The sequence below is a fragment of the uncultured Methanobrevibacter sp. genome (assembly GCF_902788255.1).
In the GTDB taxonomy this organism is placed as follows: domain Archaea; phylum Methanobacteriota; class Methanobacteria; order Methanobacteriales; family Methanobacteriaceae; genus Methanocatella.
Genome location: NZ_CADAJR010000005.1, coordinates 1 through 57,671, shown reverse-complemented (window position 1 = coordinate 57,671; position 57,671 = coordinate 1). Strand labels below are relative to the sequence as shown.

At 35.9% G+C, this 57,671-nt stretch carries 49 protein-coding genes, 1 tRNA gene and 1 pseudogene (1 of these 51 running past the window's edge); 5 read left to right on the top strand and 46 right to left on the bottom strand.

Translation table 11 applies throughout. The features are described from left to right. The 8 genes from QZV03_RS02150 to QZV03_RS02115 form a co-directional block, all read right to left on the bottom strand. Positions 1–729, bottom strand: the 5' portion of a protein-coding gene (locus QZV03_RS02150) for a U32 family peptidase (RefSeq protein WP_296874066.1). Its footprint begins 510 nt before the window's first position; only the first 729 of its 1,239 coding nucleotides appear in the window; its start codon is at positions 727–729; its stop codon lies off the left edge, out of view. A 5-nt stretch (positions 730–734) separates the two neighbouring features. Further along, on the bottom strand, positions 735–2,156 hold the full coding sequence (gene purF / locus QZV03_RS02145) for an amidophosphoribosyltransferase (protein WP_296874065.1): 1,422 nt from the start codon (positions 2,154–2,156) through the stop codon (positions 735–737). Between the two features lie 67 nt (positions 2,157–2,223). After that, a complete protein-coding gene (locus QZV03_RS02140; RefSeq protein WP_296874064.1) occupies positions 2,224–3,117 on the bottom strand; it encodes a hypothetical protein in 894 nt (297 codons plus the stop codon). A gap of 3 nt (positions 3,118–3,120) precedes the next feature. Further along, positions 3,121–4,089: a UDP-glucose 4-epimerase GalE gene (gene galE, locus QZV03_RS02135; RefSeq protein WP_296874063.1), complete on the bottom strand. Its 969-nt coding sequence runs from the start codon at positions 4,087–4,089 to the stop codon at positions 3,121–3,123. Between the two features lie 10 nt (positions 4,090–4,099). Continuing rightward, positions 4,100–5,278 (bottom strand): NAD(P)/FAD-dependent oxidoreductase, encoded by a 1,179-nt coding sequence (locus tag QZV03_RS02130; RefSeq protein ID WP_296874062.1) that lies wholly within the window; start codon positions 5,276–5,278, stop codon positions 4,100–4,102. A 5-nt stretch (positions 5,279–5,283) separates the two neighbouring features. Further along, complete coding sequence (locus tag QZV03_RS02125; protein ID WP_296874061.1) at positions 5,284–5,451, bottom strand: 4Fe-4S binding protein; 168 nt, start codon at positions 5,449–5,451, stop codon at positions 5,284–5,286. Positions 5,452–5,572: 121 nt separating this feature from the next. Next, complete coding sequence (locus tag QZV03_RS02120) at positions 5,573–5,998, bottom strand: universal stress protein (RefSeq protein WP_296874060.1); 426 nt, start codon at positions 5,996–5,998, stop codon at positions 5,573–5,575. A gap of 2 nt (positions 5,999–6,000) precedes the next feature. Then, the gene (locus QZV03_RS02115) at positions 6,001–7,704 is read right to left on the bottom strand and encodes an ATP-binding cassette domain-containing protein (RefSeq protein WP_296874059.1); all 1,704 of its coding nucleotides are present in this window, start codon (positions 7,702–7,704) and stop codon (positions 6,001–6,003) included. 85 nt (positions 7,705–7,789) lie between these two features. Between QZV03_RS02115 and QZV03_RS02110 the strand changes: the two genes are divergently transcribed. Next, positions 7,790–8,086, top strand: a complete 297-nt coding sequence (locus QZV03_RS02110; protein WP_296874058.1) for a hypothetical protein — start codon at positions 7,790–7,792, stop codon at positions 8,084–8,086. Here QZV03_RS02110 and QZV03_RS02105 read toward each other — a convergent pair. From QZV03_RS02105 to QZV03_RS02085, 5 genes are all read right to left on the bottom strand, one after another. Beyond that, positions 8,083–8,625 carry a zinc ribbon domain-containing protein gene (locus tag QZV03_RS02105; protein WP_296874057.1) on the bottom strand — a complete coding sequence of 181 codons (543 nt, stop codon included), beginning with the start codon at positions 8,623–8,625 and terminating at the stop codon, positions 8,083–8,085. The two genes, QZV03_RS02110 and QZV03_RS02105, sit on opposite strands and share 4 nt — an antisense overlap. 100 nt (positions 8,626–8,725) lie before the next feature. Further along, entirely contained in the window at positions 8,726–10,477 is a 1,752-nt protein-coding gene (uvrC, locus tag QZV03_RS02100) for an excinuclease ABC subunit UvrC (RefSeq protein WP_296874056.1), read from the bottom strand. 8 nt (positions 10,478–10,485) lie between these two features. Further along, on the bottom strand, positions 10,486–17,712 hold the full coding sequence (locus QZV03_RS02095; protein WP_296874055.1) for a DUF3320 domain-containing protein: 7,227 nt from the start codon (positions 17,710–17,712) through the stop codon (positions 10,486–10,488). Between the two features lie 274 nt (positions 17,713–17,986). After that, the gene (locus QZV03_RS02090) at positions 17,987–18,796 is read right to left on the bottom strand and encodes a PfkB family carbohydrate kinase (RefSeq protein WP_296874054.1); all 810 of its coding nucleotides are present in this window, start codon (positions 18,794–18,796) and stop codon (positions 17,987–17,989) included. 16 nt (positions 18,797–18,812) lie between these two features. Further along, entirely contained in the window at positions 18,813–19,661 is an 849-nt protein-coding gene (locus QZV03_RS02085) for a cation diffusion facilitator family transporter (RefSeq protein ID WP_296874053.1), read from the bottom strand. Between the two features lie 109 nt (positions 19,662–19,770). Between QZV03_RS02085 and QZV03_RS02080 the strand changes: the two genes are divergently transcribed. Next, positions 19,771–19,950 carry a hypothetical protein gene (locus QZV03_RS02080; RefSeq protein ID WP_296874052.1) on the top strand — a complete coding sequence of 60 codons (180 nt, stop codon included), beginning with the start codon at positions 19,771–19,773 and terminating at the stop codon, positions 19,948–19,950. Here the strand turns inward: QZV03_RS02080 and QZV03_RS02075 are convergent. From QZV03_RS02075 to cbiM, 21 genes are all read right to left on the bottom strand, one after another. Then, the gene (locus QZV03_RS02075) at positions 19,942–20,631 is read right to left on the bottom strand and encodes a HisA/HisF family protein (RefSeq protein ID WP_296874051.1); all 690 of its coding nucleotides are present in this window, start codon (positions 20,629–20,631) and stop codon (positions 19,942–19,944) included. The genes QZV03_RS02080 and QZV03_RS02075 overlap by 9 nt on opposite strands. A gap of 576 nt (positions 20,632–21,207) precedes the next feature. Then, on the bottom strand, positions 21,208–21,492 hold the full coding sequence (locus QZV03_RS02070) for a DUF3194 domain-containing protein (protein ID WP_296874050.1): 285 nt from the start codon (positions 21,490–21,492) through the stop codon (positions 21,208–21,210). Between the two features lie 34 nt (positions 21,493–21,526). Further along, complete coding sequence (locus QZV03_RS02065; protein ID WP_296874049.1) at positions 21,527–21,874, bottom strand: prefoldin subunit beta; 348 nt, start codon at positions 21,872–21,874, stop codon at positions 21,527–21,529. A 31-nt stretch (positions 21,875–21,905) separates the two neighbouring features. Next, a complete protein-coding gene (locus tag QZV03_RS02060; RefSeq protein WP_296874048.1) occupies positions 21,906–22,172 on the bottom strand; it encodes a KEOPS complex subunit Pcc1 in 267 nt (88 codons plus the stop codon). Then, a complete protein-coding gene (locus tag QZV03_RS02055) occupies positions 22,165–22,650 on the bottom strand; it encodes a Brix domain-containing protein (RefSeq protein WP_296874047.1) in 486 nt (161 codons plus the stop codon). The genes QZV03_RS02060 and QZV03_RS02055 overlap by 8 nt, the downstream gene beginning before the upstream one ends. Before the next feature lie 42 nt (positions 22,651–22,692). Then, positions 22,693–22,824: a DNA-directed RNA polymerase subunit P gene (locus tag QZV03_RS02050; RefSeq protein WP_082706360.1), complete on the bottom strand. Its 132-nt coding sequence runs from the start codon at positions 22,822–22,824 to the stop codon at positions 22,693–22,695. 3 nt (positions 22,825–22,827) lie between these two features. After that, entirely contained in the window at positions 22,828–23,097 is a 270-nt protein-coding gene (rpl37A, locus tag QZV03_RS02045; RefSeq protein ID WP_292608966.1) for a 50S ribosomal protein L37Ae, read from the bottom strand. A 219-nt stretch (positions 23,098–23,316) separates the two neighbouring features. Further along, positions 23,317–24,801, bottom strand: a complete 1,485-nt coding sequence (gene guaB / locus QZV03_RS02040) for an IMP dehydrogenase (protein ID WP_296874046.1) — start codon at positions 24,799–24,801, stop codon at positions 23,317–23,319. Positions 24,802–24,815: 14 nt separating this feature from the next. Beyond that, positions 24,816–25,529, bottom strand: a complete 714-nt coding sequence (locus QZV03_RS02035) for a (5-formylfuran-3-yl)methyl phosphate synthase (protein WP_295603725.1) — start codon at positions 25,527–25,529, stop codon at positions 24,816–24,818. A 401-nt stretch (positions 25,530–25,930) separates the two neighbouring features. Further along, the gene (locus tag QZV03_RS02030; protein WP_296874045.1) at positions 25,931–28,648 is read right to left on the bottom strand and encodes a hypothetical protein; all 2,718 of its coding nucleotides are present in this window, start codon (positions 28,646–28,648) and stop codon (positions 25,931–25,933) included. Between the two features lie 509 nt (positions 28,649–29,157). Next, positions 29,158–30,042 (bottom strand): CPBP family intramembrane glutamic endopeptidase, encoded by an 885-nt coding sequence (locus QZV03_RS02025; RefSeq protein WP_296874044.1) that lies wholly within the window; start codon positions 30,040–30,042, stop codon positions 29,158–29,160. Positions 30,043–30,183: 141 nt separating this feature from the next. Next, complete coding sequence (locus tag QZV03_RS02020) at positions 30,184–38,151, bottom strand: hypothetical protein (protein ID WP_296874043.1); 7,968 nt, start codon at positions 38,149–38,151, stop codon at positions 30,184–30,186. 300 nt (positions 38,152–38,451) lie between these two features. Next, positions 38,452–39,654, bottom strand: coding sequence for an LUD domain-containing protein (locus QZV03_RS02015; protein WP_296874042.1), 1,203 nt, complete (start codon positions 39,652–39,654; stop codon positions 38,452–38,454). Continuing rightward, complete coding sequence (locus tag QZV03_RS02010) at positions 39,641–40,312, bottom strand: (Fe-S)-binding protein (protein WP_296874041.1); 672 nt, start codon at positions 40,310–40,312, stop codon at positions 39,641–39,643. Before QZV03_RS02010 ends, QZV03_RS02015 begins: the two co-directional genes overlap by 14 nt. Then, a complete protein-coding gene (locus QZV03_RS02005) occupies positions 40,312–40,662 on the bottom strand; it encodes a DUF2304 domain-containing protein (RefSeq protein ID WP_296874040.1) in 351 nt (116 codons plus the stop codon). The genes QZV03_RS02010 and QZV03_RS02005 overlap by 1 nt, the downstream gene beginning before the upstream one ends. An 8-nt stretch (positions 40,663–40,670) precedes the next feature. Then, on the bottom strand, positions 40,671–41,375 hold the full coding sequence (locus tag QZV03_RS02000; protein ID WP_296874039.1) for a glycosyltransferase family 2 protein: 705 nt from the start codon (positions 41,373–41,375) through the stop codon (positions 40,671–40,673). An 11-nt stretch (positions 41,376–41,386) separates the two neighbouring features. Further along, complete coding sequence (gene ribC, locus QZV03_RS01995) at positions 41,387–41,845, bottom strand: riboflavin synthase (protein ID WP_292603096.1); 459 nt, start codon at positions 41,843–41,845, stop codon at positions 41,387–41,389. Between the two features lie 137 nt (positions 41,846–41,982). After that, complete coding sequence (locus QZV03_RS01990; protein ID WP_296874038.1) at positions 41,983–42,816, bottom strand: ATP-binding cassette domain-containing protein; 834 nt, start codon at positions 42,814–42,816, stop codon at positions 41,983–41,985. Between the two features lie 5 nt (positions 42,817–42,821). After that, on the bottom strand, positions 42,822–43,514 hold the full coding sequence (gene cbiQ, locus QZV03_RS01985; RefSeq protein WP_296874037.1) for a cobalt ECF transporter T component CbiQ: 693 nt from the start codon (positions 43,512–43,514) through the stop codon (positions 42,822–42,824). A 40-nt stretch (positions 43,515–43,554) separates the two neighbouring features. Further along, positions 43,555–43,842: an energy-coupling factor ABC transporter substrate-binding protein gene (locus tag QZV03_RS01980; protein ID WP_296874036.1), complete on the bottom strand. Its 288-nt coding sequence runs from the start codon at positions 43,840–43,842 to the stop codon at positions 43,555–43,557. Between the two features lie 10 nt (positions 43,843–43,852). Continuing rightward, entirely contained in the window at positions 43,853–44,518 is a 666-nt protein-coding gene (cbiM, locus tag QZV03_RS01975) for a cobalt ECF transporter S component CbiM (protein WP_296874035.1), read from the bottom strand. 197 nt (positions 44,519–44,715) lie between these two features. Here cbiM and pyrF point away from each other — a divergent pair, with 197 nt between their 5' ends. Both pyrF and QZV03_RS01965 read left to right on the top strand, forming a co-directional pair. Beyond that, entirely contained in the window at positions 44,716–45,360 is a 645-nt protein-coding gene (pyrF, locus tag QZV03_RS01970; protein WP_296874034.1) for an orotidine-5'-phosphate decarboxylase, read from the top strand. Positions 45,361–45,447: 87 nt separating this feature from the next. Continuing rightward, positions 45,448–45,690, top strand: a pseudogene (locus QZV03_RS01965) (DUF5654 family protein). Between the two features lie 100 nt (positions 45,691–45,790). On the opposite strand, the gene QZV03_RS01960 reads toward QZV03_RS01965, so the two are convergent. The 12 genes from QZV03_RS01960 to QZV03_RS01905 form a co-directional block, all read right to left on the bottom strand. Then, positions 45,791–46,711: a deoxyhypusine synthase gene (locus QZV03_RS01960; RefSeq protein ID WP_296874033.1), complete on the bottom strand. Its 921-nt coding sequence runs from the start codon at positions 46,709–46,711 to the stop codon at positions 45,791–45,793. Positions 46,712–46,719: 8 nt separating this feature from the next. Beyond that, positions 46,720–47,622, bottom strand: a complete 903-nt coding sequence (locus tag QZV03_RS01955) for a CBS domain-containing protein (RefSeq protein WP_296874032.1) — start codon at positions 47,620–47,622, stop codon at positions 46,720–46,722. Positions 47,623–47,736: 114 nt separating this feature from the next. Then, positions 47,737–48,726, bottom strand: a complete 990-nt coding sequence (locus QZV03_RS01950; RefSeq protein ID WP_296874031.1) for an ATP phosphoribosyltransferase — start codon at positions 48,724–48,726, stop codon at positions 47,737–47,739. 95 nt (positions 48,727–48,821) lie between these two features. Next, positions 48,822–50,870, bottom strand: coding sequence for a cation-translocating P-type ATPase (locus tag QZV03_RS01945; protein WP_296874030.1), 2,049 nt, complete (start codon positions 50,868–50,870; stop codon positions 48,822–48,824). A gap of 216 nt (positions 50,871–51,086) precedes the next feature. Continuing rightward, on the bottom strand, positions 51,087–51,212 hold the full coding sequence (locus QZV03_RS01940; protein ID WP_296874029.1) for a hypothetical protein: 126 nt from the start codon (positions 51,210–51,212) through the stop codon (positions 51,087–51,089). 15 nt (positions 51,213–51,227) lie between these two features. Then, on the bottom strand, positions 51,228–52,352 hold the full coding sequence (locus QZV03_RS01935) for a TIGR04083 family peptide-modifying radical SAM enzyme (protein ID WP_296874028.1): 1,125 nt from the start codon (positions 52,350–52,352) through the stop codon (positions 51,228–51,230). Between the two features lies 1 nt (position 52,353). Further along, positions 52,354–52,563, bottom strand: coding sequence for a TIGR04165 family Cys-rich peptide (locus QZV03_RS01930; RefSeq protein WP_296874027.1), 210 nt, complete (start codon positions 52,561–52,563; stop codon positions 52,354–52,356). A 55-nt stretch (positions 52,564–52,618) separates the two neighbouring features. Continuing rightward, positions 52,619–53,842: an aldo/keto reductase gene (locus QZV03_RS01925; RefSeq protein ID WP_296874026.1), complete on the bottom strand. Its 1,224-nt coding sequence runs from the start codon at positions 53,840–53,842 to the stop codon at positions 52,619–52,621. A 94-nt stretch (positions 53,843–53,936) separates the two neighbouring features. Next, positions 53,937–54,788, bottom strand: coding sequence for a UTP--glucose-1-phosphate uridylyltransferase GalU (gene galU / locus QZV03_RS01920; protein ID WP_296874025.1), 852 nt, complete (start codon positions 54,786–54,788; stop codon positions 53,937–53,939). Between the two features lie 94 nt (positions 54,789–54,882). After that, positions 54,883–56,388 carry a pectate lyase-like adhesive domain-containing protein gene (locus tag QZV03_RS01915; RefSeq protein WP_296874024.1) on the bottom strand — a complete coding sequence of 502 codons (1,506 nt, stop codon included), beginning with the start codon at positions 56,386–56,388 and terminating at the stop codon, positions 54,883–54,885. A gap of 129 nt (positions 56,389–56,517) precedes the next feature. Next, positions 56,518–56,604: transfer RNA gene (locus QZV03_RS01910), tRNA-Leu, on the bottom strand. Between the two features lie 59 nt (positions 56,605–56,663). Next, complete coding sequence (locus QZV03_RS01905; RefSeq protein ID WP_296874023.1) at positions 56,664–57,077, bottom strand: DUF371 domain-containing protein; 414 nt, start codon at positions 57,075–57,077, stop codon at positions 56,664–56,666. Positions 57,078–57,253: 176 nt separating this feature from the next. Between QZV03_RS01905 and QZV03_RS01900 the strand changes: the two genes are divergently transcribed. Continuing rightward, a partial coding sequence (locus QZV03_RS01900) for a DUF123 domain-containing protein (RefSeq protein ID WP_394350671.1) occupies positions 57,254–57,671 on the top strand: 418 nt, incomplete at its 3' end.

Below are 57,671 nucleotides of genomic sequence, written 5' to 3'. Positions count from 1 at the left end.
GTATTCGATCATGCACATGTCCTTTGGTGAGAAAAAGTTGGTCCTGTAGCTTACGTCATCACTTCCGGTTATGATGAATCGCTCATCCTCAACATCAGAAAAGTTAATGACATTGTCCTCGCCCTCCTCATATGTCAGAGTCCAGTTCTTGCGGCACGGCTGCAGGCAGTCTCCACAGTTGGCACTTCTGCCGTAAAGTCCATAGCTTAAAAAGCATCTTCCTGAAATCGCCATGCAGATTGCACCATGAATGAATATTTCGGTTTCAATCGGGGATTTTTCAGTGATTTCAGTGACTTCGGCAAGTGACAGTTCCCTTGAAAGTATTGCCCTTTTTGCACCGAGCTTTTTAAGGGTCTTGAGAGTGTAGGAATTAGTGACGTTTTCCTGAACGCTTATATGTGCCTCAAGTCCATGTGAAACGGTATCCTCAATAAGTCCGATATCGGATAAAATAAGTCCATCGATTTCAGCTGCAGAAATCGATTCAAGTTTGGATTTCAGACCGTCAGCCAGACGTTCATTTAAAATGATGTTGGTTCCAAGATAGGTTTTGGCTCCATATTCCTTTGCAGTCCTTGAAACTTCATCCAAATCATCCAATGAAAAGTTTTTGGCATTGGCCCTCATGTTATAGTCATCAAGGCCAAAGTAAACCGCATCAGCACCATTTTCCAAAACGGCTCTAAGTGAGATGAAATTTCCGGCAGGAGCCAACAGTTCAACCATAATATCTAAGGTTTATAGTATGATTCGGCTTCAAGTCCTTCAGGAATTTCGGTTGGATAATCCTCATTCAAACAGCCTAAACATAGATTTTCTTCAGGCATGCCTATTGCCTCAACCAAAGCAGGCAATGTAATGTATCCAAGGGTATCAATATCCAACTGTTCCTTGATTTCCTCAACAGTATAGTTGGCAGCAATCAGTTCCTTCTTGGTTGCCATAGCCACACCATAATAACAAGGAGCCATTACAGGAGGACATCCAACTAAAAAGTGAATTTCAGCAGGTTCAGCCTCTTTTACAAGGTCAAGCAATTGTTTGGAAGTGGTTCCACGAACGATACTGTCGTCAATTAGAATTATCTTTTTGCCTTTGATGGCATTTTTTATAGGATTCAGTTTAAGTCTGACTGCCAATTCCCTTTCTTCCTGGGTTGGCATAATGAATGTCCTTCCAACATACCTGTTTTTGATTAATCCTTCACCGTAAGGTATACCGGAAGCACGTGAATAACCGATAGCGGCCGGAATTGATGAATCAGGTACCGGAATTACAACATCCGCATCAATCGGATAGAGCTCATGCAATTGACGGCCAATGTTTATCCTGGTTTCATAAACGTTAATTCCGTCAATTGTACTATCAGGTCTTGCAAAGTAAACATATTCAAACATACAATGTGAAAGCTTGCATTTTCCTGCACTTTCTAACATGTGAGAGTTAATTTCATCATTTTCAAAGCAAACAACTTCACCAGGCACAACATCCCTAATATAATCAGCGTTTATTACGTCAAAGGCCACAGTTTCTGAAGCTAAAATATATTCACCCTCTTTTTCTGCAATTGCAAGAGGTTTAATTCCCATAGGATCCCTTACACCATACAGTTCGCCGTCAACCAAGATTGTTAAAGCATATGATCCTACAAGTTTATCACATACTGCATCAATTGCCTCCAAAACATTTTTACCATTGTCATAGTGCTCTTTTTTAAGCATATAACATATTACTTCAGAATCAGAATCGGATTTGAAATAAAATCCTTCATCAATGAGTTGATTTCTTAACTCTTCGGAGTTGACTATGTCCCCGTTATGAGCCATCGCAATAAATCCGTCACCAAAATCAGTTACAAAAGGCTGTGAATTTTCCAGTTTGGACTGTCCTGTGGTTGAGTATCTTACATGACCGATAGCCATATGTCCAGGCAAACTTTGAATTCGATCATTATCGAACACATCAGTTATCAAACCCATTCCACAGTAATGGCTTAAACCTACATCTTTATTAAAAGTAGCAATTCCTGCTGATTCCTGACCTCTGTGCTGTAAAGCATACAAACAGTAATAAATAAATGATGCAACATCCTTGGAATCATCATTGCAATGAATTCCAACAATACCACACTTGTCTTCCATTTCACCTTGCATGTACTATAACTCCCTATAAAATAGTATAATAATACTTTTGTAAAACTAGTATAAAATAATTAATGTTTTAGTCCCAGAAGTTTTCAAAATTGTTGGGAATTTCATAATCTTCAATGACTTCAGGAGGCTTGCTTTCTTCACTGGATTTCAATTCCTTTTTCAAATCATCATTATTATCATCTACAAATATCAAGGCAGTTCTGACAATGTTCAGCCATTCAACAGCCTTCTGGTGTGATTCGGCCGCAATATATCCCTGTCCAACTAGAATATTGTCAGGTCTGAACCTGTCTGTAGCGATTACAATCCTTTCCTCATCGTCAAGTTCCTGATGGAAGGTGTCCTGCCACAGCTCATGTAAATCAAAAATTTCCAGAATCTCCTTGGAATAGATATCCTCATAGCGCAGCTTAAATGCCTGGAACTCAGATTTGACTTCATTAATGTCTTCTCGCAGGTCCTGGTTTTCACGGGTAATGACTTCCTGTTCCTTGAGGACCTGATTATAATCATCCAAAAGGTTGTTGTAGTTATGAGTTACCTTTAAAAGCTTATTTTCCAAGGTATGAATGTTAATTAAATTTAAAGAATAAGATAAGGTTGATTTAATTATTGAATTGAGGATTTCCTTTTCCGCCAACTTGAAATCAATTGACTCATCCTCTATGATAATGTTATTATAGTCAAAAAGACCGATATGGTTAAAATCAGTTTTTAATTCATTATATAGAATATTGTAAGTTTCATCATTGCCGTATCCTCCAATGAGCAGAATGTCAGCGCCACTGGCAACCTTTTTAACGATGCTGAGTTCAACTGTAGGTATTATTGATGAAACTATTATATTGTAATCGTTTTCAAGTTGAATATTGTTAACAGCCTTTGATACAAGCTGTGCAATATCCAAACCGCCTACGATTATGCGAACATCGATTTTGGATTCATGACTTTCATTTTCCATAATCTAAATTCCGTTAATTTTTTGATGCCACTTCCAGGCAGACTCTACAATCTGTTCTAAATCATACTGTGGAGTCCAGCCAAGCTTGTTATGGATTTTTGAGGAATCGGCAACAAGTCTTGCAGGATCCCCGTCACGGCGTCCGTCAACCTTGACCTCAAAGTCCTTGCCTGTGACTTTCTTGCACATCTCAATCACTTCACGTACTGAAAATCCCTGTCCGTTACCCAAATTGAATACATCGGATTCATGTTCATTACAGAGATATTCATATGCCCTGATATGCGCGTCGGCAAGGTCGTTGACGTGAATGTAGTCCCTGATGCATGTACCGTCAGGAGTGTCATAGTCATCACCATAGATGTAGATGCAGTCACGCTTTCCGATGGCAGCATCAAGAATCAATGGTATCAGATGGGTTTCCGGATCATGTAATTCACCTATCTGACCATCAAAGTCACATCCTGATGCATTGAAGTATCTTAAGGCAACATAATTGAAGTCGCCTTTCGCAGCTTCCCTTTCAAGTGCCTTTTCAACCAACCATTTTGAGTGTCCGTAAGGATTGATTGGTTTAAGGTTTGAATCTTCAGTGATTGGAATCTGCTCAGGGTTTCCATAAACAGCGGCAGTTGAGGAGAATATAAACTTGTCAACATTATATTCCCTCATCACTTTTAAAAGGTTTAGAGTATTTTTATAATTGTTTTTGAGATATTTTTGAGGCATTTCCACTGATTCAGCTACTGATATGAATCCCGCAAAGTGTATTACACCATCAATATCATATTTTTCAAAAACTTCACCAAGGTCCCTGCTTCCAATATCATAGTTTTCGAGTGTTCCCCACTTGACAAAGTTTTCATAACCCTTTGACAGATTGTCCAATACAACAGTATCATAACCCGCATTATTTAAGGCCTTATTGGTATGGGAACCAATGTAGCCTGCTCCACCAGTAACTAAAATCAATTCAAACACCTTAGATAAATTTACCTAATTTAAGTAATGCTTTTGGAGAGATTTTGATTAACTTCTGTACAATTTCAGTTGTTGAAATTTTCTCAAAGCTTTCCCCTTCAAATGCGTGTGCAATGCTGTCTAATTCATCATCAGACAATGTGAGCAAGTATTCCTGTACTTTTTTGTATCTTTTGATTTCATGGTCAAGCTCTTCATGAGCCATTTTATCGTATTGTTTCAGGAATTTTTTGGAGCAGTCCTCTTTGATTGCCTGTGCTGCAACCTGACCTGCACACATTCCACCGGTCATACCGGAGATGATTCCTCCACCGGTTAACGGGTTAACCTGTCCTGCTGCATCTCCAACGACCATGATGTTGTCATCGTATAATTTTTTGGTCATTCCACCAACAGGGTCCCCACCTACGTTCAATTCAACAGCCTGAGCGTTTTTGAGGTAAGGTGATTTTGCAACAAAGTCATCCAAATATTCTTTAGCTGTTTTTTCAGCCTTGTGAGGTAAAATTGCTAAACCTACATTTGCAATGTCGTCACCTTTAGGGAAGATCCATACATATCCTCCAGGAGCGCATGATCCGAAATAGAATTCGATTACACCAGGTCTTTCAAATTCAACGTTACACATTTCGTACTGTACCCCGGATTCCATTTCTTTTGGTTTTGCTGCAGGTCTGAGTCCTGCCCATCTTGCAACGTGACCTTCAGGACCGTCGGCTGCGATTAAAATTTTACATTTGTAATCGATTTTTTCTCCCATGCATTCAGTTTCAACGATGTATCCGTTATCGATTTTTTCAATGCCTGTTACCAATGTTTTGATTTTGATTTCAGCACCTGCTCTAGCTGCATCCATTGCCATGTGCTTATCGAAGACTTTTCTTTCAAGAATGTAACCTGCTTCAGGTAATTGAACTTCATCTTTTGTTAACCATACATCGGTTCCGTCAGGTGCTTGTAACCTAACACCTTCGATTTCCTGGGTCACCCATCTTGGGGAAGGTTCAATTCCTAATTTTTCCAAACCTTGGATTGAAACTCCTTCAGCACATCTTTTCGGTGCACCAATCTCGGATTTTTTATCCATTAAAATAACTTTTGCTCCGCCTAATGCAGCGTGTTTTGCTGCGCTTGAACCTGCAGGTCCTGAACCTACTACAATTACATCAGTTTCAATCATATTAATCAGTCCTCTTTTTCTAATGCATCAATAGGGCATGCTTTAATGCATGTATCACAATCTTTACAGTCATCATCATTGAATACCAATGAGTATTCTCTTACTTGTATTAAATTTCTTGGACAGACTCCGGCGCATTCACCGCAGTATGAACACCAATCTTTCACAATCATAAAAATATCTCCTTTTTTAAAAATTTATGTTAAGAATAATATGAATTTTATCTTATTTAAAGGTTTAGTTAAAAATAACCTTTAAAATGAGAATAATAAGAAAAAAAATAAGATTAAAGTATTATTTAACCAATAATACTGGGACATCACATGTCCTAATGAGTCTTTCAGAAACAGAACCGATTTGAGTATCACTGACATCATTTTCTTCAAATGATACAAAACGATGGTTATTTGCTCCATGAGCATGAATAACAACCAAATCAGCTCCAGTCTGCTTGATAATGAAGTTCATATCCCTTAAAGGGTCAGCAGTAAGAAGATGTTCGACAACTTCAACACCTACCTCACCGGCCTTTTTGGTAATCTTTGCTAAAATCTCATCACCGGAATCCTCTTCGGAATCATAGCTGTTGAATGAAAATTCCTCCAAAACGTGAACTGCCGCAATCTTGGAACCGAATTTTTGAGCTATCTCAATGGCAATGTCTGCTGCCTCAAATCCATAGTCTGATCCGTCAACGGGAACTGTAATAACGTCAAACATTCCTATTCCCCTTTAAGATAATCGGCATGACAGAAATCAATGAAATTGTCAACAATCTCATCAATGTTTTCACTGTCGTCAATTATATGGCCGTCGTCCATGAATACAGCACGGTTTGACAGTTCCTTAATGAAGTCAGTGTTGTGTGAAATCATGACAATAGTAATACCATAGTCTTTGGAGATTGTTTTAAGCGCATTTGTAACATCCCTTAAAGTTACAGGGTCCAAATCTCCAAACGGTTCATCTAAAAGAAGGAATTTAGGTCTTGAAACCAGAATGAGTGCAAGCATTACACGTACCTTCTGACCACCGGACAATTCATAGGATTTCCTGTAGAGAATATCCATGTCCAAATCAAGGCTTTCAAAAATATCCGCAACTGCCTCTTTGGTAGCGGTTTCAGGGAAGCGAGGGAACAAATCGTTTAAGATTTCAGCATCCAAACCCACCTGCATAAGACGGTCTTTCGCTTCGCTTTCAGGCAAATCAGTTAACTGATAAAATGAATCAAGCAATTCATCACTTAAACCTAATCTTTCAGCCCTTTCTTTGGCCTCCTTAACAATGTCCTGATTTTTATAACCCAGCCTTGTTGCCAATTGATTTAGAACAGTTGCATAATGGGTCAGTGCAAATTCCTGATGCATGAAACCTAATTTGGAACGTATTTTCATACGGTTCATGCCCGGAATGTCAATGTCTGCCCATTCGCCGTCTACATTGTATAGGACTTCACCCTTATCAGGGTCGTCCAATCCTCCAATCATTCTTAAAAGAACGGTTTTACCGGCTCCACTAGGTCCGATGATACTTAGGATATTTTCCTTTTGAACCTTGAAGTTGATATCTTCAATCTGAAGAACCTCTCCACCGGTCAGGAGATAGAATCTTTTATAGACATCCTTGACCTCAATTACATCCTCATCGGTTGATATGTTTTGAATATCAACAATATCATCCATATCAGCCATGAATTTATCACAGATTTCATTGGCAGAACCTTCATCGGTAATTTCACCGTCTTCAAGCAATATAACTCTGTCTGCCAGGTATTTTTGAACATCAGGCAAATGTGAAACGATAATAATAGTAATGTTTAATTCTTCATTGATTTTTTTGACCGCATCCAATATTTCCTGTTTTGTTTTGGGGCATGCCATAGTAGCGGGTTCATCTAAAAGTAAAGCTTTAGGACGTTTTGCAAGTTGTCTTGCTATAATGAGTCTCTGTTTTTCACCACCACTTAAAACGGATGCATAATGATCTTTTTTATGAGTAAGTGAAACCATCTCAAGGATTTCATCGGCTTCCTGGCCAAATTCACTTTCTGCAACTTCGAAATTGGTATCCCCTTCATCAAAGTATCTTCTTGCATATAATTTCCTTAGAACATTTTCACGTACTGTATCCGGCCATAATCCAAAAGACCTTTGAAGATGAATTGCAGTTTCTTTTTTAAGTTCATTGTAATAAAATTGAGATGATTCGGAAGTTACTTTTACTTTTCCCACACTGATGCTTCCTTCATCAATATGTTCAACTCCCCTCAATGCCCTTAAAAGAGTAGTCTTACCCGAACCACTTTTTCCCATGATTCCAAGTATTTCACCCTCCTTAACTTCAAAACTGACATCCTTAAGAGCTGTGATTTTTGTTCCGTCATCTAATTCATAATCTTTACTTACATTTTCAACTTTAATCATTATTTGTGCCCCTATTTATTCATAGAAATGTATCTATTTGAAACTATTTATATCTTAAGATTTAATATTAAAACAAGTGATAAAAATGGCTAGCGAAAACAAAATTCAAGAATACATGAATGTTTTAGAAGAAGAAAAAATTATGATTGAAACCCATTTTGCCAATATGGAAAGAATTTTAAGAGATACTCCTAAATTAGACCAAGAAAAGGCATTTGGACTACTAAATAACTTCAACACACTAAGTATCCAATACGACCAACTATGTAATGACCTTATCAACTTTATCAAGATATTCAAGGATAAAGATTCTCAAGAAATCAGACTATATAAAACCGATGAACTGATTGAACTTTTAGAAAGTAGAATGAATGAAATCTAATAATTGTAATTTATTACAACTCTACCATTCGGATCAGTAGTGGAATTTTCAGCTACAACCTCACCATTTCTTATAAGTTGAACCTTAAGCTCACCTTCACCATAATCCTGCTTTTGAGCATCAATAGAAACCCTTTCCCAGGCAGCACAGTCAAGAGTATACTGTCCCTTGCCTTCACCTGACTCTTTTACAAGATAATTAGGATCTCCCATTTCGGCATACCAACTGCCGTTATAGGCTATTTTGGCATCAAATGGATAAGAAGAAGCTTGTAGATGACTTCCATCATCAGTAATTACATTTAATGATTCTTGTTCAGACGGTTGAGAGATATTATAAACAGCGGAGAATAATAAATATCCTATTACAATAATCCCCAATACCATTACAATTTTTTTACCTATGCCCATATTCCAACTGCTTTCACGCTTTACCATATTAATTTTATTACCTTCAGAGTCTGAAAGCAAGTAGGCACAGTTATCACAATATACGGCGTTAGGCGAATTCTCATACCCACACCGTGGACATTTTACCATATAACATAACCTTTTAATTTCTGTTATAAAATCATTATTAAAAAACTCATATTTAAAGTTAATGGAAAATAAGCCTTTTTTTGTAAAAAATAATTAGAGGTTAGTGATAATAATTATAGACATTTTCAGCCGTTTTTTGATTCATACCCTTTATTTTGGCTAATTCCTCTACTGATGCGTTCTTTATATTATCAATACTACCAAATTCCTTTAAAAGAGCGACCTTCCTTTTTTTACCAACACCAGCGATATCGTCCAGTGAAGAGGCCGAAATATTTTTACTGCGAAGCTTCCTATGATAGGTTATTGCAAATCTGTGAGATTCATCCCTCACCTGCTGAAGCAGGTATAATGCCTTATTGTTTTTAGGAATTATGATTGGACGTCTTGAGTTAGGTGTGAACACCTCTTCAAACTCCTTTGCAAGACCAATGATTGGAATATGAGTAAGATTCAATTTCTCCAAAACACCGCATGCCATACCAAGCTGTCCCTTACCCCCATCGATGACTATCAGGTCAGGCTCAGGGTCACGATCCACCATTTTCAGTCTGCGGGTTAGAAGCTCCTCCATCATTGCAAAATCGTTCGGACCGGGAGTTTCCATTTTGAAATGTTTGTACATTTTTTTGTTGGGTTTTCCATCCTTGAACGACACTTTTGAACCTACCGCAAACTTACCTGAAATGTTACTGATATCATATCCTTCAATTACACGAGGCAATTTTTCAAGTTTAAGGTATTTTTTAAGCTCTATCAGTGCTGATTCCATCTTTTTCTTCTGATGTTTGATGATTTCGGCATTTTTCTTGGCCATTCTTACAAGCCTTAGTTTAACACCCTTTTGAGGAACTTTTATTTTTACCTTGTTTCCCCTCAAATCACTTAACCAATCCTCAAGCAATTGTTTATCATCAATTTCTTCGTCCAAAAGAATTTGCTTTGGAACATGACGGTTATAACCATAATACTGCTGAATGAATGCAAACATGATTTCAGATGATGAATCATACTGTGAGGCACTCATCAAAAAGTCGTCACGACCGACAATCTTTCCGTTTCTAATCGGCATGATGATAACGACAACCTCATTTTCACCGGGTGCGATTGCAATAACATCCTGGTCCAAGTCATCATCGACCAAATCAACGAACTGCTTTTCCATAATCTCCTCTATGGATTCAATCTGGTCCCTGATAACGGCCGCCTTTTCAAATTGCTCCTTTGCTGCGGCATCCATCATTTCCCTTTTAAGGTTTTTGACGATTGTGGAATATTTCCCCTGGAAAAACAGGTCAATCTTGTTTATGATTTCGGAATATTCCTCCTTGGTAATCCTTCCGTCGCATGGGGCATAGCATAAGTCAATCTGTGCATTGAGACATGGCCCATCCATATTGCGACAGGTCCTTATTTTAAACAGTGACTTTAAAAACTTGACAGTTTGCTTTACAGAACCGACATCAGTAAACGGCCCGTAAAAAATACCATTTTTAGTTACGTTTCTTGTAATCACCAATCTCGGAAACTCCTCGTTGGTAATCTTTACATAAGGATACCTTTTATCGTCCTTAAGCTGAACGTTATATCTGGGACGATGCTTTTTAATCAATGTGGCTTCCAGAATCAGTGCCTCTTTTTCAGAGTTGGTTACAATATATTCAAGACTGTCGAAATGGCTCATTAAGATTTGAGTCTTCGGCCTGTCAAGCTTTTCCCTAAAATAAGATTTTACCCTTTTTATAAGGTTTTTTGCCTTTCCTATGTAGATTATGGTGTCTGATGAATCGCGCATTATGTAGACACCGGGCTTATTCGGCAGATTATCTGGAGATTTTAATTTTGTTGACATGATTCACACTATTTTAACTCAACAATGTCATTTTCAATTTTGACCCTGTTGTTTGCAATCATCAAATCTAAAACACTGTTTATTCTTGAAGCTGTCTTTTTGGATGTTGATCTGAAACCGAAGTTGCGTGAAGTTTCCTTGGCAATCTGCTTTGTGGTAATGTTCTGGTTGTAGGTCAGCACAAGCTCGATACTTTTTGCTATCTCCTCATCTGAAATCAAATCTATGTTAGGCTTGTCCCTTCTTCTGATTAAAACATCATTGTTTGACGCATCATATAAAAAGTCACCTATCTTGATTATATCTCCCTTGTTTTCTGCATTTGTAACGGCAGCATTGACTGTTCTTTTCAGATTAGCCCCTGCACGTTTGATATTGCAGCTGTCCTTAATTCTTTTTGTGACTTCACTTACATGTATCGGACCTTCAATATCAACAATCATTTTAACGGAATCTGATACGGTATCCAATGGCTTGTTGTACAAGTCATCAGAGGATGCAAGTCCAATATCGGTTGACTGTACATAATTTACAATATTGTCTTCAAGTTTCTTTTTACCAGGCAACTTATGGTTATCGTATGCCCTTAACTGGTTATCCTGCCTGTGCCTTTCCTTTTCGATTTGCTTATAATCATCATTTGCAGATTGGATTATGTCTTCAAGGGCCTGGTCTTTCAGCTCCTCTTTTACAAATTGCTGATGAACAGGCACAATTACCTCTTCCTCATTTTCCACTTCTTTTTGAAGAGAACCGCTTTCCATTTCCCTTTTGATTCTCATTTCCTCTTTTTCTGCAAATGTCAATTCCTCTTCCCTTTGGATGATTTTATCGGAATCGTCATCGCTCGGCATGTTCAAGTAATCGGCAGGATCATACTCCTCAGTTCTGTCAACAACTGAAACATAATCGATATGAGTAGGATTTTCAATTTCCTTAAGGGACTTGTTGATATATCTCATATCCTTTTTAATTCCTCTTATGGAATCTTTCACTGACCTTGGCTTTTCATCATCATAGTAGAAATTGTTTTTCCTGAGCTTGCTTGTCACATCATTTGAACCTTCATAGTAAGTTACGCCGTCACTGGTAGATTCAGCATTGTCTTCATTATCAGTTTTAACAGTACCTTGATTATCTTCAATATCGGCTTCATTATCTTGAATGTTTTGAGTTTGAATGTTCATATTTGAATCGTTAGTTTGAATATCTTCAATAGGTTCATCATCCTCCAAATCAAATACTTTCCTGTCAGCATCGAATTCTATATTGTCAAAGGTCTCATCGAGATAATCCTTTTTGGCCTCATCAACGATGTCTGAAACATCCTCGTTATCATTTTCCAAATCTGGCAGATTATCATTGAATATATTCCATTCCTCATTAGAATCTTCTTTTTCCCAATCAGGTAGGTAATCATCGGAAACATTCGAATTATCATCATTAACTATTTCAGCTTCAACCACCAAATCATCCTTAGGAGCGGGCTTGTGCAGAGGTTCTTCCTCCTCATCCATAATTTCGCCCCTGACTGTTTTAATCTCTTCAGGCTTTAATCTGGTTTCGCCTGCAACAACATCAGAAATAATGGATCTAACGAAACTGTTCCTTCTATGTTTATTTTGGACGATTTCATCTGAAATTTCCGCATCATCATCATTATTAGTGTCTTCAGAAGCATCTTCTTTGGAATCTGCATCATCATTGTCTGCAGTCTCATCATTGCCGTGGTCAACATAAATATAATCCTCATCAGGACCCAAATCAACAAATTCATCCTCAACAGGTTTTTCATCAGAGCATGACTCTTTGTCTACAGTCTCATCATTGCTGTGGTCAACATAAATATAATCCTCATCAGGACCCAAATCAACAAATTCATCCTCAACAGGTTTTTTAACCTCTTCTTGAGCGGGTTCATTAACTATTTCATCATCAGATGAGTAATTATCATCAACATCTTCATAAACAGGTTCTTTTACAACCTCTTTTTTAGGAGAAGGCTTATTCCTAACAGGTTCTTTTACAACCTCTTTCTCAAATGATTCCTCAACAGATGATTTGTCATCAATATCCTCATAAACAGGCTCTTCAACAGCCTCTTCATCGAATGAGGAATCCTCATCAAATTCCTCAACAATAGGATCATCTATTTTTTTATTAAATGTGACTTTTGAAGGTTCATCTTCAACTTCATCTTCAATTACTTCATCATTGCTGTGATCAACATAAATATAACCGTCATCGGAACCCAAATCAACAGTGTCATCTTCAGGTTCAATGTCATTTAACTTCTCTTCAAACTCATCTTTCAAATCTGAATTTTCACCTAAATCCTTAGTGAATTTCAGACCGCCCAACAGGGAAGAACCTCCCTCTTCATCAGAGTGCTTGTGAGTAAAGATTGATTTGATTTTATCTTTTACAGATTGGTGCTGCTCTTCATCAGCATAATCATTTTCATCTTCCCAGACTTCCGCATTATCCTCTGGAGATACACCTTCATCAGATTCCCATACTTCAGCATCTTCATCTTTTAAAGAATCTTTTTCTTGTGCTTCCCATACTTCAGCATCATCTGGACTTTCAACTTCACTGACCTCTTCTTGAGTATCAGCAATATTATCATGAGTTTCAGCTTCATCTGGCACTTCAGGAGTCTCAACTGTTTCCTTTTCAACTTCAAGACCGGCAGGCTTATCTGACACATCGTGAGGTTCAGCATCATTTACAACATTAGATTGTTCTTTTGAATTAATTTCTTCAATGATTTCATCGGATCTGTCATCTTCAACAAACTCTGAAGGAGCTTCCTCAGCAGAATAATCCTTGCTTTCCTTAGGAATCTCAACCTCAACAAATTCAGATTTGCCCTCATTCATTGCCGGTTCGGGAGTTTTTTCCTCTTCAGCATTGACTTCCTTGAAGAATTCATCAGGGTCAAGTTCACTGACATCAATAGGTTTTTCTAAAACATCCCCATCATCAACCTTTTCAACTTCAACAAAGTCTGCAGGACCTATATCTTCAGGATTCATTTCCTCTTGAGCTTCAGCTTCTTCTTTTGCCTTTCTTTCAGCTTCTTCTTTTTCACGAGCTATGCGCAATTCTTCAGCTTTCTTTTCGGCTTCCAGTCTTCTCTTTTCAGCCAGCCTTTTTTCCTCTTCTGACCTGCGCCTTTCCTCTTCACGGGTTTCACGGATTGAATTTTCAACAAAATCGAGCAATTTCTTACGGCCCAAATCACGGTTTCTGTACCAGTCGGTTGACCATAAGTGATATAATTTCCATCCAAGTCCTGTCAATACCTGTTCACGTAACCTGTCCCTGTCACGTGCAACCTTACTGGATGCATACATTTTTCCATCAGTTGTGATTCCCAAAATATACTTTCCAGGATTTTCATCATCAACAATAGCCAAGTCCACCCTGAATCCTGCACAACCGATTTGTCTGTCAACAGTATAACCATTTTCCTCCAAAAAGCTTGCAATGGCATCTTCAAACGGCTCTTTTGGAGTTTCATCAGCACTATGAGTTCCAAGGGTCAAGTTTTCCGCATATTCTAAAAACTCTCTTAAGGATTTGACCCCATAAGGAGGGTTCGCTGTTAGATTCATATCATAAGCTTTAAAGTTTGAGAATACTACACATTTTTCCCTTGCACGAGTAATCAGTACGTTTAGCCTTCTTTCCCCACCGTCCTGGTTTAATGGTCCGAAGTTAAGTGACATCTTACCGTCCTGGTCATAACCGTAACCCACACTGATTAGGATAACATCCCTTTCATCCCCCTGTATTGTTTCAAGGTTTTTAACGAAGAAACGTTCTTCCTTATTTTCAGAGAATAAAGGTTCATATTCAGGATGTTCCTTACGTTTTACTTCCAGCTCTTCGAGAATGGCGTTTTTCTGTGCAACGGAAAATGTTCCAACACCAAGACTCTTGGTGTCACCATATTTTTCAAAGTGATTGAATATCTCTTCCACAACATCCTTTGCCTCTAGAGGGTTTTTGGATGATGCTCCTCTGAGGTATTGAGTATTAGGATTGTAGCGGAATTTCAATCCGAGTTCCGGATCTGAATGTGAAGGTGAAGGATAAACCAGCAAGTCATCGTCATAGAATTCACGGTTTGAAACTGTAATCAATGATTCATGGCGTGAACGGTAGTGCCATTTAAGCATTTTAACCGGAAATGATAGCTTACACAAATGCAGAATACTTTCCATATCCAGAGAGGTCGCCTCTTCCTCATCACTGTCCGCATCCGACATCTGGTCGAAAAATGATGTTGGAGGCAATTGTTGTGTATCTCCCATAACCACTGCGGTTTTACCCCTCATGAATGCACCGAGTGCATCTTCCGGTTTTACCTGACTTGCTTCGTCAAAAATAACCACATCAAATTGCAATTCCTCATTTGTCGGATCAAGGTATTGTGCAATTGACAGTGGAGACATCATAAAACAAGGTTTGATTTGTTTTATCATACCTCCGGCTTTTTCCAGGAGTTTTCTAACTGGCATGTGTCCGCTTTTTCTTGTAAATTCACCGGCAAGGATTTTAGCCTGAGGATTTTCAGTACCTCCGAATATCTTTGGAATGTTGCTGTTAAGCTTGTGGTAAATCCTTTTACGGTTCAGGGTTAAAATCTTCTTGTCCAAATCCTTGAATTCACGTATACGGTTTTCATGAAGTTCACCAACGAATGTTGCCAGTTCCTGGTTTTCAACAAATAATATATTTAATAATGAATCAGCGAAGTTTCCTTCAACCAATGCCTCAATGTCATATTTTTTGATGTTTCTTTTCTCAATTGAGTCAACAAACATCTTTGCATTGGAGCTTTGTAATGCATTTTTGGTATTAAGGTATTGTGACCATAAATGAAGACTTGATAGCTGTCCTCTCCAATTATACAACTGTTCCTTCCATGCTTCAAATGGCACATCACCAGTTTCCCTTTTAAAAATCAACTTGCTTCTTGGATTTAACTTATCCTTTAATCTTGAAAGAACCCTTACGAATTGCTCACCTGAATCAATATAATCAGCCAAATCCCTTTCAGGCTTAATGTCAAATAAATCCTTGCTCATCAAATCAATTGTATTTTGTGAGAATGTTCCTTCACGCACAAGTGCAGTGAATTCATTCATCCAACGGGCAATGGCTTTTAAATCATTAGGATTTGCATTCAAATGCCAGTAACCTCCATAGTATTTCTGACCTAAAGCATTGTTGGCCTCCAGGGTTTTTCTGATGTTGATTACAACTTTCGCTTCCTGCAGGTCCCTTATGATTTCGTCAATGCTGTTTGGAACTGGAACTGCATAAAATCTCTCAACAAGTTCAATATGCTGTTTATTGTTAAAGAAACGGAACTTTTTGGTTGACAGATGCTGCAATTCATATATCAGTCTGTCTATATCAGCCTGAAATATGCTCTGATTGAATTTGGTCAGCGCAACGGCATACCTCTGGTATTTTTCAAGCTCCTGAATCAGTCTGAATGCATCATCATTGTTTCCTTCCCATGCCCCTGATTTGAGTATGCTTCCATCAATCAGCTCGGCATTCTGTGATTTGATGATTTCAAATGCAGACAATGAATTCTGGAATTCATTGAGTGTATCGGGCTTCTTGATTCCATAGATGTCATATACCCTTCCACGTTCGACAAGGAAATTGTCCAATGCAAGCAGTGTATCATTGATGAGCATCTCAATTTCCCTTAAATCAGCAGGCAACAGACTTTTCGGCGCACATTTGCTCCAAGGGTTTTCCTTTGAAATGGTCTGATAGAGCTCCGCCAGATTCTCAAGGGCTATCTTCATGTCGTCAAGATCTTTTAGAGTTACACTTTCCGGATTTTCAAACCTTACCAAAGGCATTATGGTACCTTTACGTGCAAAATGATCATCAGCTGATTCCTTCATTCCATACAATTGGAATGCTGACAGGTTTACTGCAAATACAGGTTTGTGAATGATTTGAGAATAGTCATCCAACTGCCTTCTCAATGTTTCGAGTTTACGGATTGTCTGGTCAATGTTTAAAGGCTCCTGTGCCCTGACATTTGTTGCCTTTTGCAAATCCTTTAGAAACTTTTTACGTCTTGTCTTATGTGAATGTAGTTCAAGAACGAACTTACCCAGACCTACACCGGTCAGTCTGTCCTTTACAACATCCAGTGCGGCCATCTTTTCTGATACGAATAAAACTGATTTGCCTTCAGCCAGCAATTCCGCAATAAGGTTTACGATTGTCTGTGATTTACCTGTTCCAGGCGGTCCTTCAACAACCAGGTTACGGCCAGCCTTTACGTCTTGTATTGCCGCAATCTGTGATGAATCTGCATCCAGAACCTGATACATGTTCTGATATTCCAACCTGGCATCGATATCCTCTTCCCTGAATGCCTCCTGGTCGTTTTTGGCAGGATTGAAAATTGCCTGAATCAATTCATTTTTGGTCAGATCCACATTTTCTTCCCATGCCTCAGGGTTCAGGTCATTATACATGACGAATTTGGTAAAACTGAAAAATCCCAATGCCACATTATCATTGACTGTCCATCCATCCATACGGGACACTGCCATTTTGACACTGGCAAGATAATGATCAATGACTTCACCATACTTCTTGAATTCGAAATCAGGAAGTTCAATACCTCCCTCAAGAAGCTTTGCCTTAAGTGAAATGTTGGTTTGAATATCCTCTCCGGTCCATTCAAGGTTGAATGATTCACCAACCTTTTTCCTTTCCATGGAAACCGGAATCAATACCAACGGAGCCTTATTTTTCTGTTTCGGCTTGGACTTGTCCTTCCATTCCAAAAATCCAATGGCCAGGTATAAGATGTTGTAACCCTGCTCCTGCAGCATTGTCTTTGCTTGGTTGTTAATGTAATATAATCTTTTTTGAAGCTCCTTTGGGGTCAAATCGGTAGCTAACTTCTTGTCTCCTTCTGAAAACTTGGAAAAGTCAAATGGAATATGATCCCATACTGATGACTTGTCCTCCTTTTTATCCTTTTTGTTGGCCACGAAATACATCTTGTTTTCCTGAAGAACCAATGTCTGAAAAAGGTTAATAGGAGATTGATTTACTATTGTGATGGTTTTAGCTCTTGATTTAAAGTTAAGAAGTTGATTTCTTAATGTTAAATCCAATAGCTCCTTACGTAGATTCTTAAATTCCCTTTCGATTATATTTGATGATTTGTTTAACATGATGACCCTTTGTAGTGTTTAAAAAAAATTCAAAATGCATATATAATTATAATCATATTAATTAATAAAGTTTTCTAAAAGTCAATAAAAGCGGTATTTTTCAGTGAAATTTTAGAACTGACTTAAAAAATAGTTAGTTTTGGATAGTGATTGAAAAATCAAAACTGAAAGAATAATCGTTAAAAAATATTATGAAAATCAATATTTAACCATTATTTATAGTGTTGTTTCCAAATAGGAGATTGGCAAATTTTTGAATGAAATGAAAATAACATCAGAAATGTCCAAAATTTTTTAACTTTTCTGCGGCAATTTTTGAAGCGAAATCCCCTGATTTTTTAACTGAATTTTCAAGCAGCCGTTTAGAGATATAAGCCGCCATATACGTGTCCCCACAACCTGTGGTGTCTACTACATTGTCACATGGCACCGCATCAATTCTAGTTTCACTCGCACCCACAATTCTGGATCCCTGACTTCCATTGGTTATGACCATTTCATCCACATGAACATCCTCACCGATGAGGTTTGCTTCGCTCTCATCTAAAAAAATTGCATCAACATACGATAAAATGTTAGGCAATATGTCAAAGTTATCTAATTTAATAGCATAATTTTCATTTACTTGCCTGTCAGGAAGTCTCAGAAAACCCTGGATTGACAGGAATATGGGAACGTCAAAACCTTTCAGATATTCAAGTGTCTCAAGTGGAAAATCATGTCTGTTTAATGGATTTATCACAAATCCATCGATTTTATCAGGCAATATTCCTTCCAAATCAGATGGTAAAATAGGAATATCTGCAAAATTGCTCAACTGCTGCCTAACATCCAAATTATCCTTAAATGGATATTTATTTATGAAAAAATGAGTATCATCCTTTTTGATTACTCGGACCTTACTTAAATCCGGAAAATCATCCACCAAAGTCTCATCCGAACAGTTCACTATTGCCAGGTAATCATTGTAGAACTTATCAAAGACAAAACTCTGATAATAAGTCGCACCACCTACCTTTTGAGATTTTTCATCTCCAATAACAATCAAATCTTTTGTTACAGGTCCAATTACAACAAGAGTCATGATAATCAACAATTAATTAGTCAAATTCTATAGTTATGTCAACAATATGATATTTGGATGAAATGCTATAAATCTCTTCTTTGATTTTTGCCTGCATATCCCACCTTTCGATTGCAACTTTAAGTGTTGCAACTGAATCAATGCCGTCAAGTGACCATACATGAAAATCATCGATATGGTCAACACCATCGATGGCGACAACAGAGTCTTTAAACTCATCAACATCAAAATTGTCAGGGGTCTTTTGAAGGAGAACCTGAATGGACTTGATCAGGTTGCGTCCAAGATTGAATATAAGCCAGAACGCAATACCTATTGAAACCAGGGCATCGAGATATGGAATGTCTCCCCACAATATCAAAATTATGCTTAAAACAAGAATGGTAAGCCATTCGAAGATATCTCCAAGCTGATGGAAAAATATCGCCTTTTCATTGAATGTTTCCCCTTTGTGTAGCCTGTAAACAGAAAGGGATTTGAATATCAATCCGACAATTGCCACCACAAGCATTCCACCCGCATCGACACCTTCAGGCGCAAAGAGTCTCGGGATTGCCTCTGACAGTATCACGAACGCCATGAATATTACAAAAACAGATATTATCACAGCACCAAGTATTGAAAACCTCTGATAGCCATAGGAATACTTGTCTGAGGAGTCCTTCTGTGAAACCTTCTCCAGTATCCATGCAATTGCAATTGAAATGGTGTCTGCGGCATCATGGATGAAATCGGCAAGTATGGCCATACTGTTTGTTGCAAGCGCCCCCACTATAACAATTATGTTGAATGCGAGGTTCATAAAAAATACAAATGCCAAATTTTCACCAGCTTTCTTATGATGGTGGTGTGTGTCTATTCTCATATTGTTATATTTAAACAAAAGACTATAAAAAAGTTATTTAATCAATTACTACCTAAATTAAAGTTAGATTTATATAATTAAAAAAATAATAATATAATAGTGATATAAAATGGCAATAGTTGGAACTACAATATTTTCTCATATTCTTCCAGTCATATTCGGATTTTTCTCATTTGTGTTGATTATTTCCGGATCCCTAGAAGATAATACTCCGAAATTATGTCTCGGAATAGCATTATTTGTTATAGCATGTGCATTCCCATATGCAGTTTTAAGTGTTCTAGTCTAGGAGTTTCACTTCTCCTGAATGAAGACTAGTTCCTATCAATACTTTTTTTATACCGATTGATTCCAATTCACTTAATGAATCCTTATTCAACCCACCAGCAATGATTAACTTATCCTTAAGCTCTTCAAATTCATTAAGCAGATACTCATTGTAGCCCTTTTCGGTACCTACACCCGTAATGTCTAAAAGAATGATTTCATTCGGGTCCAGCCTAATCAGAACTTCCTTAAATTCGGACAAGGTCATGTCGAAGTTTTTTGAAAGCAATTCGTTGTTTTTGGTATCAACACTTACTACAATCCTTTCCTTTGGATACTTTTCAAAGATCTTTTCCATTTCCTCAATGCTTTCAAGGGTCTCTGTTGGAATGATTATCTTGTATGCATAGTCCAGGAAAAACTCGAATGACTCGCAGTTTTTGACTCCACCATCAAACATGACGGGAATGACTGTGTTTACCATTTTTATGTCATTGATGTTGTGGCCGTTGGATTCTATCAAGTCAAGGTCTGCTATATACATCTCATCGGCACCGTTCAGCCTCAGTCCCTGTGCAATTTCAACGGGATTTGCAGATGATGCAAAAACTGTGTTTAACGGTTGGTAAGTGTCCCTCATTCCAGATTTTCCACTTACTGCCTGGTGTTGTTTTAAATCTATGACAGGAATTTTTTTAATCATAATATAAAATTAGAAAAAACTAGTATTAAAAACTTAAGGAGGTGAGAGGAACTAACGTGTTTTTCAGCCCCTCTCGAGTATATAAAAATAATGATCAATTTATATGGTTATAACTGTCGTGTTATGAACCTCTATAATTAAGTTATTTTGCATAGTATATAAAGGTTACTATATTTTAGAAAAATTAAAGTAAACTTGAATGAATAGAATTTAATATAATAATAAAATAATAAACTTAGTATAATTAAAATATACCAAATATTGACAAATAAATAAACATTTTTCAAAAATGTAAAACTACAATTTTTAGGCAAGTATAAATTTGTTAAAATTAATAAAACTTGTTTGATAAAGTTAAATTGAAAAAAATAAGAAAAGATGAAGTTTGAAGTAATTGAAGAGGGAATATGAAAGATAGTATTACGTGTTTGTCCTAATTTGCTAAGCTATTGAGATTACTTCAAACCCATAATTAAAGGTTGCACTTACTAATATAAATACTTTTTTAATAAAAAGTATTACTTTAATTAATATAAAATATATAATTAGTATTACTAAAAAAGTTAAAAAAAATAATTAAACCCTGAAATTATCATCAATGTATGAATCAAACTTCACATAGGCTTCATCAATAGCCTGGGCAACTTGATCTTGAGTAATCTCTGACAATTCATCAAAAAGAACCCCAACATCAACATCAACATCTAACTGTTTGTTCTCATAGTTTAAAAGAATGTCTAAATCCAAATCTTCAATTTCCTTGGACGGAAGAGCTTTAGAAATTTCGCCCTCAAGAATTTCACCGAAAGCATCAGAAATGGTTGCCAGGTCATCCTGAGATAATATTTTAAGTTTTGACATGAAAATCTAAAAAAAGAAAAGAAAAGTATTAAGCCTATTGGCCCATACCATTCATAGCAGCTTGGATAGTAGCTTGCATTTCTTCGAGTTTTTTCATAACTCTTTCTTCTTGACGAGCCATGGTTTGTTTTCTTAACTGAAGAGTTTCTAATTTGTCTTCCATTTCATCTAAAGCTTCTTTGTAATCAACTTTGATGAGCAGGGTACCAGCTTGTTTGAATACATCAGTATTTTCATCGGTTTTTTTGAGTTCTTCTAAAGCTTTTTCAGTTTCTTGAACCTGCACTTCAACGTTTTGAATCTGCATGGTTACAGCTTGAGCTTGTTGTTGTAATTGTTGAAACTGATTTAATTGTTCTTGAATATTTTCAGGAATCTCCATATTATCACCTAATATAATTATTATATAAACGTTAGTTTGTTAAGTTATTTATTTCCAATGCTAGTTTAATCCACTTGATTGCAGAGTTTACAGAAGCCCTGAATGAAGTAGAGTCTTCCGCATCAATATTGATAGTTATATCAGATCCATCCAAATCGATTGTCATGGATGATCTAAAATCGGGAGCAGTCTCAAATTCCAAAAGAATAGATTCATAAATGATTTTAGCCTGGCTGTCAGATTCAAATTCAACAACAATATTACTTTTGACACGTTCTAGAGGACTTTCATCAATCATTTGTAACCTCTAAAATCTTTTTGACATTAATCTGGAAGTTAAGTTTCTCTCCAAATTTGTTTATGAAATGAATTCTAGCCGGTGAATCGTCACTTTCGGAAATCAAGATATAATTATCTTCAGCATTATCCACTAAATCCAAGTCCAAAATATCGCTTAAAACATTAAGACTTTCAACTTCAGACACTATTTTCAATTGGGATGGAGCAATGTTAGTCTTTTCATTATCCAAAGTTACTCCAATAAGAATTGTTAACAATAATTCTCCTTTATTAGAATAGAAAGAAATCCTGCTTGGATTTCCCTTAATCTCATTAACAACAGCTAAGTTGTATTCATCAACTTCCAAAGCCTTCAACAAAAGCTCACGCATATTCATCTTACCCCTGTTGACAGAGGTTGAATCAGTTACACGAGCCAGATTCTTACAGAACTTTCTAGTTTTCTGGGAAGGTTTTCTAGAAGTTGAAATTAACATTTAAATCAAAAATAGTAAAAAATTTAGTAAAAGCAAAAGAAATTATCTTGCTTTTATAATTCTAGTAGTTTCTGGAACATTTTTAAATAAAATCCTATATCTGCACTTAGGACATTTATTTTCCATGTAGCTTTTATGGTCTACTTCTGCTCCACAACGTGGACACCTGTACAAGGCCTATTCCTCCACTCTAATATCTCTAATACTACGTGCTGCAGATTTTGCCATTGGAGTTTCAGGAACGTATGCTCCTCCAGTGAATACTGCACCACATTTTCTGCATTTCCAAATTCCAGCAGCTTGTCTTTTTACGTATGGTCTATCACATTTAGGACAAACATGATTTTTTTTCATGTTTTCTTCAATGATTTTAACAGATCTTTTAGCTTTTCTTCCGTATCTTGCACCGAACCTTCCTGTAATACCCACTTTTTTAGTTCTTGCCATTTTTTATTCTCTCCGTAATAATTAAAATTTAAAATAAATTGATTATCTAAAATAATCATAAAATTATCTAATAATATAATATAAGATTAACTAATATTTAAAGGTTTGCTTAAAATAAGCATTTTAAGTAAAAAATTACTTTTTGATGAGAAAATATTTACCTATAAATCATTTTGTCAATTTCAAATTCCCATCAAAAAAATTTAAGATATTATCCAACTAGTCGAGTGTTGGATAATTAGGACTTTCATTAGTAATCAACAGGTCATGAGGGTGTGATTCCTTAATACCGCTGCTTGTGATTCTAACGAAATTAGCTTTTTCCTGCATTGCAGCAATATCTTTTGCACCACAGTAACCCATGGATGATTTTAAACCACCAACCAATTGGAAGAGAATCTCAGCAACTGTTCCTTTGTATGGTACAGCACCTTCAATTCCTTCAGGAACATATTTGGTGTGGTTCATTTTACTTTTTTGACCTTGGAAGTATCTGTCTGCTCCACCGTCAAACTCACTGGTCATTGCACCCATTGAACCCATTCCACGGTATTTTTTGTATTGTTTACCGTTCATGACAACGATGTCACCAGGAGCTTCAAGGGAAGCTGCAAGTAAGTTACCGAGCATTACAGCATCTGCACCTGCACCAATAGCTTTTGCAACATCACCGGAGTATCTGATACCACCGTCAGCAATGACCGGAATGCCTGAATCAGCTGCAGCATCTGCAACATCTGAAATTGCTGTAAGCTGTGGCACACCGACACCTGCAACGATACGGGTAGTACACATTGAACCCGGACCGATACCTACTTTAAGCGCATCTACACCCATTGAGATTAAGTCTTCTGCTGCTTCAGCGGTTGCAATGTTACCTACACACAATTCAGCATCAATGTTATCCTTAATGGTTTCAGTGAATTTTACAACGTTCATGTTGTGTGCATGAGCACAGTCAATTGAAATAATGTCAGCACCGGCCTGATCAAGTGCCATTGCCCTGTCCAAATCGAATGGTCCGCATGCGGCTGCAACCAAAAAGTTACCGTCCTTGTCTCTTGCGGCATTAGGATACTGTGCCTGATTAAGTATATCTTTAATAGTAATGATTCCGACCAGTTTGCCGTCACGAACAACAGGCAATCTTTCAACCTTGTTGTCATATGCAGTATTCAATGCCTCTTCAGCTGAAACTCCTTCCTCAACTGTCACGACATCTGAGGTCATTATATCCTTGATTGCGGTAGCTGGCTCATTTTTTAAGAATGGTCTGATATCCCTTTTAGAGATGATACCAAGGATTTCATCACCATCAACAACAGGCAATCCGCTGATGAGCTCATGACGCATGATGTCTTCAGCTTCAGCAACTGTAGAATCCTGAGAAATAGTTACAACATCACGAATGGTCAAGTCTTCAGCGTTTTTGACCTTTTTAATTTCTTCAACTTGTCTTTCAAGTGTGATGTTTCTGTGTATTACACCTATTCCACCTTCCTGTGCCATTGCAATTGCAAGATCCGCTTCTGTTACGGTATCCATTGCAGCACTTAAGACTGGAATGTTTAATTTGATTCCCTTACCTAATTCAATTTTAGTATCAATGTCTTTTGGTTCAACATAACTTGCATTAGGGGTCAGGAGAAAGTCATCAAATGTGTATGACATTCTTGCTTCTTGAACTTTTTTTGAAAATGACATAAATAACACCTAAATTAGAATGAATTGATTAATTCTTTTAGCTCAGCTACAGCAGTATGGTGGATTTTACCAGTGTTTCTGTCTCCACCTACACAGGCAGCCCCTCTAATACCAACAACATCACATCCGATATCATGCAATGGTTTTAATTGGTCTTTTTTAACTGATCCTGCAAGTGCAGTCATCAAGCCGTATCCGTGAGCTTCGTCTACGAATTCTTTTAACTTGTCTAAATCTAAATAATCGAATAATGTGTGACCGTCTTTAACTGCAGTGTCAAGCATTGCAAGGTCGCATCCTGCGTCTTTTGCAACTTTTGGTATTTCCATAGGGTCAACCGCACCTACACGGTGTGCATCAGCGTAACCTGCAGCTACAATAATTGTATCTTCACTAATATCTTTAACTGTTTTTACAACGTTTTCCATGACTTCAACAGCTTCATCATGGTCTTTTGTTCCATATAATCCAACTTTAATGTAGTCAGCTCCGGAAACGTGAGCTCCCATTGCTGCAAGTGAAACTGTACCTGGTTTGTATGGCACATCTCCCAAGGTTGCACTGACAAGTTTGTCTTCTGGGGTCAATTCCCTAATCTCTTTGATTACCCAAGGGAAATTAGCACCTAGAGAACCTTCTTTAGGATTTTTCACATCAACAATATCTGCTCCACCTTCAATTGATTCTAGAGCTTCTTCTCGATTTATAGGACTTATTAATAGAAGCATGTATTTCCTCCAATAAAATATAATTTTATAATATAATAATATTACTTTTTTATTATTTATAAAACTAATGTTTTAGATGAAAATATCAAAATAAATTATAAAAAAATATTTTAAAAAAATATTAAATTGTAAAATCAAATTTTGTGATTTTAGCCCTTATTCTTGGGAGAACTACATTAGTAATTTCATGAAATTTAGAAAAAAATATGATACATGTATATACTAAATAGGACAACACTCACATTATTAAAAGTATGATAAAAATAATTAAAAATATGATTTATTAAATGAGCAAGACAAATCGAAACCATACATTAAATTCAGTGCCACTTAAATTAAAATGGCACTTTCAAAATTTGATTTTTTTCAAATTTTAACATGGTGATGGATGTGTTAAAATCCTAAATTACAGTATTATACAAAAATTTAACTAATTCATTAGCATACTGCACATTATAAAACAATGTAGGATGTAAATTATCCTTGGTAGTGTACTCACAGTTATTACCATTTACTAAATTATAACTTCTTGTTTTGAATTTATAAAATGACAAGTAACTGGACTTAGAAGACCATTTTTTATACTGTAGATTTAAAGCGTTCTGATAAGCAGTTAATGTTAAACCAAGTTTATTCAGAGTAGTGTCCCTGTTTTCAATTTTAGTACCTAGATGCAAACGACCTGAATAAAAAAAATCCATGAAAACTACTTTTATAGGTTCTTCACCTTTTAAAACACGATTTTTACTTGCCTTTTCAATTTTTTCTAAAATATGAAATATTGCACCATTAAAAGTACATATATCCCTACTGTCAGCAGAGCCTAATTGCATACTATATGAATAATCATTTGTTCCGGCTCCTAAGACTATAATATTGTAATCTTCCAGTTTTGTATTGCTTTCACCAATACTGTTAGTAATGTGATTAAATTTTTCAGCCCCATATGGAATTTCGCCATTATATAGCTTATAAACAATTTCTGTTGAAATACTACATTTATTTTCATAGTTATTTTTAGTATAAGTTCCAGCTGGAACTGAAGGATTATAATAAACACATCCAAGCATCTGTTCCACCCTATTCGGAATGGAATACTTATCACCTCTACCATACAATATACTGTCACCAATAAACAATATTCTTTGATTGGTAGTATTTTCGGAGCAATATTTTAAAGTAAAACCTTTTTCGTAATCAGATAAGACCTGTTTGTTGTTTTTAACAGAATATGCCTGTACTGAATAATATAAATTAGAATTAAAATTATTTAATTTAAATGATTGTGATGAGGCAGATTTACTTTCGCATTGTCCTATGATTTTCCAGTCAGAGGAATTTTTCTCCAGTATCAAATAACCTTTTGCATTAGGAACAGTAGCCCACTTTATCACATTTTTTTTAAAAGATATAATTGTAGGCGGAACCAGATTACATTCCCCATCCTCACTCATCATACCGTAACTGATTTTCTTATTGTCATGATTATAAGTATATTTTAAAGCCCGAACATTATAAGTAACTGTATTTTTCATAGGATCAATATAATACTTATCTTTTAACATGGAGGACATTTCGGACGTAGATTTATAATAATAATCGTTATATCCCAATGTGTTAGAATCAACTATTGCAATGGATTTAAAATTACCGGAACCCACTTTTCTGTATATGCTGTATTTAGTTGCACCTTCCACTTTAGCCCATTTAATTGTTGCTTTTGTATTTTTAAAATGAACACAAACCTGTGTTCCTCCCAATAGTCTTATTCCGGTTTTATCATAGGGTCCGAAAGATTTACCGTGAACTTCTCGAACGGTGTAGAGAGCATTTTTAATTCCATCAACTTTTTCACGAAAAGAGCATTTATTTGAGTTTGCAACTTTAGTGCCCACTACAGAAAATTTATTGTTCTGTTTTTTTAAAATCTGATATTTCACATTTTTTTCAGAATGCCATGATATCTCTGCATAGTACTCTCCATTTTTTTGATAATATTTAAGGTCTTTTAATAATGGAGCCTCAGATTTTGACTTTTTAACAATAATCTTGGATTGTTTAACAAATTTATGTTTGGCAGCATTAGACTTGATTGTAACCCTGTGAGTGCCAACAGATAATTTTTTAGTGTTTAACTTGGCAATTCCATCCTCGTCTGTTTTAATATTGTATGTTTTATGCTTATTATGTGATTGTGTAATGACTTTAAGTGTAAGGTTTGAAACCGGTTTATTTAAATTGCTTAAAACTTTTACATTAAAGTAACTTTCTTTTTTATATTTGACTGTAACATCATTTGCACGAACCTTTGTTGAAGAAGCATGTTTAACTACATGAATCTTAACAGTTTTATCAAAGCAATAATTTTTATTATTAACTGTTACAACAATTTTATGCACACCTAAGGATAATTTCCTTGTGTTGAATTTAGCAATACCCTTAGAGTCTGTTTGACGAGTGTATAATTTATATTTCTTGCCCGTATAAACTTTAATTTTAAACCTGAAATTTTTAATAGGATAATTATAATTATCAACAATCATTATTTCAAGACACTCACTCTTTTTATATGAAACTACTCCGCTTTGAGTTAAAACAGTGAATTTTGTTTTAACAATGTTTATACTTGATGTAGCTTTAAGACTGCTTTTATCATAAATCTCAACTTTATGAACTCCAACATCCAAACTTGAAATTTTGAAAGCAGCAACACCATTGCTATTGGTAGTCATAGCATAAGTATTAACCTTATTTCCAGAATATACATTAATTTTTATATAAAATCCAGATAAAGGCTCCTTATATAAAATACCATTAAAATAAGTGTTAGTATAAACTTTAACATTAAAATCAGTTTGATCCATGGAATATGATTTTTTAAGGGTGTCATATTCAATTAAATATGAACTCTCATTTATAACACTTCTACCATCATCTTCTAACTTATACGTATTGTTAGCATCAGATGAATTTGAATCATCATCAGTACTTTCATCTTCTTCATCATTTACCAATATAGTGTTATTAGCACCACTATCCATTAAACCCCAATCATCATTATCAGTATTTGCAAATATTGTAGAATTATCATTTAATGCTGAAATAGAGGTAATAGACATGACTATTGAGAAAACTATAATCAGAATAAACATAATTCTGTAATACTTAGTATACATGTTACCACCAAACAAATATATCATATTATGTCCACAAACATATTTAAAACTATTGTTTTTAGCACCAAATCGGCAAAAAATAAAATATATCTTTAAAAAGAATAGTATAATCAATTTTACAGTGATTATTTAATATTTGAATTATTTTCAATGTTTTTAAAAAAAATTACCATATTGATAAAAAATTAATGGAATAAATACAATTAATGCAATATTATTTTAACATTTATCAGAAGGGATTGGTCATACTATTAGGAATAATGTTAATTTCAACACATCATTCAGAGTTTAATTAATTAGATTCACATTAATCATATACTCAAATCCAATTTATCGTATTAAATTCATTCAAATACGTTAAAAAAAGAAGGGAAAGGTAATTCCCCATTTAACAATAATTTTAACATTACTGCTTGTTTACCATAGGACCATATCCGAAAAGCAATGAAAATTCATTTTGAAAAAAGCGAATTCGCCTGTTCTTGAACTTCACCGTACCAGTCAGTCTTATTGCCGACGTAATACATAATTATGGCCAATAATATTAAAAAGATAATTGATGCAACAGTTTCCCACAATTGAGGTGATGAGGTAGGTGTTATGATTCCCAACATCACAAACAGACTAACTGAAAAATTATTCGCAGTATGCAATGCGGAACTCACTTCCAACCCATTAGTTTTCCAGGTGAAAAACCCGAAAATCAATCCAGAAATGAAAATTTCAATCAATCCCAAAGTATTGTATCCATGAGCTATTGTGAATATGACAGATTGAAGAATTATTGCAACAATTGGTATTTTGAACCATGATCCGAATGTTTGCATGACCAATCCACGAAATGCAAATTCCTCTGCAATACATTGGAGAGGAAGAAAAACAAAAATTACAATCAAATATGGCAGTGAAAGTTTGAAAGTTCCTTCAGGGCCAGTAATGGCAGCAGTAATTGCACTAAAAATTATAAATAAAACTAATGGAATCACTAAAGCCTTAAGATATAGCTTAAAGTTCCATTTCCCACTTGTAGATATATAAGAGGAAAATGGTCTGTCCTTAACGATTTTAGAAGCAATATACAATGCAGGTATTATTATAATGACCCCCAAATCAGAAAAGAATTCTGCTAATGGATTATTTAAAACTTCATATCCTCCATTAATCAAGTTGTTTATAAATGCCTCACCAAATAAGCCGCTAAAAGTCTCCTCAACAACCACCTGAAATATTAACATTAGAATTAAGCCTATTATAAATACCAATATTGGCTTGTACCATCGATATTTCTCAAAAGTTCTTGGAAGCGTAATGAAATCAGAAAATTCCTTATTGTTCATAATTAATTATTATTTAATGAAATTATTTAAATTTTTCAGTAAAATAATATTTGATTTTAAAAAAATGTATCTTTAAATTTCGACTTGAAATTTATAAAAAAAGTAGAAAAAAATGGGTGTTTAACACCCTAAATTTAAATTTTATTGTTTACGTCTTCTTAAAGGTATCAATACTAGAATAACTAGTATCAACATCAATATAGGATTACCAGTAGCCTTATCGTTGATAACTGCCTTTATTGGTTTTTTATCATCCTTATGTATAGGAGTTGGAGTGTCATCATTATGAGGTTTAGTGTCATTGTGTGAATCAGGAGTTTTTTCTTCTGTAATTTCAACAACAGCACTGTCACTTACATTACCTGTCAGATTAGATCCGGCTACCGCAACATTAGTAACTCTGCCTGCTTCGAGAGCTTTGCATATGATAGTTAATGTTATGGATTCTCCAGGATTTAAACTGCCATCATAAGTGTATTTATCACCAGATTTGCTCCATCCATTACCGCTGAAAGATATAAATTCCAGTCCATCTGGGATTTCATCAACAACAAATACGTTGCCGAGTTTGCAATCGCCAGTGTTTGTTACAGTTATAGTAAATGTCACTAAGTCACCCACTTTAACTGTTTTTTTATCGGAAACTTTTTTAACGGTAATTTCAGGTACAAGCACATTTGTAACATTGCTTGAGCGTGCCTTTGCAGTGTCATTGCTGGTTAGATTTGAACCTGCAACCACTGAAGGCACCTGTTTACCTCCTTTAACTGTATTGAATTGTAAAGTATAGTTAATGGATTCTCCAGGTTTCAGTTCACCTGTATAAACAAACCTATTGCCTTTTTTGGTCCAATTTTCACCGGTAAATCCAGTGTAAACTAAACCATTAGGGAAATTGTTGTCCACATAAACTTCACCCAATACGCAGTCTCCGTCATTGGTTACAACAACTGTGAAAGTCACAGTCTCACCAAGGATAACTTCAGGATCATTAGATATTTCACGAACCTCTAAACTTGGAGTGTATACACGTACAGATGCTGTAGCATTATGATTTGTTACATTGTCCGCACTTACAACTACCTTGTTTGTGAAATTACCTGATCTTGTAGGTTTTACAATAACAATGAATGACGCATTTTCACCAACACCTAAAGAACCATTATAACGGAATTTGTTTCCGTCCTTGGTCCACTTAGGACCGATGAAACTGTCGTATGTTAAACCATCAGGAATAATTTCCTCAACAGATACTCCAGTGAGATCCATGTCACCAATGTTTTGAACAGTTATGTTGAATCTGGCTGTTTTACCAGTATATGCTATCTCATCGATTGCAACTTTAGTAACGTTTAAATCAGGATGATATACTTTTACGGTTACATTGCTCTTTTTAATTGTACCCTCTTCACTACAGTTTACTGTAGCGGTATTGTTAAAGGTACCTGTACGCAATGTTTCAACAACAATCCATACGGAATATGACTTATTGCAGTCTAATCTATCAACTTTCCAGATTAGTTTGTTACCTTCCTGTGTAACACCTTTGCTTGAGTTTACAAGTCTGAATGCATCAGTATCCAATGCATCAGTGATTACAACATTTGTAGCATTTCTGATTCCATGGTTTAGGACAGTGATTGTGAAGTTCACTAAGTCGTGCAAGAGTGCAACAGACTCATTGGTCTTTTTAGTGATTTTCAAATCAGGATTGAATACGCCTACAGTCACATTAGCCTTAACAACAGTCTTGTTTTCATCACAATTTGCAGAAGCAACATTTGTGAAGTAACCTTCACGGTCTGCTCTTGCCTTAACTGTGAAGTTATAGGATTTACCTACTTCCAATAAATAAATTTTATGATTTAAATCGCCTTCAATCAATGTTAACCCTTGTGGAAGAGTATCATTTACAATGACGTTTGTAGCATTGGAAGGGCCGTTGTTGGTTACGGTAATAGTGAATGTAATGATATCTCCAAGTCCGTAATCATTGTCATCTGCTACTTTCTTAACATCCAGAACAACTTTTGGAATGATTTCAAATTCATTGACAGTAATGATATACTTATAGTTCCTGTCTTCTGGATGATGTGCTCTAACTGTGTAATTACCCGGTGTCAATTTAAGTGAATCATCACCTGTCAACTTGAATGAGTGATTACCGTACAAATCAGTGAGAACTGTTTTTGTAAGGATAGTTTCACGATTCTTATTATTAACAAATTCGATTACAATAGGCATGTATCTTTCACGTGAATCCTGATACAATTTGCCTTCCTGAGCTCCTAAAACAGGATTAGTGTCTACAGCAGGAGTTCTTCTTATTTTTGAAGCGTCATCGTCTATAACGTATCCGACATCATTAAATGTAACGTCATTAACACCTTTAGCATTGTATATTGCGTTTAGGATATTGTCCCCAGCAACATAATTGTACACGTTGATTGGAATGTCATCCCCGTGATAAACCTTATTCGGAGTTGCATTTACTTCCAATACGTAAGACCATGCCTGGTTTTTAATGAATAATCCGCCATTGAATGAAGTGCCTGATGCATTATTGTATATTGCAGAACCGTTACGTGCCACATTATAGTCAAACTCATCGGAGTTGATCTTATTGTTGTTTCCATCAATATAGATTGCTCCACCAAGTCCGTCATCATCAACACCGGTAACTTCAAGATAAGCTCCTAAAATTCCAGGAGTTGTTTGGATGATTCTAGTTGACTCGTTTGTAGCAACTGCAGTGTTGTTATAGAATTTTGATTTTTCCACAACATTGTTTTCACCCGCAATATAGATTGCTCCACCTTTGGTTTTGTAATCATCACCTTTGGTAACTCTTATATCATATGTCGCATTATTATAATTGAAGTTAGAAGTGGAAATCTTATTTCCGTTAGAATCGATATAGATTGCTCCACCTTGAACCGCATAATTATAATTGAAGTTTGAATTGTCGATTCCATTATTTGGACCGTTCAAGTATACAGCTCCACCAAGAACAGCTTCATTGTATGTGAAGTTTGAAGTTGAAATCACATCAGCGCTTTCACCTTTAACGAATGCTGCTCCTCCACGTTTTGCAGTGTTGTTTACAAATTCACTGGTTGATATGTGTAATGATTTACCATCATTCCAGTTAATAGCACCACCATCATTTACAGCAGTGTTTTTCTCAAAGTATGAATCCTTGATGAACAAGTTTAAATCCTCACCAAGAGATGAATCCTGTAAATATACTGCACCACCGTTTGAAGCGGTGTTTTCAGTGAAGTTTGAATCAATTATTGATCCATCATGAGCGTTCCAGCATACAGCACCACCGTTGTTTTTAGCGGAGTTGTTTGTGAATGAGGAAGACTTGATATTTCCTAAATCAGCACCGTCGTTGAAGTGAATTGCTCCACCGTCAATGTCTGCACGGTTGTTTTCAAATTTACTGTTAATGAATGAATTGTTGTAACAATCTGCACGTCCAGGCACTGCACGTAAGTATACTGCACCACCGTGAGCTTTTGCATAATTATCAGTAAATATACAGTTGTCAACAGTACCGTTGGAACCTGTCCACATGATAGCACCTCCGTCACCGGAATTGCCCATTACACATGAAACTGTTCCGTTAGCCCTATTGTTTGTGAAATTGGAGTTTTTAATTATTCCTCCTTCTCCAAACCAGAACAATGCTCCACCATTGGATGCCGCACTGTTGTCGGTAAAGGAACATTCATCAATTGCACCGTCAACACATCCTTCGTGCCAGTCTATTGCACCACCGTTTACAGAAGCGGTGTTGTCATTGAAATTACATTTGACAAATTCACTGTCTGTTGCATTTTCCAGATATATAGCTCCACCCAAACCTTGCATGTTGGTAAAGTTGAAAGCGGAGTTGTTTGTGAAATTACATTCATAAACATTGGTATTGTTTACGACAATGAATATTGCACCACCTTTGAGTGCAGTGTTTTGATCGAATGTAGAATTGAAAATTGTTGCATTATTACCTTCTACATATATAGCACCTGCACCAATACTGTCATCTTTGTGAGTTGCAACAGCCTTATTGTTGACGAAGTTGCTTGAAGATATATTGATGTGTTCACCGATGATGTTAATTGCACCTGCGGTTGTAGGAATCTTTTTCAAATCGTCATTAACCTCAAATCTTAATCCGTCATGAGTAGCGTAATTGTCCTTGAACTGTGATTTATCAACCAAACTGTCCACACCGTCAATGTAACCAACACCACCGATAACCGCACGATTGTTAGTGAAGTTAGATCCAATAATATTTGTATCGTCACCTTCAAGGTAGAATGCTCCACCCTTAATCGCATGATTGCCTTCGAATGTTGAGTTGATTATGTAGTCGTTAGAACCATTTACAGCAATAGCTCCACCTAAACCACCATTCTTGAATTGACCATGTGCAGTATTGTTAATAAACTCAGATTCCAGCACATAAATACTGTTACCAGGAATATAGATTGCTCCACCGATTGTAGTCATGTTTTTCAATCTTTCAGTTTCCAAATTGAATCTCAATTCATGAGTAGCGGAGTTGTTGTAGAATCTTGAATGACCGAATGTCGCATCGGAATTTGCAATATAGATTGCTCCTCCCTGAATTGCACTGTTGTTTGTAAATTCAGTGTGATTTACATCATTCAATGTACCTGAGAAGTATAACGCTCCACCAATGATAGCCTGGTTATTTGTAAAACCTGTACCGTCAAGGGTTGTGTTGAATCCCTGAATCGCAATAGCACCACCATAACTTTCATTTCTTGTACCTACTGCAGTGTTCTTGTTGAATGTTGCATTGTAGATTAATGTATTGTTACCTACAACACCAATAGCACCACCGGCACAGTTAATGTTATGATATCTGCTGTCCAAAACAAAGGACAATCCTTTGGTTACATTGTTATTAGTGAAATTTGCATTACCAATATTTGTGTTACTTCCCCTAATGAAAATTGCTCCTCCGGTAAGTGCCTTGTTTTCAGTGAAGTTAGCAGTGTCTATAGTAGAGTTTGTACTTACACTTTCAATGTATATTGCACCACCATGAATTGCCTCATTTTTCCTAAAGGTATTGTTTATAATATCGGCCAAATTACCATCAATAGCAATAGATCCACCATCACCATTAATAGCATAATTTTTAACAAATGTATTGTCTTGGATTTTGGTATTATAACCTACAATATCTACTGCACCACCAACAATTTTAGTATTTTCCATACCAGTAGTGTTAATGTTTGCCATGTTGCGTGTTGCAGTATTATTATGGAATGTGGAATTACCTATAGTTACATCATTACCAATAATATATAATGCACCACCTTGCATAGCATCATTATCAGTGTAGTTTAATGTAGATGCTGAAATACCATTACCGTTAATATAACATGCACCACCAAGAATAGCTTTGTTGTTAACGAAATCATCAAGAGTGAATGTAATGTTTTTACCATCAATGTATAATGCACCACCAAAACCTTCAACTATACCACTACTGCCTAAACGGTTAGCACTATTGTTAATGAATGTATTGTTAGTCACATTAGCGAAACTACCAATAATATATAGTGCACCACCTGCAGCAATCATGGTAGCATTAGGTCTAACCTTATCTAACATGTGAGTTGCATTATTATTAATGAACAGTGATTCGTAAATATGTGCGTTCGCTCCTTCAATATAACCTGCACCACCTTGAATAGCATAATTGCTATCAAAAGTTGAGTTGACTATGGTAACATTTTCACCAATCAACTTAACAGCACCAGCATTGGAAGCATTGTTCAATTTAAATGTACAGTTATCAATTTTAGTGTTTGTACCGTTAATATGAACTCCACCGGCATAATCCATAGCAAGATTGTTGAAAAATCTTGAATTTTCGATTATGGTGTTGTTTGCAACCAGATAATATCTGGTACCGTCAGGCAATGTCTTGAATCCACCTACAATATCGATTGCACCGGCATGACCATGTGCAGTGTTGTTAATGAATGTACAATTAAGTATGTAATTGTTACTTCCAAGAAGTGCAATAGCTGCACCACTACCATCACGATAAGAATTTTGGGAATGGTTTCCGCTTGCAACATTATTAACAAATATTGAATCTATAATGGTAATATTACCGTTGTGAGCCTCAATACCCGCACCGTAAACCGCCTGGTTGCCTTCAATGTAGTTGTTGGTAATTGTCACGTTAAATCCGATGATACAATATGCTGCACCGTGTACCGCATTGGTATTGTTTATGAAAGTGTTGCGATGTAAAGTAACATTTGTCGCTTCATTCCATATTTTGAAACAGAAACCCAGTGATTTTAAAGTTGAACTATAGTCAGCATTACCAACATTACCAATGAATACATTATTGGTAGCGTTGAATCCGTAAAAGATTGGACCTTCATCACTGTGTTTTGAATCGGATACAGCACCGCTAATTGCAAGCAATTGAGAAGCAGAATTATATTTAAATGTACAATTTTCCACAAGTCCTCCTGAATAGATAACTTCAGTGCTGTTTTGCGGATTTGATTGGAAAGCCATTCTAATAATGGTCTGCTTAGGATTTAATGTAATGTTTTCCAAAGTACAATTAATCAATTTAGACTTATAGTTTGGAGTCTTTTCATCACCTACAACAATAAATGAAACTCCTGTATCAGGATTTGGATAGTTTTCGGTTGCATTATAGTTAACAACTTTCAAACCGGTAATGGATGAGTCACCTCCACTTAAATCCATAAATCTGTAATCTGCACCATAATTGGATAGATCTACGGTTGAAGTTAGCCCATCAGTTTTGGTAGAACCGCCATATAAATGAATGGTTATCTCAAAATCTTCCAAACCTCTTAATGTGAAATATTGTGCACGCTCACCACTGCTTTTATAACCAGTACTGATTGAACCAATACTTCCCATTCCGTAATTTCCAGTGTATGTCTTATTATGCAAAAATACATTCCATTCTCTAACTTTTACAGCCTTATTTTGGATATATGTTTGATAAAGACCCCAGTATAAACTTTTAAAAAGCCTATCTAAAGGAACCTCATCAACGTTTATATAGCTAGAGTAATAATCTGCAATAATGTCATAATCTTTGATTACACCAACTTCATATAATGGTTGGTTCGGATTAAGAGTGATGTTTTCAAAAGTACAGTCCTTGATTAAATCCTCAGGCTTGTAACTTGGATTAGTTTCGTCACCTAATTTGATAAATGGAGTTGTTATACTTTCATACTTAGTCGCAGTGTGATCATTGACATTGAAGTTTTTGAAATTAATGCCAGTTATTGAAGAATTTGGAGTGCTGAAGTCTATAAGTGCATAGCTAGCACCATAATCCTTTAAATCCAGTGTTGATTTACTGGTATCGGATTCATTTGCTCCACCATACAAATGTATTACGAGTTTGATATTTTGTGCACCATTGAAACCTCCCAAACCGTTGAAAGCAAGATAATTAACACGAGAACCATCTGATGCATAACCTGTCTGAATAGTACCGTTTCCAGCATCCCCATAGCCTCCTGTGAAAGTTTTATTATTTAAAAATACTTTCCACTCGGTTGTTGGGGTTTTACCTTTTTGAACTTCCTCTTTTTGAATGTAATCCCTTATTCCATAAAAGATTGACTTGAAAAGCCTCTCCAATGGGACATTATCAACATTAGCATAGTCAGTATCATAATCGACTCCGTAGATAAATATTCCAGGAGTTATAGCACCTAATACATCTTCATTACTGCTTGCCTGCAAGTACTGAGGACTTGACTTGAGCAAAGCCTGTGAATCATCATTTTCAACATCTTCTAGGCAATCATCATTGATTATATTACTTTGCTGTTTAGGAGGCTGTTCCTTAACCATTTCTTTTTGCGGAACACTTGTCAAATTGTCTGAAGCATCAACAACTGAAACTTCCAAAGAATCTGCTGTTGCCTTTTCATCAATCTGAATTTCAGTTAGTGTCAAATTATTGTCTTCAATAGCCGTAATCGCTTGAACTGAGCATATAATAATAAAAATAGCCATTATCACGATAAACTTTTTGCCGTTCATTTTCGATTTTCACCCCCTGGTCCAGTTAATTATATTACAAAATGAATATACATCGGCATTAAATATATTCACTGTTATATTAATAGGTCATCACTTATATAAGTTTACACAATTTATAATAATTTATTATAAAAACATAACCAGTTAAAAAAATTTTACATTAAATATAAACAGTTAAGTAAAATATTATTAACTAAATAAAAAATTATAACATTCACAAATAAAATTAAAAAAAATATACTCTACCCATTACTTTTATAAACAAAGTTAAAAAAAAAATTAAAAAATTAAAAGAGAAAATTAAAAGGGAGAATTATTTTTAGAAACATTATCTCTGATTTTACCATGTGCCTTAGGGTAAAATCCAGCATCAGTGGATAATTTTCTCATGTTTTCCAGTATATCATTAGTGGGAATGCTTAAAGGACAATTGAGAGTGCACAGCCCACAAAGGGTGCACATGTACAATCCTGAGTTGAAACATGTCTCATCATCTTCAATGAACTTTGACATAGCAACCCCACGTCCCCCCAAGTAGTTGTTGAAGCCGAATTCATTACCTACCGCATTATAAACCGGACAATTGATTAAACAGTTTCCGCAGCCTATGCAGTAAAGGCATTCATCGATTGCCTCGCTTCTGCCATTATCCAACAGTATGACGACCACCCTTTCGGCACCATACATGTTTTTGAGAAGTTTTTTCTCAATATCTGCTGTCTTTGAAGGTCCGGATATTACATTCATATATGATGTTACATAGTTACCTGTTGCAAAAATGGTTTCAAGCTTTGAAACGGAGATTGCATCCTCCAATGTAGGTACAATCTTGTCAATTCCCGCTACAATGATATGCAGGTCCTTTAGTGAAACAATTGAAATGTTTCCTTCATTGTGAACCATCACGCATGACCCCTCTTCAGATGCTATCGCATTGGCTCCACTTATACCTACATTCGCATATTTTAGCCGGTCCAGAACGTCTTTTCTTACAACTTCCATTATTTCCCGAGGCACGGGATCAACATTTACGTCAAGGGACTCATTTACAATGTCGGTGATGTTTGAAACATTAAGATGTGAAGCGGGACCTGTCGGATGAACAGGTTTGTTGTCAACCTTTTTAAGCTGCAGTATCCTATCTCCAAGGTCAGTTTCAACAACATCAATTCCTTTTTCTTTTAAGTGATTCTTAAGGTCTATTTCACCCAAGGTATTTGATTTTGCCTTTGCAACAACTGAGGCGCCAAACTCATCAAGCAACCCGTCAATAATTTTTAAAGCTTCAAAAGAATTATCGGCCATTTTGCATTCAATATCATTGCGTGAAAATGATTCCAATAGCTGATTTATCAACTCATCCTTGTTTTCAATTGAGAATTTCTTGATTTCACGAACCCTTTTGACTAGTCTTTTAGTGGAAGGGGATTCCTTAATGGAGTCTGATCTGCTCTTGACTGTATTGAATGATTTTCTCATTGTTTCAAGTTCACTTTTCTTCATCCAAACCACCATATTTCACTAGAAATTCGGTCAAATCCAGAACTTCCAAATCATCATTTTCCAGATTAAGCTTACAAAACGGACAAGCGGTAATCAAAATTTCACAACCGGTATCTTTAGCCTGGCCAATTCTTGACTTGGCCAGTTCATCTGCAATTTCAGGATAAGCTGATTTCACTCCACCACCCGCTCCGCAACATAAGCTGTTTTCGCGATTATTTTCCATCTCAACAATATCCGCCACGCTTTCAATGACACTTCTCGGATCGTCAAATATCTCCATGTGCCTTCCCAAATGACATGAATCGTGATATGTGACATTGAAATCCTTTTTTGAAAAGTCAAGTTTACCTTCAGCAATTAATTGCCTTAGCAGTTGTGAGACATGCATAACATCAATGTTTTCATAATCCTCCTTAAGAGTCTTATAACAACCTGCACAGGAAGTTAAAACGGTTTCATCCTTAAAAACTTCACTATTTTTTTTAATTAACTCTTCAGCATCATTTAGAAATCCTGTTCTAAGCAAGACTGAACCGCAACATGACTCATCTTCCAAAATATGATAATCGACACCTGCAAGATTCAGTAATTTCTCAGTTGCATCTTGAATAGATGGCTGTTTTTCTCTTGCGGTGCATCCTCTAAAATAAAGCATTATTCTTCCTCTTCATCATCAAGAGTTATCTCATTGTTGATAGCGGTTTCCTTAACTATCTTGTTGATTTCATCCTGCAATATATCAATTCTATTAAATAATGCAAATATTATGTAGAATAAGACTAAAAACACTACAATAATGATGAAATCCAATCCACGGGTTATACCGAACAATTCCGCAAAGTGTTCACTAGCATTTGGGAAGATTGAAAATATGATAACGAATATCCACAATACTGTCCATAGGATTACTGTTATCAAGGACTGTTTCTCTCTTAGGTACCTGTAAAAGAACCATAAGATAGCCAATATGGATATTATTGGGAATAATACTGAATATAATAACATTTAATCACCTAAAACTGATGTCTAATCATTTGAATTAAAATCTTTAATGCCTCTTTGGAATTTGTTCCCTTAGCCTGTGTTTCTGGAGTGTAAATTGTTTTAATTGGAACTTCGGCAAATGGAATATTATTGTCATGGACTTCACGTATGAATTCTGATGAGATGAGATATCCTCTCGCATTGATATCAATTTTTCTTAGAGCTTCAAGAGTGATTGCCCTGAAACCGGTCTGTGAGTCACTTACTTTAGCTCCATAAAATATTCTAGTCAGAAGGTTCATAACCCAGTTTGCAAAGTTTCTTGTAAACGGCATGTCTTTCAATGGCCTTACACCAATCACCGCTTGGGCATCACCTTTAACCAATGGAGTTATTACATTGTCCAAGTCCTCCGGGGAGTGCTGACCATCTGAATCCATGCTGACAACATATTTCGGATTGAACTTGAAAACAGCATCGAAACCTGTCTGTGTTGCAACACCCACACCTCTGTTTATCATAAGAGAAAATATATGAATATTGTCCGGATATTTCCTTTTTGAGTCTTTTATGACATCCATAGTATTGTCTGATGACCCATCATTCACTATGATTAGATTATATCCTTGACGAGCAATTTCTTCAATAACCGGCTGGATTCTTGTTGCCTCATTGTATGCCGGGAGAATAACAAATGTATCCTGCTTATCCTCTTTTGTAATTTCAAATTCCATATTGCACCTAATTATAATGGTCCTGCATCCTCTTTTCCTTCACGCATACCCATACCTGCTTCTTTTCTCATTGCTTTTCTGTGATACATCATCTTTATCAGATTTTGTGCATGTTCACGAGCACGGTTTTCTGCAAGTTTTGCAAGCTCAACCGGATCTTCCTCTTCATCTTCATGGACAAAAACCTCCAATATGTGAGTGTTTGTCATGAGCTGTGCGTTAATCAAACCGGTTGATGCCTCATGAGCACACATCTTATCCTTTTCCATAGGTCCCGGCATTCCAAGTGCCATTACAATATCACAGTTTTCTTCTTCAATGAGGATTTTTGCTGTAACCGGCAGGTCTTTTACACCAGGAACTGTCTCTCTGATTATTTTTAAATCATAAGCGTTCTTTTTTAGCTCATCTATGGCAGCACTTGCCATGTCAAAACGAGCGAAAGTTGTATCACAAATTCCAATCCTCAACATATATTCACCTTAAAAAAAAATATGTTTTTTAAAATATAAAAAGTTAGTTGAAAAATAATTAAGTATTATTAGTTATTACTGAGAGTAATACTTTGTGATTTATATTTATGAAAAATTTTCGAATTAAAAAAAAATTAGTTTTTACCGGCAAGTTCTAAAAACTTATCCCTTGCCTCATCAATTGTTAACGGATAATCTCCACCCATATCAAAGCCATCAGCTTCGAGTTTTTGGAATAATTCTGTAACAATAGGCACTTTCAGATTAGCTTGTTTTAAAATTTCAGGTTGAGCGAAAATCTCTTTAGGAGTACCTTCAGCAATCAATTGGCCGTCCACCAAAACAAAGACCTTTCTTGCATAGTTAGGCACCAGATCAACCTCGTGAGTTGAGATGATAATTGTAATTCCTTCATCATTCAGTTCTTTTAGAAGTTTGGTCAGATTAGTAACCCCTTGTGGGTCAAGACCTGCTGTAGGTTCATCAAGAACCATTATTTCAGGTTTCATTGCTAAAATTCCTGCAATTGCAACTCTTTTCTTTTGACCTCCACTTAAATGATGAGGTGCTTTTTTCTCAAAACCGCTCATTCCGACACGTTCCAGAGCTTCCTCAACTCTGTCCTGAACCTCTTCCATGGAAAGTCCCAAATTCAAAGGACCGAAGGCAACATCTTCCTCAACGGTTGGAGCGAAAATCTGATCATCAGGATTTTGGAAAACTATTCCAACTTTCTGTCTGAATTTAAGCAATGACTTCTTGTCATATTTTAACTCCTCTCCATCGATAAAGACCTGTCCTTCATCAGGTTCATAGATACCATTCAAGTGTAGGAACAATGTTGACTTACCTGCACCGTTCTTTCCCAAAAGTGAAACCATTTCACCCTTTTCAACTTTTAAACTTACTCCTTTTAGTGCTTGATAATCAGAATTATATGAATATTTTAAATTTCTTACCTCTAACATAATAATTACTCCCTTTTTCTTGGTTCATATATAGGCAATTCACCTGTGTATCCTCGAGCATCTAAGGAATGTTGTAATGTATCACTTTTATCAAGAGAACGTAAAAATATTGTACTTGCAAGTGCTCCCAATGATTTAAATGAATTCCAATAAGAATGATAACCTAATCTAGTTTCCTGCGCCTTCTGCATTGTGTCAATTTCATTAAGGAATATGAATATTGAATTGTACATCAAAAGCGCAATTTCTATTACTATCTTTGGCACTTTTAAATTTCTCAGACAATTTAAAATCCTTGCAATCGGTGTTGTTAGTGCTAGAAAACCCAATAAAGGCAAACATCCGACAACTCTGAAGAATGTGTAAACACCATAGTGAAGTGAATCGGTTGTAACCACTATACCGAATATTCCGGTTTCATATATTACTTCTCCCTTACCGAAGAAGAATATTAAAAAAATACATGTCAGTACAACAAAAGTCATAGGAATTGACAAGAATTTCAAATAGGAACGAAAATTGATTTTAGCTATTGCTAAAATTACAATAGACATTGCAACAAAGATGAAAATATCAAAATACAGATTATCAAGAGCCAATGTTAGAATTAACAAAAATATTGTTACAAACAATTTAAAATAAGGATTTGATTCCGTTAATGCATTGTGATGCGCTATATAATCCATATCAAATTTCATATAAATCACTAAAAAAAATAGAAAAAATAAAGAAGATTAATTATTCTTCCTTACCTTGGCCTCTCCAGTAACCGAAGAAGTAACCAATGATGATTGCTCCTATAGCTGCTTGAAGAGCGAATAATAAACTTTCGATTTCACCGCTTGGTGGTTCCCATATTGATGCAAACCATGGTTTGAAATTGGTTGCTTCGATAGCTTCACTAGCTGCATCATCTGAACCTCCAAAGTATCCGTCATCTTCTCCATGACCACTGAACATTATTAATGGTGCAATGAAGATAATAATACAAACTACCGCTAAAATAATTAATGTTGATGTTTTCATATTTATCACCTTATGCTTCATTTGGAGCTAATGCACCAAGTTTATCTAACAATTTTGGTTTGTATTCTTTTAATCTGTCCCATATAATTACAGTTAAAATACCTTCACCAACAGCTAATGGGATCTGAGTTATTGCAAAGATAACTAAGAAGTTAGTCAATGATGCACCAAATGTTGGAGCAGGGAATGCTAAAGCTAATTGGAATGAGGTAGCAACGTAAGTTAATAAATCACCTAAAAATGCTGCAAAGAAAACAGCAATAGTTGATGAAATACCAGCTTTAGTTAATCCTTTGTATACAACCCAACCAATAACAGGTCCTACAATACCCATTGAAACAATGTTTGCTCCTAAAGTGGTTAATCCACCGTGAGCAAGTAATAATGCTTGGAAAATAAGTACAATAGCTGCGAGTACTGCAGTTACAGCAGGACCGAAGAGTGCTGCACCTAATCCGTTACCACAAGGGTGTGAACAACTTCCAGTAACAGAAGGTAATTTCAAAGATGACAATACAAACATGAATGCCCCACTTACAGCAAGTAATGCTTTTGATTCAGGGGTTTCATCTACGATTTTTTTGATCTGATAAATACCAAAGGCCACCACTATGATTGCAACGACAAACCATATGATACACCAGTTCAATGGCAAATATCCTTCCATAATATGCATAAATTTTTTCCTCCAAATTATATCAAAAAGATTTGATTAATTACTCAATAAAAATTTAAATTTAAATTAAAATTTAATAAAGTTTTATTGATAATGTTATTATATTAGTTATTACATATAAATGTATAGGAAAAAGTAATACTATTTAATTAGGCAAACCTAAAAATTTTATGTAAAAAATAAATGATGGAGATTATATGAATATAAAAAATAACTTAATTTTGGCCCTCGATGTCATGAGCGAAGGTGAAGCCGTCGAAATTTGTGACTCAATTAAAGATTACATTGACACAATAAAGATAGGATATCCCCTAGCACTTGCGGAAGGTCTCGAAATAATCAACAAGCTAAAGGATAAATTTGGATTTAAGGTAATTTGTGACTTTAAGGTAGCGGACATTGATGCAACCAACTCAAAAATATGTGAAGAAACCTTCAAGGCGGGAGCAGATGCAATAATCTGTCATGGTTTTGTTGGTAGTGACAGCGTTCAGGCATGCCTTGATATGGCAAACAAATACGGTAAAGAGCTATTTTTACTTACAGAAATGTCCCATCCAGGAGCAAAAATGTTTCTGCAAAAGAATGCTGATGCAATAGCTGAAATGGGAGTTGAAATGGGAATCAAAAACTATGTTGCTCCGGCAACAAGGCTTGATCGTCTGTCAGATATCAGAAACATTGTTGGAAAAGATGCATACATTATATCTCCAGGTGTTGGAAAACAGGGTGGGGACGGCAGAAAAACCTTAGAGATTTCAAATGCGATAATTGTTGGACGAAGCATATATGAAGCGGAAGACCCACAACTTGCATGTGAAAATTTGATTAAATCTCTTTAATAAAAGTAAAGTTTTTTTAATAAAAAGATATAAAAATATTATTGTTCTTATTATCATTGAACAAATTAACTAAACGGAGGAAAAAGCATGGCAAATGAAGTGACAAAAATGATTATGGAAACTATTTTAGCATTAATCACAACCGCATTTGCGTTCGTTGCAGGTGAAGCATGGAACAGTGCAATCCAAGCTTTAATTGAATAAACTATTGGAACTGGAAGTGCTTTATCAAGTTTATTCACCTACGCTATCATAGTAACAATCATTGCAGTTATCGTTACTGTACTCATCGCAAGAATTGCTGGTAGAATGGGTATTGAAACCGAATAAACAAAAAACAAAAAGGAATTTAAAATTCCTTTTTTAACTTCTTTTTTTAATTAATTTTTAAAAACAGCTTAAATTCATATAAAATTTAAAAAATAATATACTAATCACTAATTTTATCCAGACAAGCCGCATAAATCAATGGGAATATAACAGTAACATCCCCTACAACGCTTGCAAGACTTGATCCGCATCTTGCCTTAGCCCATGACTTTGCCTCTTCAAGAGGTGCGCCACCCAAACTGCCCGCTTCAGGCCTGTCCATTGTAATTTGAATGGCCGCATCCAAACCGCCCTTAATAACATTGGACGCAAGAGTGTAGTGTTTTGTGAGGCCGCCTCCCAAAAGGATTGCTCCAACCTTTTCGGCTTCAAATACGATGTCTGAGAGATAGTGCATGTCCGCAACGGCATCGACTACAAAATCATGATCCTGATTGAATATCCACAACTGCAGACCCATCATTGAATCAATGAGCCCCGGAGCAAAAATAGGCACCCCATTACGGGCGGCATTTGCAACAAATGAATTTTCATCATCAATCATAAGTCCGACTTCATATAATAATTCCTGAATGGAAATATGTGACCTTTCAGAGGCAATCTTTTCAAAAATCTTTGTTATCTCACTTTCAAATATTGTAAAATCATCAGAACCGACATTGATATCGGCAATTCTTCCGATTCCCTCTTCATTTAACTCCTCATCATCCTTTCCTTCATGGCGATAATGGGATCCTCCAAAAGCCTCAAGCAAATCATGTGTAATGTTTGCACCGCTTGATATGATTAAATCAACATGACCTTTTTTAATCATTTGGGACACTATATTCCTCATTCCTCCAGGTATTAAAGGACCGCCCAGGCTCATGAATACCTTCATGTCCTCATCTTTTATCATTTCAGTTAAAATATTGCAGGCTCTTCCTACTCTACCTGCACCCAAAACACCTGAATTATCAAATTGATTGATTAAATCAATTATTTTCATGTCTTCAGTAACATCAATTTGGTTAACTTTCATTGAATCACTTATTTTGTAATAATTGGGAATTGTTTTAAATTTGTTATGCTGTCAATTAAATCTGTTCTTGTTACAATTCCAAGTAATGTTTGATTGTTGTCTGCTATAATAAGTCTTGAAATTGATTTTTTAAGCATTACCTCAATTGCATTGGCTATCTTTAAATCCTCATTTACAATGACGACATTAGTTGACATCAGCTCTCCAACAGTTTCATTTTCCTTATCTTCAGCTATCGCATTGACCAGATCGGTTAAGGTAAATACTCCTACAATTTTTCCATCTTTCATAACTGGAGCACCATCAATTTCCAGTTTGGCCAATTTCCGAGCAGCTTCCTTAACGGAACAGTCCATTGAAAATGAGATTACATCACGGCTTGCAATGTCTCCCACAGTCTGTTTTGGAATACTTCTTATAGTTTTGGTATCTACCAAAAGGATATTGTCCATATCGTCCCTACCTACAATAGTGCCCATTACTCCCAAATTGTTAACTGGAGTAGGACCTATTCTAACCTCATCACCTAAATTCAAGTCCTTGATACTTCCTAAAACCTTAATGGCTGCTTCACACTCAGTAGGTTGAGGGATACTGGTGAATTCGATTTTAGCAACAGAAACATCCTCGATTCTTTTACCGTTTTTATAAATCGGCACATATGAATCATCATCTGAGACTGAAATGTTTAATGAATGATATGCTTCAATAGTAGGTTTATATCCTCCACGAGGGCCCGGTACCCCTTTAACTAAACTTAAACTCCTTAAAGCTTGCATTTGATTACGGATAGTTCCCGGATTTCTATTCATAACTTCCGCAATGTCTTCACCCTTAATAGACTTACCATTTGAGGATTGATATAAGTTAATCAGGGTTTGTAATATTTCTTTTTGAACAGATGTTAACATGATCTTCTCCCCATCCATTTAATATAATAATCTATTTATGTCAAATATGCCTTATAAATTTAATGATAAATCATGATAATTTAACATCTAAAAAAATAAAAAAAAGTGAAATGATTATTCAATCAACTGTTTTAAATCATTTCTGATAATTGAAGTTGCATCAAAGCCTTTAATTGCATCAACCATTTCAGGGAACTTTGCCTTAGGAATTAAAACATTGATCTGTGAAAAATCAGAACCCGGAGTGATGGTAGGCTCATCTGCACAAAGCTTGTTGCCAATAAGATAATTGGATACCTCTTCAATTTTGGAATTTGCAATGTTGAATTTTACATCAAAATATTTTTTAGCAGTTATTGCACCCAAAAGCTGTTCATAAATCATTTTAGCCTTTTCAAGCTTTTCACCTGTGCAGCTGACACCGGCGTAAAGACCTGCTGAAGAATGAAGAATTGTTTCAAGTTCCTTCAGACCTGCCTTTTTAAGACTGCTTCCGGTTTGGGTATTATCAACAATCAAATCAGCGCCCTTCGCAATATACACCTCAGTGGCACCATCGGAGTTGATAACCTGCACCATCTCATTATCACCGTCAGTCAGACCTCTGACCTGTACGAATGGCACGGAATCCCCATAGATTTCTTTATATACCTCATTTTCCATTATATGTTTTCTTGTCAAGTTTGGATACTCAGTAAAGCACAATATAGGAGTTTTTCTATCACGGTTAGCATCAAAGAATTCTGACAGGCTGTTATATGGAGAGTCGTTTGGAACGGCAACAATCAAACGGGTCTTACCATAATCCAAATCCCCAATTTTAACAGTGCTGGTTTTCCTTAAAACTGATTCCTCTTTAACCCAGTCTTCACCAACAATAGCAATATCAACCATTCCCCTGTTCAACTCAACGGGAGTGGATTGCGGACGAGTCAGAAATGCTACGATTTCATCGTCATTTTCAATAGTGATTTCATATGATTCATCACCAGGCTCATAACCTTTTACTTCATAACCAGCATCAACGAACAATTGATGAGTATTTCCTCTTTTAACGTTATTTAAACTTCCTTTTGGAAGTCCTAAGATAATTTTGTCATTCATGTTAATACCTACAATAAGATTATTCAATTAAATATTTAAGAATTTGGATATTTTAAAAAAATAAGTAAAATAAAATTTACAAAAAAAGAAAAGAATTAGTTGTGATATGGTTCACAACTTTGTCTGTTCAATTCATGCTTATGTGCGTGCATATGCTTGATTCCATTTTCTGTTTCAATTTCATCCAAAATGGTTATACCCTCATGAGAATGGGAATGCTCACCGTCATTGTGGAAATGATAGTGGGAATGTTCAACATTCTGTGAGTCTATTTTTTTGATTGAATCGTCGAAATGTCTGTCATACAGCAAAGCCGCATTCAATACAACCAGACAAGATCCTGCATTATGCACAATAGCTCCTGTAACCGGATTCAATAATCCGAGCACTGAACATATTATTGCAACCGCATTGATTGTCATTGACATTGCAATGTTCGCCTTAATTGTAAACAATGTTGAGTTTGATAATTTTTTAAGGTAAGGTATTTTTCCGATATCGTCACCTAAAAGCGCAATGTCTGCAGCTTCAATTGCCACATCACTTCCCATAGATCCCATTGCAACACTCACATTGGCTGTTTTAAGAGCTGGTGCATCATTAACACCATCACCAATCATACATACCTGCTTGTCTTCATTTTTGAGTTTTTCAATCCAGTCGAGTTTTTCCTGTGGCAGCAGGTTACCGTGAACCTTGCTTATTCCAACCTGGGAAGCGAAGTAATTAGCAGTTTCTGGGTTATCTCCTGTGAGCAATATACAGTCAGTTCCCAATTCATGTAAACTTTCAATCATGCTTTTGGAATCTTCACGTATCACATCAGATAATCCGATCAATCCAACAACCTCACCATCTAATGCAACGATTATTGAAGCTTTACCTTCGTTTTTCAGTTGACTTAAACTGTCATCAACATTTACTTCAATATTATTTTCTTTGATAAATTTGGAGTTACCTGCATATATCTGACCATAAGAATTTTTACATGAAACACCCTTTCCAGGATACATCTTAAAATCTTTTGGTTCTTCAATATCTATTTTAAGTTCTTTTGCATTATTAACAACAGCTTTAGCCAATGGATGTTCACTTAACTTTTCACAGGATGCTGTGAGTTTAAGCAAGTCAACTTCAGTCAAATCATCTTTTAAAGAGATAACATCAGAAACTTCTAAATTACCGTAAGTTAATGTTCCAGTCTTATCAAACACTATAGTATTAAGTCCACCCAGTGTCTCCAGGGCCTCACCTGACTTAATCAGTACCCCATATTTTGTTGCCTGACCGATTGCAGCCATGATTGCAGTTGGTGTTGCAAGAATCAATGCACATGGACAGAATACAACCAGAACGGTCACTCCACGCTCAATATTTCCAGTAATCAACCATGCAGCAATTGCAATAATCAATGCAACTGGAACCAACCATGTTGCCCATTTATCGGCAATCCTTTGGGTTGGAGCCTGCTTTTCATCAGCGGCCTTTACAAGATCAATCAGCTTTTGAAGTGAAGAGTTTTCATCTAAACTGGTTGCCTTAATGTCAATAGCTCCGTACATGTTCATTGTTCCACAAAATACATCATCACCCACTTCCTTATCTATTGGCAATGATTCACCAGTCATGATTGACTGGTCAAGAGATGTTGTACCCTTAACTATCTCACCGTCGACAGGTACGTTTTCACCTGGAAGGATTCTTAATGTATCTCCTATTTTTATATCATCTACCGGAACGATTTCTTCTACACCATCCACAATCCTTCTTCCGGTTTGTGGAGTCAAATTAATTAAATTTCTTAAACCTTTTTTAGCCCTTTCAACTGTCCAGTCCTCCAAAAGGGCACCTAATGCCATAATCCATGCAACTTCACCTGCGGCAAATATTTCACCTATAAAAAGTGACGCCACCATTGCAATTGCAATCAGTAGCGCAGATGAAATCCATTTTTCACGGATCAGTCTTGTCATTGCAAGAAGTAACATTGGAATTCCACTTATAATTACTGTTCCCCATGCAGGATTTAAGTAAACAGGAGTGTTAATTCCAAATATCATAAATATTACAGCAATCAATAGAAATATACCTGAGAGAATAGTCATTTTCAAGCCAAACAGAAAATCGGTTATTTCATCAATCACATTTACACCTTCTTTTGATAATTATTTTAGAATGGAAAGTATTACTTTTTTTTAATTTATTTAAATACTCAGTATTACTATTATATCATATGTAAAAAATAGCATATAAATTTTATTACTTTTTTTGAATTCATTTATATACTCAGTATTACTGAAAAAAATTTTAAAAAAAATAGCTGTAAAAAAAAATTATAAAAAAAAGATAGAATAGCAAAACTATTCTTTTTTAGAAGGTTTGAAATTCATACACTGTTTGACATCCAACAGTAGCCCATCATGCATCTTACAGATTATTTTGTATTTGTTTCTAAATTCCAAATGTTCACAGTCATCACAAATCATAATATCACAATTTAATCATTTCATTGCCAAATCCATAATGCTGAACGGGTCTCCCTCTTTTCTGGCAGCAGGCGCACCCATACCAAATGCGGATTTTGCAAATTCCTTATTCATCCTTTTGGAAACCTCACCGAAAATCATCTTATAAGCGGTACATTGAGGGTCAACCGCCTGCGGAGTCTGATATGCAACAATTGCATTATAAGGACAGCCTCCTTCGCAATATTTGACATACCTGCATTTTTTGCAGTTTTCATCAACATATTCTCTGAATTCCATGAGTTTTGCCCATGCATCAGACTGTTTTAAATCATCAAAACTAGGATTGGTTGCGACATTACCCAATACATATTCAGGCATTCCAACAAAACGGTAACAAGGATATATCGAACCGTCTGAGCCTACAGCCAAAGTTGTTCCAATACAGTCTGCAAAGGTACATAATGTTCCACGTCTTCTCAGGGAAGATTTGCAGATATGGTCCAGATCCATGATTGTAAACTTATCCAAATCATATAGGTATTTATCCAGCCATTCTATGAGGAGCTTTCCATGCTCTTCCTGGTCAAGTGCCCACGGATCGGCATTATCCCCTCTAAGTGAAGGCAATGCAGCATGGATTTTCAGGTTCATCTTTTCTCCCTTAAAGAATTCATACAATTCATCGGAGAAATCCTTTGAATAATCAGTTACAGTTAAAACAAAATTAATGATTAGTCCCTTGCTTTTAGCGAGTTCATAATTCTTCATTGTCTTGTCGAAATAACCTACTCCCCTCTGATAATCGTTGATTTCCTTTGGTCCGTCGATACTTGTACTTACAACAACACCATACTCCAAAAAGAGGTCAATCATCTCCTCTGTTAAAAGCCAGATGTTGCTTTGAAGTGAAAACCCTTCCAGATTTTCCAATGTTGATAATTTTTCCAGGGAATATTTATAAAAGTCATAACCTGCAAGGAGAGGTTCCCCACCGTGGAAAGTGAAGTGAACCTTATCATCTCTAAAATCACTTAACCATTCAACAATTTGATCTATTATTTCAAAATCCATCATTTCTTTCTTATTTTCAGATCCCCAACAATATTTACAATTTGATGGACAATTAAGTGTAGGGATAATCATTACATGAAATGTCATTTTAACCGTGTATCTTGTTTAGTTCATTTAATAGTTGTTTTTTCTCATCAGGATCCATATTTTCATTTACGAAGAATATGTATCCGCATTCTTCACATTTAACAGTGTCCATTTCCGCATGAGCCCTGTGATTGTCTAACATTTTTCTGTGAGCTACCTTATCTTTTGAACCGCATTTTGGACACGGTGCTATTAATTCTTCCAATTTCATTTTTTCACCAAATAAATATTATTTTTTTGAAGCATATAATTTTTACTTATTAATTTCAACGATTTAAAAGCTTTACAATATATGAATATGCAGGAATTCCAATTGACTTTGCAACAGGCAGAATATATTTCAAACCAGGCAATTCAAATTCCTTTTTGACCTTCTTAAGCTCGGAAATTATATCCAGTTTCTGTGGACATTTTCTAAGGCACTTTCCACATCCATTGCACAAACCGGCATTTCCTGCCTTACCCATAATTCCTCCGACATACTGGTAATAATCCATGAATGATTCATTTATAAAACCCTTATGGTCAAACAAATACTTTTCATTGTAAATCTTTAAGCATTCCGGAATATTTACACCACGAGGGCATGGCATGCAGTATCCGCAGGTCGAACAGTTGATTTTCAAGGCATTTTTCATGACCCTTTTAACCAGTTCAACAGTTTCCAGTTCCTCAAATGTCATTGACATCGGAGAGGTTGTATCGGCAACGGCCAAATTGTCATCCAACTGGTCCATGGAATTCATCCCCGAAAAGACACAGCTGACATTTCGGTTGTTCAAAACCCATTGCATTGCCCATTGTGCAGTTGTTTTATTTGAATCCGCTTTGGCAAATATTTCTTCAGCTTCCTTAGGCATTTTTCCTGCAAGAATTCCGCCCTTTAAAGGCTCCATTACAAAAACACCCATGCCCTTTGAAGCTGCATATTCAATGCCTTCAACGCTTGCCTGAACATTTTCATCAAAATAGTTGTACTGCACCATTACAACATCCCAATCATAACCGTCAATGAGAAGGTCAAATTCCTCCTTGACACCATGATATGAAAATCCTACATGCTTGACCTTGCCCTCACTTTTGGCCTTGTTTAAAAATTCAATCAAGCCTTTCTTGAGCAGTTTGTTGACGGTTTTCAAATCAACGGAATGAACAAGGTAATAATCTATACAGTCGGTTTGAAGTCTTTTCAGCTGTTCATCCAGAAAGTATTCCATATCCTCATACTTTCTAACATGAATTGAAGGAAGTTTGGTACATATCTTAACCTTATCTCTGTACTCACCCTGCAGTATCTCACCTAAAAACTTCTCGCTATCCCCATAGAGATATGCGGTGTCTATAAAATTGACCCCATTATCAATTGCATGATAAATAAGTTCGGAAGCCTTTTGTCTGTCAATCTTTCCGTTCTTCAAAGGCAGTCTCATTGCACCATAACCCAGGGAAGAGACCTCATCGCCTGTTTTTTTGATTATTCTGTATTGCATATTATCGTCTTATGACCACATTGGTTTTCCAGAGGTTTTCACAGCATCCTCCACCGTTCTACAGCCAGGATACCAATATTCCTTGAGTTTCCATCTAGGCTTCTCTAATCATTTCCTTCATGTACTCAATTAGGTCATCTTTAGATTCAGGATCATCCATTGCAAATTCAATTGAGGTTTTAAGCCATTCAAACCTGTTACCGATGTCATAGGTTTTTCCTTCAAATGTCACACCATAAATGGAATCCAATTTGGACAATGCATCGGTCAGCTGGATTTCTCCTCCCACACCAGGAACAGTTTCATCGATTTTGTCGAAAATATCCGGTGTCAATACATAACGACCCATTATGGCAAGGTTGGATGGAGCCTGATGAGCCAGCGGTTTTTCAACAAGTTTTTCAATATTGTAAACGTTATTTTCTACCTCATTTCCTTTAATGATTCCATATCTTTCAACCTTTTCTCTTGGAACCTCTTCAAGGGAAATTGCTGATGCTTCATACTTTTCATAAACATCCATCAACTGTTTGGTACAAGGAACCGGTCCTTTTGTAATTGAATCTCCTAAAAGCACAGCAAATGGCTCTCCACCTATATGCTTTTTAGCACAGTAAATTGCATCTCCAAGCCCTTTTTGCTCTTTTTGTCTTACATAACAAATATCCGCCAAATCAGTAATGGCGCGCACTTGTCTTAAACGGTCATCTTTTCCCGCACTTTGCAGAGTCTGTTCAAGTTCAAAAGATTTGTCGAAATGGTCTTCAATTGATCTTTTGTTTCTACCAGTCACAATCAAGATATCGTCAATTCCTGAAGCAACTGCCTCTTCAATAACGTATTGGATTGTTGGTTTATCATAAACTGGCAACATTTCCTTAGGTTGCGCTTTAGTAGCAGGCAAGAATCTTGTTCCGAAACCTGCTGCTGGAATTACAGCTTTCATAAATTATCACCATAAATAGTTTATTAATATAATCTTTGGTTTAGATGTTATAAATAAATAATTATTAATTTGAAAAAAAAGAGGATAAAAGTAGTTATTTTTTAACTACAATTTTATTTGAATTTGTTAAGCCATTATAAGTTGTCTTGATGATATATTTTCCGACCTTCAATTTTTTTGAAACCTTGAATGTTGCAATACCCATTTTGTTTGTTTTGATTTTATAGGTCTTGCCCTTGAACTTGATTTTGACAACTTGATTTTTATAGGCTTTTCCCTTGGAGTTTAACACTTTAACCTTGAATTTAGCGGATTTCTTAACCTTTTTTGATAAGTTTTTAGTTATCAATACGCTTTTGACTGTAATCTTGTTTTTGACAATGACATCACCGCACTGTGAAAAGACTGTGTATTTTCCAGGCTTTTCTTTGATCTTTAATGTTGCAATTCCATTATCATCAGTCATGGCGTAATATTCATGGTTGTTGATATAAAATTTAACATCCTCAAAAATCGCCAACTTCCCATGCTTGTCATAAACCTGAATCCTGAACTTGCCGTTGGAGTTGTAGTAAACTTCCAAATTCTTTGAGATGATTTTTTCAAAAGGCCTTTCGGTGCTTTTCACCAATACGAATGAACTGTTCAGCTCCAAGTCATCAAAGTCAGACACATTATCTGCACTCACATACCAGTATTGGACATCATCAGGCTTTAGATATTGATCGGGATTATTGATTGAATCTCCCCAATAGTTATAATTTGCATCCAAACTGTCTGAATAACTGTTAACAACCCTTCTCCCATCAGGAGACATTAAAATTGAATTTCTAATGGTTCCGTTTTCACCTGCCCAGAAAATTCCATTGTCGCTTATGCCCCAGTTCATGAATTTTGATGAAAATATAAATCCGTTTGCGCCTCTCCATTCAACGGCTGAACCTGTCCATCCTCCATTGTCCACAAATGAAGAGCCTATAATCTTACCGTCATTACCTCTCCAGGAGATTGCACCGCCACCATTGGGATAACCGACATCATTGTTGTTGAAGCTGCAATTTGCAACGGTTCCCCCATCACCTGCCCATAGTATAGCTCCTCCCTGATTGATACGAGCTCCCATAGGTCTTACGCGATAAATGTGAATTATGGAACCGTCCTCATTGACTATGGTTTCTTCCTTGTCGAAGGGATCATCCTCGATTCCCCTGCCTGTGTTGTTGATGAATGTGCAGTTTTCCAAAATGCCGTTTGCACCGCTCCAGTAAATGGCGCCGCCTCCGACATCAGACCTGAAATAGTTTCCCAAGGCGTTTCCATTGACAAATCGAATGTTCTTTATAACAACATTGTCCGCTGTTACGTTGAATATTCTTGATGACTTCTTAGCATCGATTGTGTGTCCTGCACCGTCTATTGTCACAGGCTTGGAAATGACTATTTCCTTATCTGTGCCGTTTTTATATTCATAATCTGAATCTAATGTAATTGTGTCCTCAGTATGGTTGATTTTATCTGACAGTTCATTAAAACATGGAATGTCAGTGCCATTAGATTCATCTGTGCCATTTTCATTAGCGCTAACTGCTGAAAGTGTCATTATCACTAGAAAAATCGATGCGAATAAAATTAGGTTATTTTTAAAAAATTTCCGAGCAAATTGATTCATAATAATATATTATTGAGTTATGGAATATAAAAATTATTTCTAAAAAAAAATTTATATAAATGGTGCGGGGGACGGGACTTGAACCCGCGAAGGGACTGACCCACTAGGCCCTCAACCTAGCGCCTTTGACCGCTCGACCACCCCCGCATAAAAACAAAAGTAGTTATTAATGATTATATTTTTTAACTTATATAAACTTAACTATTTTAGGCCAATTTTATGGTGACTTCCATAATCTTTTCATTTTTTAAATCTTCAATCAGATCCTTATCCAAATCACGTGCTGCCTTGTCCGCCCTAATCATCAATGTACGTGAACATGTAAAATCACTGGTACGGCACACGATGTCAGTCGGATGGGTCAGAGTCAAGTTTTCATGACCGAAACCATTGATTTCATCATGACCATTTTCAGTGTCCAAAATTACAGTTATTTTAGTATTTGAATCAGCTATCTTTTCTTTAAACTCCTCTGGAAAGTTCAGCATGGATTGATCGGCACCAGTGCCGATAATACAATCTGCAGTAGGTCCGATTTCAGCATCCTTAGTTACTTCAAATGTTGACTTGTGAAGGGATGTGACATTTTTATGACCCTTGCTTTTAAGTTTGAAAATCATAATATAATTTAGATTTAAAAAACTAATAAAATTTTTGATGGCAAATAATTGAATCAACGATTGATATAATCATCAATTATGCCAAAACTGATAATTATTTAACATCACCAATTAAAATTATTAATTGAATGCAAAAAATACAATGATTACCATGAAGGGATGTTTACTGTCTTGTAATTAAAAATGATGAAACAACAAAAATCAAAATTGGAAAACTTGGAAGACTAGATTTCAAAAAGGGATATTATGTCTATGTAGGTTCAGCAATGAACGGACTTGAATCAAGGCTTAAAAGACATTTAAGCAACAAAAAAAAGATGCATTGGCATGTAGACTACCTTTTGAAAAAATCCGAAATCACCGATATAATCTACAACGAATCAGAAAAGAAAATAGAATGTGAACTATCACAGCACATATCATCAAAAACAAGCAATATCGAAGGCTTTGGATGCTCAGATTGTGAATGTGACAGTCATTTGTATTACTTTAAAATTGAACTTCCGCCAACTTTTAAGAAGTTGGGGATTCTCGATTTTTTAACATACCCCTTGTTGAGTGGAATGTTAATATTTTCGAGCCGATACCCGCGCA

Excerpts from the sequence above, each read along its gene's own strand:
- purF (WP_296874065.1), bottom strand. The coding sequence starts at position 2,156 with ATGCAAGGTGAAATGGAAGACAAGTGTGGTATTGTTGGAATTCATTGC.
- QZV03_RS02140 (WP_296874064.1), bottom strand. The coding sequence starts at position 3,117 with ATGGAAAATGAAAGTCATGAATCCAAAATCGATGTTCGCATAATCGTA.
- QZV03_RS02130 (WP_296874062.1), bottom strand. The coding sequence starts at position 5,278 with ATGATTGAAACTGATGTAATTGTAGTAGGTTCAGGACCTGCAGGTTCA.
- QZV03_RS02125 (WP_296874061.1), bottom strand. The coding sequence starts at position 5,451 with ATGATTGTGAAAGATTGGTGTTCATACTGCGGTGAATGCGCCGGAGTC.
- QZV03_RS02120 (WP_296874060.1), bottom strand. The coding sequence starts at position 5,998 with ATGTTTGACGTTATTACAGTTCCCGTTGACGGATCAGACTATGGATTT.
- QZV03_RS02115 (WP_296874059.1), bottom strand. The coding sequence starts at position 7,704 with ATGATTAAAGTTGAAAATGTAAGTAAAGATTATGAATTAGATGACGGA.
- QZV03_RS02110 (WP_296874058.1), top strand. The coding sequence starts at position 7,790 with ATGGCTAGCGAAAACAAAATTCAAGAATACATGAATGTTTTAGAAGAA.
- QZV03_RS02105 (WP_296874057.1), bottom strand. The coding sequence starts at position 8,625 with ATGGTAAAATGTCCACGGTGTGGGTATGAGAATTCGCCTAACGCCGTA.
- uvrC (WP_296874056.1), bottom strand. The coding sequence starts at position 10,477 with ATGTCAACAAAATTAAAATCTCCAGATAATCTGCCGAATAAGCCCGGT.
- QZV03_RS02095 (WP_296874055.1), bottom strand. The coding sequence starts at position 17,712 with ATGTTAAACAAATCATCAAATATAATCGAAAGGGAATTTAAGAATCTA.
- QZV03_RS02090 (WP_296874054.1), bottom strand. The coding sequence starts at position 18,796 with ATGACTCTTGTTGTAATTGGACCTGTAACAAAAGATTTGATTGTTATT.
- QZV03_RS02085 (WP_296874053.1), bottom strand. The coding sequence starts at position 19,661 with ATGAGAATAGACACACACCACCATCATAAGAAAGCTGGTGAAAATTTG.
- QZV03_RS02080 (WP_296874052.1), top strand. The coding sequence starts at position 19,771 with ATGGCAATAGTTGGAACTACAATATTTTCTCATATTCTTCCAGTCATA.
- QZV03_RS02075 (WP_296874051.1), bottom strand. The coding sequence starts at position 20,631 with ATGATTAAAAAAATTCCTGTCATAGATTTAAAACAACACCAGGCAGTA.
- QZV03_RS02070 (WP_296874050.1), bottom strand. The coding sequence starts at position 21,492 with ATGTCAAAACTTAAAATATTATCTCAGGATGACCTGGCAACCATTTCT.
- QZV03_RS02065 (WP_296874049.1), bottom strand. The coding sequence starts at position 21,874 with ATGGAGATTCCTGAAAATATTCAAGAACAATTAAATCAGTTTCAACAA.
- QZV03_RS02060 (WP_296874048.1), bottom strand. The coding sequence starts at position 22,172 with ATGATTGATGAAAGTCCTCTAGAACGTGTCAAAAGTAATATTGTTGTT.
- QZV03_RS02055 (WP_296874047.1), bottom strand. The coding sequence starts at position 22,650 with ATGTTAATTTCAACTTCTAGAAAACCTTCCCAGAAAACTAGAAAGTTC.
- rpl37A (WP_292608966.1), bottom strand. The coding sequence starts at position 23,097 with ATGGCAAGAACTAAAAAAGTGGGTATTACAGGAAGGTTCGGTGCAAGA.
- guaB (WP_296874046.1), bottom strand. The coding sequence starts at position 24,801 with ATGTCATTTTCAAAAAAAGTTCAAGAAGCAAGAATGTCATACACATTT.
- QZV03_RS02035 (WP_295603725.1), bottom strand. The coding sequence starts at position 25,529 with ATGCTTCTATTAATAAGTCCTATAAATCGAGAAGAAGCTCTAGAATCA.
- QZV03_RS02030 (WP_296874045.1), bottom strand. The coding sequence starts at position 28,648 with ATGTCTATTACCTCTATTTCAGCATTAAATGATAATTCTACAATATTT.
- QZV03_RS02025 (WP_296874044.1), bottom strand. The coding sequence starts at position 30,042 with ATGAACAATAAGGAATTTTCTGATTTCATTACGCTTCCAAGAACTTTT.
- QZV03_RS02020 (WP_296874043.1), bottom strand. The coding sequence starts at position 38,151 with ATGAACGGCAAAAAGTTTATCGTGATAATGGCTATTTTTATTATTATA.
- QZV03_RS02015 (WP_296874042.1), bottom strand. The coding sequence starts at position 39,654 with ATGAAGAAAAGTGAACTTGAAACAATGAGAAAATCATTCAATACAGTC.
- QZV03_RS02010 (WP_296874041.1), bottom strand. The coding sequence starts at position 40,312 with ATGCTTTATTTTAGAGGATGCACCGCAAGAGAAAAACAGCCATCTATT.
- QZV03_RS02005 (WP_296874040.1), bottom strand. The coding sequence starts at position 40,662 with ATGTTATTATATTCAGTATTATTCCCAATAATATCCATATTGGCTATC.
- QZV03_RS02000 (WP_296874039.1), bottom strand. The coding sequence starts at position 41,375 with ATGGAATTTGAAATTACAAAAGAGGATAAGCAGGATACATTTGTTATT.
- QZV03_RS01990 (WP_296874038.1), bottom strand. The coding sequence starts at position 42,816 with ATGTTAGAGGTAAGAAATTTAAAATATTCATATAATTCTGATTATCAA.
- cbiQ (WP_296874037.1), bottom strand. The coding sequence starts at position 43,514 with ATGAAATTTGATATGGATTATATAGCGCATCACAATGCATTAACGGAA.
- QZV03_RS01980 (WP_296874036.1), bottom strand. The coding sequence starts at position 43,842 with ATGAAAACATCAACATTAATTATTTTAGCGGTAGTTTGTATTATTATC.
- cbiM (WP_296874035.1), bottom strand. The coding sequence starts at position 44,518 with ATGCATATTATGGAAGGATATTTGCCATTGAACTGGTGTATCATATGG.
- pyrF (WP_296874034.1), top strand. The coding sequence starts at position 44,716 with ATGAATATAAAAAATAACTTAATTTTGGCCCTCGATGTCATGAGCGAA.
- QZV03_RS01960 (WP_296874033.1), bottom strand. The coding sequence starts at position 46,711 with ATGAAAGTTAACCAAATTGATGTTACTGAAGACATGAAAATAATTGAT.
- QZV03_RS01955 (WP_296874032.1), bottom strand. The coding sequence starts at position 47,622 with ATGTTAACATCTGTTCAAAAAGAAATATTACAAACCCTGATTAACTTA.
- QZV03_RS01950 (WP_296874031.1), bottom strand. The coding sequence starts at position 48,726 with ATGAATGACAAAATTATCTTAGGACTTCCAAAAGGAAGTTTAAATAAC.
- QZV03_RS01940 (WP_296874029.1), bottom strand. The coding sequence starts at position 51,212 with ATGATTTGTGATGACTGTGAACATTTGGAATTTAGAAACAAATACAAA.
- QZV03_RS01935 (WP_296874028.1), bottom strand. The coding sequence starts at position 52,352 with ATGACATTTCATGTAATGATTATCCCTACACTTAATTGTCCATCAAAT.
- QZV03_RS01930 (WP_296874027.1), bottom strand. The coding sequence starts at position 52,563 with ATGAAATTGGAAGAATTAATAGCACCGTGTCCAAAATGCGGTTCAAAA.
- QZV03_RS01925 (WP_296874026.1), bottom strand. The coding sequence starts at position 53,842 with ATGCAATACAGAATAATCAAAAAAACAGGCGATGAGGTCTCTTCCCTG.
- galU (WP_296874025.1), bottom strand. The coding sequence starts at position 54,788 with ATGAAAGCTGTAATTCCAGCAGCAGGTTTCGGAACAAGATTCTTGCCT.
- QZV03_RS01915 (WP_296874024.1), bottom strand. The coding sequence starts at position 56,388 with ATGACACTTTCAGCAGTTAGCGCTAATGAAAATGGCACAGATGAATCT.
- QZV03_RS01905 (WP_296874023.1), bottom strand. The coding sequence starts at position 57,077 with ATGATTTTCAAACTTAAAAGCAAGGGTCATAAAAATGTCACATCCCTT.